This is a genomic window from Pseudoxanthomonas sp. CF125, from assembly GCF_900104085.1.
GTDB lineage: Bacteria > Pseudomonadota > Gammaproteobacteria > Xanthomonadales > Xanthomonadaceae > Pseudoxanthomonas_A.
The window spans coordinates 56,600-112,205 of record NZ_FNLD01000002.1; the positions used below are offsets into that span (position 1 = coordinate 56,600).

The 55,606-nt window shown below is 63.6% G+C and carries 51 protein-coding genes and 2 pseudogenes; 28 read left to right on the top strand and 25 right to left on the bottom strand.

Annotated features, from left to right (window positions below):
* Positions 1-29: 29 nt before the first annotated feature.
* The 6 genes from BLR66_RS09660 to BLR66_RS09685 all read left to right on the top strand — a co-directional run bounded on the left by BLR66_RS09660 (position 30) and on the right by BLR66_RS09685 (position 6,191).
* Complete coding sequence (locus BLR66_RS09660) at positions 30-818, top strand: DUF5694 domain-containing protein (protein ID WP_093284920.1); 789 nt, start codon at positions 30-32, stop codon at positions 816-818.
* A gap of 226 nt (positions 819-1,044) precedes the next feature.
* Positions 1,045-2,196, top strand: a complete 1,152-nt coding sequence (locus tag BLR66_RS09665) for an SPFH domain-containing protein (RefSeq protein ID WP_093284923.1) — start codon at positions 1,045-1,047, stop codon at positions 2,194-2,196.
* A 20-nt stretch (positions 2,197-2,216) separates the two neighbouring features.
* Positions 2,217-3,533 carry a hypothetical protein gene (locus BLR66_RS09670; protein WP_093284927.1) on the top strand — a complete coding sequence of 439 codons (1,317 nt, stop codon included), beginning with the start codon at positions 2,217-2,219 and terminating at the stop codon, positions 3,531-3,533.
* A complete protein-coding gene (locus tag BLR66_RS09675; RefSeq protein ID WP_093284932.1) occupies positions 3,530-3,790 on the top strand; it encodes a hypothetical protein in 261 nt (86 codons plus the stop codon). Before BLR66_RS09670 ends, BLR66_RS09675 begins: the two co-directional genes overlap by 4 nt.
* A gap of 161 nt (positions 3,791-3,951) precedes the next feature.
* Positions 3,952-5,370: a M20/M25/M40 family metallo-hydrolase gene (locus BLR66_RS09680; protein WP_093284937.1), complete on the top strand. Its 1,419-nt coding sequence runs from the start codon at positions 3,952-3,954 to the stop codon at positions 5,368-5,370.
* Positions 5,371-5,534: 164 nt separating this feature from the next.
* Positions 5,535-6,191, top strand: coding sequence for a CPBP family intramembrane glutamic endopeptidase (locus tag BLR66_RS09685; protein WP_176943825.1), 657 nt, complete (start codon positions 5,535-5,537; stop codon positions 6,189-6,191).
* A 316-nt stretch (positions 6,192-6,507) separates the two neighbouring features.
* On the opposite strand, the gene BLR66_RS09690 is transcribed toward BLR66_RS09685, so the two are convergent.
* Entirely contained in the window at positions 6,508-7,041 is a 534-nt protein-coding gene (locus tag BLR66_RS09690) for an REP-associated tyrosine transposase (protein ID WP_093284945.1), read from the bottom strand.
* 94 nt (positions 7,042-7,135) lie between these two features.
* Positions 7,136-8,284, bottom strand: a complete 1,149-nt coding sequence (locus BLR66_RS09695) for a Gfo/Idh/MocA family protein (RefSeq protein WP_218119620.1) — start codon at positions 8,282-8,284, stop codon at positions 7,136-7,138.
* 269 nt (positions 8,285-8,553) lie between these two features.
* Between BLR66_RS09695 and trmY the strand changes: the two genes are divergently transcribed.
* The 3 genes from trmY (at position 8,554) to BLR66_RS09710 (ending at position 10,255) form a co-directional block, all read left to right on the top strand.
* The gene (gene trmY / locus BLR66_RS09700) at positions 8,554-9,150 is read left to right on the top strand and encodes a tRNA (pseudouridine(54)-N(1))-methyltransferase TrmY (RefSeq protein ID WP_093284949.1); all 597 of its coding nucleotides are present in this window, start codon (positions 8,554-8,556) and stop codon (positions 9,148-9,150) included.
* 259 nt (positions 9,151-9,409) lie between these two features.
* A complete protein-coding gene (locus BLR66_RS09705) occupies positions 9,410-9,598 on the top strand; it encodes a hypothetical protein (RefSeq protein ID WP_093284952.1) in 189 nt (62 codons plus the stop codon).
* Positions 9,599-9,928: 330 nt separating this feature from the next.
* Complete coding sequence (locus BLR66_RS09710) at positions 9,929-10,255, top strand: YegP family protein (protein WP_093284956.1); 327 nt, start codon at positions 9,929-9,931, stop codon at positions 10,253-10,255.
* A gap of 156 nt (positions 10,256-10,411) precedes the next feature.
* Here BLR66_RS09710 and BLR66_RS09715 read toward each other — a convergent pair whose 3' ends face one another.
* Positions 10,412-11,659 (bottom strand): type II toxin-antitoxin system HipA family toxin, encoded by a 1,248-nt coding sequence (locus BLR66_RS09715; RefSeq protein WP_218119621.1) that lies wholly within the window; start codon positions 11,657-11,659, stop codon positions 10,412-10,414.
* Between the two features lie 19 nt (positions 11,660-11,678).
* On the bottom strand, positions 11,679-12,017 hold the full coding sequence (locus tag BLR66_RS09720) for a helix-turn-helix domain-containing protein (RefSeq protein WP_093284962.1): 339 nt from the start codon (positions 12,015-12,017) through the stop codon (positions 11,679-11,681).
* Between the two features lie 402 nt (positions 12,018-12,419).
* On the opposite strand from BLR66_RS09720, the gene BLR66_RS09725 reads away from it, so the two are divergent.
* The 4 genes and pseudogenes from BLR66_RS09725 to BLR66_RS09740 all read left to right on the top strand — a co-directional run bounded on the left by BLR66_RS09725 (position 12,420) and on the right by BLR66_RS09740 (position 16,349).
* Complete coding sequence (locus BLR66_RS09725; RefSeq protein WP_143014609.1) at positions 12,420-12,629, top strand: hypothetical protein; 210 nt, start codon at positions 12,420-12,422, stop codon at positions 12,627-12,629.
* A gap of 253 nt (positions 12,630-12,882) precedes the next feature.
* Positions 12,883-13,940, top strand: a pseudogene (locus BLR66_RS09730) (serine hydrolase domain-containing protein).
* A gap of 98 nt (positions 13,941-14,038) precedes the next feature.
* On the top strand, positions 14,039-15,376 hold the full coding sequence (locus BLR66_RS09735) for an amidohydrolase (protein WP_093284970.1): 1,338 nt from the start codon (positions 14,039-14,041) through the stop codon (positions 15,374-15,376).
* Positions 15,377-15,434: 58 nt separating this feature from the next.
* Positions 15,435-16,349 carry a dienelactone hydrolase family protein gene (locus tag BLR66_RS09740; RefSeq protein WP_093284975.1) on the top strand — a complete coding sequence of 305 codons (915 nt, stop codon included), beginning with the start codon at positions 15,435-15,437 and terminating at the stop codon, positions 16,347-16,349.
* A gap of 17 nt (positions 16,350-16,366) precedes the next feature.
* On the opposite strand, the gene BLR66_RS09745 is transcribed toward BLR66_RS09740, so the two are convergent.
* Positions 16,367-16,720 carry a YkgJ family cysteine cluster protein gene (locus BLR66_RS09745; RefSeq protein WP_093284979.1) on the bottom strand — a complete coding sequence of 118 codons (354 nt, stop codon included), beginning with the start codon at positions 16,718-16,720 and terminating at the stop codon, positions 16,367-16,369.
* A 181-nt stretch (positions 16,721-16,901) separates the two neighbouring features.
* Between BLR66_RS09745 and BLR66_RS09750 the strand changes: the two genes are divergently transcribed.
* Positions 16,902-19,001, top strand: coding sequence for an NHL repeat-containing protein (locus tag BLR66_RS09750; protein WP_093284983.1), 2,100 nt, complete (start codon positions 16,902-16,904; stop codon positions 18,999-19,001).
* An 81-nt stretch (positions 19,002-19,082) separates the two neighbouring features.
* Here BLR66_RS09750 and BLR66_RS09755 read toward each other — a convergent pair whose 3' ends face one another.
* Complete coding sequence (locus BLR66_RS09755) at positions 19,083-20,198, bottom strand: alpha/beta fold hydrolase (protein ID WP_093284988.1); 1,116 nt, start codon at positions 20,196-20,198, stop codon at positions 19,083-19,085.
* A gap of 139 nt (positions 20,199-20,337) precedes the next feature.
* On the opposite strand from BLR66_RS09755, the gene BLR66_RS09760 reads away from it, so the two are divergent.
* Complete coding sequence (locus BLR66_RS09760; protein WP_093284992.1) at positions 20,338-21,426, top strand: DNA glycosylase AlkZ-like family protein; 1,089 nt, start codon at positions 20,338-20,340, stop codon at positions 21,424-21,426.
* A gap of 36 nt (positions 21,427-21,462) precedes the next feature.
* Here the strand turns inward: BLR66_RS09760 and BLR66_RS09765 are convergent, their stop codons facing one another.
* Entirely contained in the window at positions 21,463-21,723 is a 261-nt protein-coding gene (locus BLR66_RS09765) for a phage integrase N-terminal SAM-like domain-containing protein (protein ID WP_255402405.1), read from the bottom strand.
* 234 nt (positions 21,724-21,957) lie between these two features.
* Here BLR66_RS09765 and BLR66_RS09770 point away from each other — a divergent pair, with 234 nt between their 5' ends.
* The 5 genes from BLR66_RS09770 (at position 21,958) to BLR66_RS09790 (ending at position 24,880) form a co-directional block, all read left to right on the top strand.
* Complete coding sequence (locus BLR66_RS09770; protein ID WP_176943826.1) at positions 21,958-22,446, top strand: DUF3916 domain-containing protein; 489 nt, start codon at positions 21,958-21,960, stop codon at positions 22,444-22,446.
* Between the two features lie 550 nt (positions 22,447-22,996).
* A complete protein-coding gene (locus BLR66_RS18905; RefSeq protein WP_143014610.1) occupies positions 22,997-23,368 on the top strand; it encodes a DUF6559 family protein in 372 nt (123 codons plus the stop codon).
* A gap of 87 nt (positions 23,369-23,455) precedes the next feature.
* Positions 23,456-23,833, top strand: coding sequence for a DoxX family protein (locus BLR66_RS09780; protein ID WP_093285004.1), 378 nt, complete (start codon positions 23,456-23,458; stop codon positions 23,831-23,833).
* Positions 23,834-23,963: 130 nt separating this feature from the next.
* The gene (locus BLR66_RS09785; RefSeq protein ID WP_093285007.1) at positions 23,964-24,368 is read left to right on the top strand and encodes a GFA family protein; all 405 of its coding nucleotides are present in this window, start codon (positions 23,964-23,966) and stop codon (positions 24,366-24,368) included.
* Between the two features lie 125 nt (positions 24,369-24,493).
* On the top strand, positions 24,494-24,880 hold the full coding sequence (locus BLR66_RS09790) for a VOC family protein (protein WP_093285012.1): 387 nt from the start codon (positions 24,494-24,496) through the stop codon (positions 24,878-24,880).
* Positions 24,881-25,002: 122 nt separating this feature from the next.
* Here the strand turns inward: BLR66_RS09790 and BLR66_RS09795 are convergent, their stop codons facing one another.
* Positions 25,003-25,563: a hypothetical protein gene (locus BLR66_RS09795; protein WP_093285016.1), complete on the bottom strand. Its 561-nt coding sequence runs from the start codon at positions 25,561-25,563 to the stop codon at positions 25,003-25,005.
* 344 nt (positions 25,564-25,907) lie between these two features.
* On the opposite strand from BLR66_RS09795, the gene BLR66_RS09800 reads away from it, so the two are divergent.
* Entirely contained in the window at positions 25,908-26,600 is a 693-nt protein-coding gene (locus BLR66_RS09800) for a DUF4386 domain-containing protein (RefSeq protein ID WP_093285021.1), read from the top strand.
* Positions 26,601-26,613: 13 nt separating this feature from the next.
* Here the strand turns inward: BLR66_RS09800 and BLR66_RS19205 are convergent, their stop codons facing one another.
* Together BLR66_RS19205 and BLR66_RS09805 are read right to left on the bottom strand one after the other, a co-directional pair.
* Positions 26,614-26,772 carry a hypothetical protein gene (locus BLR66_RS19205; RefSeq protein WP_176943827.1) on the bottom strand — a complete coding sequence of 53 codons (159 nt, stop codon included), beginning with the start codon at positions 26,770-26,772 and terminating at the stop codon, positions 26,614-26,616.
* Between the two features lie 98 nt (positions 26,773-26,870).
* On the bottom strand, positions 26,871-27,074 hold the full coding sequence (locus BLR66_RS09805) for a hypothetical protein (protein ID WP_143014611.1): 204 nt from the start codon (positions 27,072-27,074) through the stop codon (positions 26,871-26,873).
* A 184-nt stretch (positions 27,075-27,258) separates the two neighbouring features.
* Here BLR66_RS09805 and BLR66_RS09810 point away from each other — a divergent pair, with 184 nt between their 5' ends.
* On the top strand, positions 27,259-28,260 hold the full coding sequence (locus BLR66_RS09810; RefSeq protein ID WP_093285029.1) for a 5'-nucleotidase, lipoprotein e(P4) family: 1,002 nt from the start codon (positions 27,259-27,261) through the stop codon (positions 28,258-28,260).
* A 188-nt stretch (positions 28,261-28,448) separates the two neighbouring features.
* Here the strand turns inward: BLR66_RS09810 and BLR66_RS09815 are convergent, their stop codons facing one another.
* The 4 genes and pseudogenes from BLR66_RS09815 to BLR66_RS09830 all read right to left on the bottom strand — a co-directional run bounded on the left by BLR66_RS09815 (position 28,449) and on the right by BLR66_RS09830 (position 33,946).
* On the bottom strand, positions 28,449-31,682 hold the full coding sequence (locus tag BLR66_RS09815) for an autotransporter outer membrane beta-barrel domain-containing protein (RefSeq protein ID WP_093285033.1): 3,234 nt from the start codon (positions 31,680-31,682) through the stop codon (positions 28,449-28,451).
* Between the two features lie 219 nt (positions 31,683-31,901).
* Positions 31,902-32,909 (bottom strand): DUF2272 domain-containing protein, encoded by a 1,008-nt coding sequence (locus BLR66_RS09820; RefSeq protein ID WP_176943828.1) that lies wholly within the window; start codon positions 32,907-32,909, stop codon positions 31,902-31,904.
* A 119-nt stretch (positions 32,910-33,028) separates the two neighbouring features.
* Positions 33,029-33,289: pseudogene (locus tag BLR66_RS19315) on the bottom strand (HupB); the annotation flags it as partial.
* An 87-nt stretch (positions 33,290-33,376) separates the two neighbouring features.
* Positions 33,377-33,946, bottom strand: a complete 570-nt coding sequence (locus tag BLR66_RS09830) for a dihydrofolate reductase family protein (RefSeq protein WP_093285043.1) — start codon at positions 33,944-33,946, stop codon at positions 33,377-33,379.
* Between the two features lie 232 nt (positions 33,947-34,178).
* On the opposite strand from BLR66_RS09830, the gene BLR66_RS09835 reads away from it, so the two are divergent.
* Positions 34,179-34,745 (top strand): transposase, encoded by a 567-nt coding sequence (locus BLR66_RS09835; RefSeq protein ID WP_176943829.1) that lies wholly within the window; start codon positions 34,179-34,181, stop codon positions 34,743-34,745.
* Positions 34,746-34,786: 41 nt separating this feature from the next.
* On the opposite strand, the gene BLR66_RS09840 is transcribed toward BLR66_RS09835, so the two are convergent.
* From BLR66_RS09840 to BLR66_RS09850, 3 genes are all read right to left on the bottom strand, one after another.
* Positions 34,787-35,923 (bottom strand): GGDEF domain-containing protein, encoded by a 1,137-nt coding sequence (locus BLR66_RS09840; RefSeq protein WP_176943830.1) that lies wholly within the window; start codon positions 35,921-35,923, stop codon positions 34,787-34,789.
* Positions 35,924-36,365: 442 nt separating this feature from the next.
* The gene (locus BLR66_RS09845; RefSeq protein WP_093285056.1) at positions 36,366-36,974 is read right to left on the bottom strand and encodes a hypothetical protein; all 609 of its coding nucleotides are present in this window, start codon (positions 36,972-36,974) and stop codon (positions 36,366-36,368) included.
* A gap of 233 nt (positions 36,975-37,207) precedes the next feature.
* Entirely contained in the window at positions 37,208-37,840 is a 633-nt protein-coding gene (locus tag BLR66_RS09850) for a TetR/AcrR family transcriptional regulator (protein WP_093285060.1), read from the bottom strand.
* A 138-nt stretch (positions 37,841-37,978) separates the two neighbouring features.
* Here BLR66_RS09850 and BLR66_RS09855 point away from each other — a divergent pair, with 138 nt between their 5' ends.
* Together BLR66_RS09855 and BLR66_RS09860 are read left to right on the top strand one after the other, a co-directional pair.
* Positions 37,979-39,010, top strand: coding sequence for an MBL fold metallo-hydrolase (locus BLR66_RS09855; protein WP_093287706.1), 1,032 nt, complete (start codon positions 37,979-37,981; stop codon positions 39,008-39,010).
* Positions 39,011-39,044: 34 nt separating this feature from the next.
* Positions 39,045-39,971 (top strand): SDR family oxidoreductase, encoded by a 927-nt coding sequence (locus tag BLR66_RS09860; RefSeq protein WP_093285064.1) that lies wholly within the window; start codon positions 39,045-39,047, stop codon positions 39,969-39,971.
* A gap of 17 nt (positions 39,972-39,988) precedes the next feature.
* Here BLR66_RS09860 and BLR66_RS09865 read toward each other — a convergent pair whose 3' ends face one another.
* Both BLR66_RS09865 and BLR66_RS09870 read right to left on the bottom strand, forming a co-directional pair.
* Positions 39,989-40,183 (bottom strand): DUF3606 domain-containing protein, encoded by a 195-nt coding sequence (locus tag BLR66_RS09865; protein WP_093285068.1) that lies wholly within the window; start codon positions 40,181-40,183, stop codon positions 39,989-39,991.
* Positions 40,184-40,572: 389 nt separating this feature from the next.
* The gene (locus BLR66_RS09870) at positions 40,573-43,728 is read right to left on the bottom strand and encodes a discoidin domain-containing protein (RefSeq protein WP_093285072.1); all 3,156 of its coding nucleotides are present in this window, start codon (positions 43,726-43,728) and stop codon (positions 40,573-40,575) included.
* A 217-nt stretch (positions 43,729-43,945) separates the two neighbouring features.
* Between BLR66_RS09870 and BLR66_RS09875 the strand changes: the two genes are divergently transcribed.
* Positions 43,946-44,335, top strand: a complete 390-nt coding sequence (locus BLR66_RS09875; RefSeq protein ID WP_093285076.1) for a BlaI/MecI/CopY family transcriptional regulator — start codon at positions 43,946-43,948, stop codon at positions 44,333-44,335.
* A 3-nt stretch (positions 44,336-44,338) separates the two neighbouring features.
* Positions 44,339-46,204 carry a M56 family metallopeptidase gene (locus BLR66_RS09880; protein ID WP_093285080.1) on the top strand — a complete coding sequence of 622 codons (1,866 nt, stop codon included), beginning with the start codon at positions 44,339-44,341 and terminating at the stop codon, positions 46,202-46,204.
* 80 nt (positions 46,205-46,284) lie between these two features.
* Here the strand turns inward: BLR66_RS09880 and BLR66_RS09885 are convergent, their stop codons facing one another.
* From BLR66_RS09885 to BLR66_RS09905, 5 genes are all read right to left on the bottom strand, one after another.
* Positions 46,285-48,324 (bottom strand): hypothetical protein, encoded by a 2,040-nt coding sequence (locus tag BLR66_RS09885; RefSeq protein WP_093285083.1) that lies wholly within the window; start codon positions 48,322-48,324, stop codon positions 46,285-46,287.
* Positions 48,321-49,070: a PP2C family serine/threonine-protein phosphatase gene (locus BLR66_RS09890; RefSeq protein ID WP_093285086.1), complete on the bottom strand. Its 750-nt coding sequence runs from the start codon at positions 49,068-49,070 to the stop codon at positions 48,321-48,323. The genes BLR66_RS09885 and BLR66_RS09890 overlap by 4 nt, the downstream gene beginning before the upstream one ends.
* Before the next feature lie 3 nt (positions 49,071-49,073).
* A complete protein-coding gene (locus BLR66_RS09895; protein WP_093285089.1) occupies positions 49,074-49,757 on the bottom strand; it encodes a vWA domain-containing protein in 684 nt (227 codons plus the stop codon).
* A 110-nt stretch (positions 49,758-49,867) separates the two neighbouring features.
* Positions 49,868-51,028, bottom strand: coding sequence for a serine hydrolase domain-containing protein (locus BLR66_RS09900; RefSeq protein WP_093285093.1), 1,161 nt, complete (start codon positions 51,026-51,028; stop codon positions 49,868-49,870).
* Between the two features lie 27 nt (positions 51,029-51,055).
* Entirely contained in the window at positions 51,056-51,388 is a 333-nt protein-coding gene (locus BLR66_RS09905) for a hypothetical protein (RefSeq protein WP_143014612.1), read from the bottom strand.
* 143 nt (positions 51,389-51,531) lie between these two features.
* Here BLR66_RS09905 and BLR66_RS09910 point away from each other — a divergent pair, with 143 nt between their 5' ends.
* Positions 51,532-52,857 carry a metal-dependent hydrolase family protein gene (locus BLR66_RS09910; protein WP_093285102.1) on the top strand — a complete coding sequence of 442 codons (1,326 nt, stop codon included), beginning with the start codon at positions 51,532-51,534 and terminating at the stop codon, positions 52,855-52,857.
* A gap of 165 nt (positions 52,858-53,022) precedes the next feature.
* Here the strand turns inward: BLR66_RS09910 and BLR66_RS09915 are convergent, their stop codons facing one another.
* The gene (locus tag BLR66_RS09915) at positions 53,023-55,515 is read right to left on the bottom strand and encodes a PAS domain-containing protein (protein ID WP_176943831.1); all 2,493 of its coding nucleotides are present in this window, start codon (positions 55,513-55,515) and stop codon (positions 53,023-53,025) included.
* Positions 55,516-55,606: the final 91 nt, after the last annotated feature.

Here is a 55,606-nt window from a genome sequence, read left to right on the forward strand (position 1 = left end):
GATTCCATAAACCTTGTGAGGCTGCTGCCATGACCCGCTACCTGCTCGCACTGTGCCTGGTGTTGGCGTCCGCCGCCCTGCAGGCCGCCGAACCCGCACGCGTGCTGATCGTCGGCACTTACCATTTCAGCAACCCGGGCCAGGACCAGGCCAACGTGGAGTCCGTGGATGTCACCGTGCCGCAGCGACAAGCGGAGTTGCAGGCGGTTACCGATGCGCTGGCGAAGTTCGAGCCGACCCTGGTCGGCGTCGAATGGCCGGCCGACACCGCAAGCACCCAGTACGTGCAATACCTCAACGGCAGCCTGCCGCCCTCCACCAACGAAGTAGTGCAGCTCGGCTTCCGCCTGGCCAAGCAGCGTGGCCTCAAACAGGTCCACGGTCTGGATGTCCCCGGCGATTTCCCGTTCGAAGCCGTACAGGCGTGGGCCCAGGCCAACGGCAAGGCCGATGCGCTAGGCGCGCTGATGGAGCAGGCGCAAGCCATCACCGCCCGCATCACCGAGCTGCAGGCCACGCACACCATTGGCGGCGTTCTGCGCGAGATGAACACGCAGCAGGCCATCGATGAGGCTGTCTCCTTCTATGCAGAGTTCCTGCGCTATGGCAAAGGCGAGCAGCAACCCGGCGTCGCCCTCAACGCCGCTTGGGCGAAACGCAACTTCGCCATCTGCGCGCGACTGCTACAGGCGCTCAAACCCGGCGATCGCGCCGTGGTGTTCTACGGGCAGGGGCATGTCGCGCAATTGGCAAGCTGCGCGCGCGCGGCGCCGGGCGTTGAGTTGGTGGAGGCGCATGGATTCCTGCCGGCGAAGTGATTGCCAGCCGGCATGTACATGCAAGTCGCAAGAAGAGCTTCAAGCTTACGACTCCCATCGCGCGTCGTTGTTGTAACGGGCGTGCTCAGACTCGACGCACGTAAGTGTTACGACGCGATTAACTTCTTGCACGCTTGTTCCGAGTTGCCGAGTCGGCCGCCCGGAACGGTATAGTACGTTCGCTATGGCGGGTACGTTGCCCGGCCACGAATCACGGAGAGATGTCATGGGTCTTGTGCAAGCAGTGTCGGGTGCGGTCGGTGGCATGCTCGGCGACCAGTGGAAGGATTTCTATACGGTTCCCGAAGGCCTGCCGTCCACGGCGGCGCTGTTCGCCGCGGTGCCGCGCGGCACCAACGCCGGACGCGGATCCAACACGCAGGGTTCCTCCAACATCATCACCAACGGCTCCAAGATCGTGGTGCCCGAGGGCTACGGGCTGCTGCTGTTCCAGGACGGCAAGATCACCGGCTTCGCCGCCGAGCCGGGTGGCTACGAATGGCGCTCGGACGACGTCAACTCGCAATCGATCTTCGCGGGCGATGGGATCGTCGGCCCGCTCATCAAACAGAGCTGGGAGCGCTTCAAGTTCGGCGGCCAGCCCGGTTCGCAGCAGGCGGCCTTCTTCGTCTCGCTGAAGGAACTGCCGGACAACCGCTTCGGCACCCAATCGGAAATCTACTGGGACGACGGCTTCCTGAACACGCAGGTCGGCGCGGTGACGCGCGGCTCCTACACGCTGAAGATCGTCGACCCCATCCTGTTCGTGAAGAATTTCGTGCCGGCCAGCTACCTGCAGCCGGGCCAGGTCTTCGACTTCACCGATCTGGACAATGCCGCTGCCGGCCAACTGTTCAACGAAGTCGTCGGTTCGCTGGCGCCGGCCTTCAGCCTGTACTCCAACGACCCGGCCAAGGGCAATCGCATCACCAAGCTGCAGCAGGATTCGCTGGGTTTCGCCAAGAGCCTGTCCGATGCGGTGGAGAGCGGCTACCAGTGGAAATCCGAACGCGGCCTGGCCATCGTCAAGACCGCCATCGTGTCGATCGAATACGATGCCAACACGCGTGAACTGCTCAAGACCGTGCAGCGCGCTGACGCGCTGGCCGGTTCGCGCGGCAATTCCAACCTGCAGGCCAGCGTGGCCCAGGGCATCCAGTCGGCGGGCGAAAACGGCGGCGCCGCGGGTCTGGTCGGCGTGGGCATGGCGTCGGGCATGCTGGGCGGCATCGGCAACATTCAACAGCCGGCCACGCCAGCGGCACCGGCCGCCGAAGATCCGGTCGCCAAATTGAAGAAGGCCAAGGAGATGCTCGATCTCGGCCTGATTACGCAGGGCGACTACGACGCGCTCAAAGCCAAGGCGCTAGGCCTGTAAGCAACGGGCAAGCAGCGAACATGTCCAACTCAAACCTGCCGCCGCCGATTCCGGCGGCGCCCGTCACCGGTCCTGGCTCACCGCAGGACGTCCCACCGTTGCCCGGCAGCCTGCCGGTCGACCCGGCCACGCTGCCCGAACCGATCCGCGAGGAATTGCTGGCGCCTGACCCGGTCGCCATCGACACTTCCGCGGCCGAGCTGAAGGACGGCCTCAACCGCTGCCCGAAATGCGGCGCGACCGATATCCGCCACAAGCCCGGCAGCGACCTGCTGGTCTGCCTGTATTGCCGCAACGAATGGGATGGCGCGCGGGTCGAGGAGGAATTCGGATTCGGCGAGGGGATCGCACAGCTCAAGGGCACGGTGATCGCCTCCGGCGCGCGCGACATCGCAGCCGACGCCGCCAGCCTGATGAGCTTCAAGTGCACCGGCTGCGGCGCCGAGGTGACGGTCAATACCGACAACGCGATGACGGCGCGCTGCCACTGGTGCCGGCATGTCCTGGGCGTCAACGAGCAGGTGGCCAACGGTGCGGTGCCCGATGCGGTGCTGCCCTTCCATATCAGGAAGGAAGACGCGGTCGCACGCATCCGCCAGTTCGTGGACAAGCGGCGATTGTTCGCGCTGAAGGCCTTCAAGGAACAGTTCACGCCCGAGAACGTGGTCGGCGTCTATCTGCCCTACATGATCGTCGACGGCAACGTGAGCGTGGGCGTCGCCGGCCAGGGCGAGATCCAGACGCGCGAGTACACGCGCGGCAGCGGCGACAAGAAAAAGACCTACTACGACGCCGACGTGTACCAGGTCGAACGGCACGTGGACTTCACGGTGGATGACCTGCCATTGGAGTCCTCGACCGAACGCGGCAATCTGGATACGAAAACCAACACCAACAACATCATCAACACGATCCTGCCCTTCGACACCAAGAACGCAGTGAAGTGGAACGCTTCCTACCTGTCCGGCTTCACTTCGGAGAAGCGCAACACCGACGTCGAACGCTTGCGGCCGCGCCTTGAGGACCAGCTGCTGTCGGTCGGTCGCGCCCAGGTCGAAGCGTCAGTGCGCCGCTACGATCGCGGTGTGCGCTGGGAGCAGGAACGCCTCAGCGTCCACGGCACGCGCTGGGTATCGATGTACCTGCCGGTGTGGCTGTATTCGTACCACCAGCCGGGCCGTAACGGCGGCATGCTGCATTACATCGCGGTGAACGGCCGTACCGGGGAGACCATGGGCAGCGTGCCGGTGCAGCAGTGGAAACTGCTCACGGCCGCGCTGACCGTGGGCACGTTTCTTGAAGGCATCGCACTCTGGATCATGGTGGCCGCGTCATGAGCGACGACAATGGACTCTGGCTGCTCGCGATCGGCCCCGCCGGGGCCACCGCGCTGTATTGGGCCCTGTACCGCTATTACCGCAACACCGACAAATCGCACGCCTTCGAACGCGAAACGGCCGTCGAGGCGCAGCCGGTGACCGGCTCGGACGAGAAAATAGGCGAGAACAACGGAACACGGGAAACGAGCATCTCCGGCAACAACGTAAGTGCGTATCGCACGCGCGTGGAGCGTGTCCGTGACGATGCCGGATAGCAGGCCCCGTAGGATGGCTTGAGCGCTTCCATGCACGGGCACTCGAGATCATCGATACCTGCGGCGCTGTGGCGTTGCGGTAGTATCGGAAATCCCCGCTCACTGGCGTCGGCGATATCGACGCCGACCTGCATGTCCGGACACTACCGAAGGAGAAGTCGATGAAGGCGTTGATCGCGCTCGCTGCCGCTGCGCTCGTGGCGTGTCCGGTGGCAGCACAGGTGCCGACCGGCACGATGGGGGAGCTGCGTCCGGACCAGAAGCAATTCTTCGAGCTCTACAAGGAACTGGTCGAGACCGACACCACGGTCACCAACGGCAGCTGCACCCAGGCCGCCGAGCAGATCGCGGCGCGATTGAAGGCGGCCGGCTTCGCCGACGACCAGATCACCCTGTTCTCGGTGCCCGAACATCCGAAGGAGGGCGGCATCGTGGCGATCTATCCCGGCACGTCGGCCACGCTCAAGCCGATCCTGCTGCTGGCCCATATCGACGTGGTGGCGGCCAACCGCGCCGACTGGGAGCGCGACCCGTTCAAGCTGATCGAGGAGAACGGCTACTACTACGCCCGCGGCATCGCCGACGACAAGATGATGGCAGCGACCTGGGCCGACGCCCTGATCCGCTTCAGGCAGGACGGCTACAAGCCGGCGCGTACCGTCAAGATGGCCCTGACCTGCGGCGAGGAGACCGACACCGCGTTCAACGGCGCGCAGTACCTCGCCAACAACAAGCGCGACCTGATCGATGCGGCCTTCGCGCTCAACGAAGGCGGCGGCGGCGACACCGACGGCAAGGGCCATATCGTGGCGCAGTCGATCCAGGTCGGCGAGAAGATCTACCAGGACTACAAGCTTGTCGCCACCAATCGGGGAGGACACAGCTCCCAGCCGGTGCGCGACAACGCGATCTACGCCTTGTCCGACGCGCTGCTGAAGATCCGCGAGCACGAGTTTCCCGCCGAGTTCAATACCACCACCCGCGTGTTCTTCGAGCGTGCTGGCGCCGCGCGCAAAGACGCCATGGGAACGGCGATGATGGCCCTGGCGAAGAATCCGGGCGATGCCGACGCGGCGACGGTGGTCAACACCGACAAAGGGTTCCACTCGATGCTGCGCACGACCTGCGTGGCGACCATGATCGATGGCGGCCATGCGGTCAACGCGCTGCCGCAGCGGGTGGAAGCCAACGTCAACTGCCGTATCTTTCCCGGCCATACGCCGGCCGAGATCAAGGACCGGTTGGCCGGCATCATCGGCAATCCCGGCATCTCGATCGAGCTGGCGCGCAAGGACAAGCCACTGGCCAAGTCGCCGCCCCTCGATCCGGCCATCATCGGCCCGATGGAGGCGCTGAGCGCGAAGTATTTCCCCGGCGTGCCGGTGATCCCGTCGCTCTCGACCGGCGCGACCGACGGGCTCTACCTGTCGGCGGTGGGAATCCCGACCTACGGCGCGCCAGGCATGTGGGGCGACCCCGACGGCAACGGGGCCCATGGCCTCAACGAACGTCTTGAAGTGCGTTCTGTCTACGTCGGCCGCGATTACCTGTTCGACCTGGTCAAGGCGTTGGCAGAGTAAGGAGAACGCCGTCAGTCGCAGGCGTCCAGCAGCCCCCGCGTTCCACAATTGTCTCGGGTCGGACGCGGAGTTCACTGATTCCGGTGCGCGGTGTAGCCTGATGTCTGATCACTTTCTGCGCAAGAAATGGCGGGTGACCCACTGACCGCATGGAAGATGCCCCGTTGACCCCTTCCCGACCGGCGACCGCACAAACGTTGCTGGTTGTATTCGGCAGCCTGTGCGTATTGCTCGCGCCGCACCTCGGCGTGCCGATGTTCCTCTACCCATTGCTTGGGCTCGGCCTGTGTGCCGGGATGCTGCGGTATCAGTGGCTCGGGTTTGCCGACATCGGGTTTCGGTGGCGGGCATTGGGAATCGTGCCGCTGCTGGTGGGCGGCACGCTCGGTGTGGCCTATGCGATGGCCAACTACACGGCGATCGGTCCGATGCTGGCTCGTCTGTTGGGCGAGCTGCCCGATCTTTCCAGTTTCGATTTCGTGCGCGCGCACCTGTTCGGTTATCTGATTGCCCTCGCCCTGGCCTGGGTGATCGGCGGGTTCTATGAAGAGCTCGTATTCCGCGGGTTTTTGCAGGCCATGCTTTTGCGGCACCTGCCGGCGTGGCATGGGCGGCCGGTTGTTGCGACGACGCTCGTCGTGCTGCTGTTCGCCGCCTATCACGTGCAACTCGGTGCCTTCGGCGTGGCCAATGCGCTGGTATTCGCGGTGTTCGCGGCGGCAGTGCGGCAGCGCTGGCCGGACAACCTGTGGTACGTGATCAGTTTTCATGCCTGCGCCGACATGACTGCCTTCACGTTGATGCATCTGGGGTATTTGTAATCGCGGCCGTACCCGGGCTACATCGCGGCAGAAGCCGTGCTTCGCTTCCGCCTCGCATTCCGCTCATGCTGCCCGCACGAATCCGCGCCAGGATAAGGCTGCAATCTCCACAGGAGGCAAGCACGTGATTGGATCGAGCGGACCACGCGGGGGTCGAAATTCTGCGAGAGGAAGGGCCGTAGGCTGGGCTAGCTCCGTCAACCCAGCGCTTTTAGCTTGCAACCGCGAGATGCTGGGTTGATTAAACCAACCCAGCCTACCGGGCTACATCACTTCCCCTCAGCCCAGTAGGATGGGTTGAGCGCAGCGATACCCATCACGTGCGCTCTCCGAAGCCGACGTCGCGACCCAGTGCAATACCCCAATCCGCAGACAGGATGCCTTTCGCCACATAACGGTGAAAGGTGGAATGCGGCCAATCCACCGTCCTCAAGACATGGCCATGCTTCACGGGATTAAAGTGGATGTAGTCAATGTGGCTGTGCAGATCGGCTTCATTCCGGATCAGGTGTTCCCAATAACGGCGTTGCCATATCCCGCGTTCGCTTTTGTCGACTCGACTGGCTCTTCGGAGTTCCCCCTGAGGTACGTGGCGGGAGAGCCACGTCTTGAATAATCGCCAGCGAAGCGGGTAGTCGCTGTCGCCCGGAGGTAAGGTCCAGATCGCGTGCAGATGGTCTGGCAATACCACCATGGCGTCGATTTGAAAGGGGTGACGCGTCCGAACGTAACGCAGGGCTTGTCGCAATTCGTCAACACGATCCACCAATAACCGTGAGCGGCGCTCGGCTAGATTGATGGTGAAGAACCATGTGGCGCCGGGAACATATGTGCGTCGATAGTTGGTCATCCGTGACCTCTTGCGTGAGTGGTGGGATGGTAGCGATGGGTATCGCTTCGCTCAACCCATCCTACAAGAGCTTCTCTGCTTTGATTACTTCCCTTCAGCCTAGGCGCAGCTCCTGCCTGACGCCGGTTCCACAGGCGGCGTAGATGGCATCGATGATTTTCAGGTCTTTCAGGCCTTCTTCGCCGTCGATGGGGACCATGGGTGTGTTCCCGTCAAGCAGGATGCCGGCCATCTCGTCCATCTGGAGGGTCTGGTGCCGGGCGTGCGGCTGCGCGAGTTCGCCTTTGTGGGTACGGCCCTGGATGGGGCCATAGCCCGTGGCAGGCTGCAGCTCGGCGAATCCCTGTTCGCCGGTCATAAAGAAGCGGTCCAGATGGTTCATCTGATAGGTGGACAGACAGGAAGCCACGGCTCCGCTGGGGAAGCCCAGCTGGAACTGGATGGTTTCGTCCACTCCTTCCTTGAATTTGACCGGGTCGGTCTTGCTTTGCTGCGCGGTCACCCATACCGGGTCTTCGCCCACCATGTAGCGCGCGCCATTGATGGCGTAGATGCCGATATCCATCAATGACCCGCCGCCTGCCAGCGCCTTGTCCAGGCGCCACTGGCCGGGATCGCCGATGCGGAAGCCGCACAGGCCCTGGAAGAACAGGATGTTTCCGAAATCGCCTGCCTTGCGCATGCGGATCGCTTCCAGCGTCTTGGGCTCGAAGTGCATCCGATAGCCCACCAGCAGCTTCACGCCGGCGGCGGCGCAGGCGTCGATCATGTCCTGCCCTTCCTTGGCGCTGACCGCCATCGGCTTTTCGCAGATGACATGCTTTCCCGCTTTGGCGATGCGGATCGCCTGATCGCGATGGAACGCGTTGGGCGTGATGATGTAAACCGCATCGATGTCCGGATCGTCCTTGATGCGGTCGAAATTTCCATAGTCGTACCGGTTCTTTTCCGGCACGCCGTACTTCGTTCCCCATTCCTGGAGTTTGGAAGGCGTTCCGCTGATGAGTCCGGCGACTCTGGCGCGCTTGCAGGACTGCATGGCTTCCGCCACCTGCGCGGCGTAGCTGCCCAATCCCATGAGCGCCACACGCAACGTCGCCCCCTGGTTGCCGCCGGCACCGGCGCGATCCTTGCGATCCGATGGATTGGCCCACGCGGCCAGCGGACTCCATGCCGCACCTGCTGCCAGTCCCATTGCCTGCAACACCCGGCGCCGGTTGATCCCGCTTGATCGATTTTCCATCTTGGTCTCCTTCGCTTCGGCCACAGGGAAGAAACGCGGCACATCCGCATACAACGGTGCCACAACGGAGTTTCGCATACCGTCCTGCGCACGTAAAAAGTCGTATTCATTTTTTCTCCAGCACGAGCGCCTCGCGATCTTGGGAAATGAATCTGATCCCGTTGACCGGACCAGGTTGACCGCGAGGTGGCCGCCAACGCCATTCATGTGGACAATGAGCGGGCGGCATGCCCTGTGCCGTGCGGGGCAACCAATCGGCCATCACACACATGCGAACCTTTGTACTGAGAGCGCGGGCGGCGCCTACGGACAGCCAGAAGCTGCTTGCGTCCGTCGGCAAGGAAGCCCACACCGAAATCCTGGCGCACACGCTGATGAACGCGATCTTCGTGGCCCAGTCGCATCGTGCCGACGTGACGGTCTACCTGGTGCTGGAAAGCACCCAGGATTTCTCCCGCACGATCCGCTTCGACGCCAACGCCATGCACGAGATCGGCGGTTTCGACGAGCGCGCGCTACTGGGCAAGGTCGCCAAGGCGCTGGACGCTTCCAGGGGCATGGGCAAGGAAGAAACGCGACCGGTGGAATCGGGCGTCAGCGTGCAGACGCTGAGCTTCGAGCGATTGGTGCAGGCGCTTGCCGAAGATCATCAGCTGTTCGTGATGGACAGGAAGGGCACGCCGATGCGTGAGCAGGCGTTCGAAGGCAATCCCTGTTTCCTGCTGACCGACCACATCCCGATGCCGAAGAAAACCTTCCACAGCCTCGAACGCCTGGGCGCGAAGAAAATAGCGCTGGGATCCAAGATGCTGTTCGCCTCGCAGTGCGTGGTATTGATCCACCACGAACTGGATCAGGGTCATTAGCCCTGTAGGCTGGGTTAGCTCCACCAACCCGGCGCTTTAAGTTTGAGATTGCCGAGAAGCCGGGTTGATGAAGCCAACCCAGCCTGCCGCGATACCAATCTTGACTTGCGGGTCGTGGCCTTTGTCGAAGCCGCCGGTGGCTTTCACGCTTTGCCCAATCCGCGGGCAGCAGCCTTCCTTTGCCGTCGTAGCCCGTCCTCACGCCGGCTGAGCACCGGTACTGCCTACAATCGGCCGCCCACAAACAGGAGGCACGCACATGTCATCGTTAGCGATCTATCTCTTAGGCATCGTGGTATTGGTGGGTGGTTTGGCCTATGGGGCGCATCTGGCCGGTCTGGCCCCGCAGTGGATCGGAGTGGGTACGATCGTGCTGCTGGGCATCGGCATCGTCACCGCGGTGTCCCGGACCCGGAGCAAGGATCCGCCCGTCGAGCCGGGTCCTTGAGTCTCAAGCCGCTGGCGTCTGGTTGACGTAGTCAACTCCAGATTACGTAGATCCCGTAGGGCGGGTTTTAACCCGCCTTCCGTGCGGGAGTCGATACCTAGGCCATCAAGGCGGGTTAAAACCCGCCCTACGCATCTCACGATACTTCCCGGTTTTATAGCGCTTGCAAGGGCCGTCTGGCATCGAATGCATGTGAACTATTTACATTGAATGGCCTTGACCATGTGCCTAGAGTCGCATTGGCAGGACAGATCCTGCATCTGCCTCAGCGATAGACCTAAGCATCGGCGAATCTTGGGGCGCTTGGTCACCAACCGGGAGATGCGAGCAATGGGTACTTATGTGCTTAAAAATTCAGGTGCGCAATTCCACTTTACACTCGAGGCAGAAAACGGAAAGACCATTCTGTCCAGCGAGCGATACACCACCAAGGCCAATGCGCTTGGCGGAATCCAGTCGGTCAAAGAGAACTCTCCATTCGATGTCAGATATGAGAGAAAGGACGCAAGCAACGGGAGTCCGATGTTCAATCTGAAAAGCGGCAACGGACAGGTTATCGGTACAAGCGAGACATATTCGTCGGCAGCGGCTCGCGAGGGCGGCATAGCATCCGTGAAAACCAACGGATCAACATCGCCTACCAGGGACGATACCTGACCCAAAAGAGGGACAATCAAGGTCGGGTGAAGCGCTCTTCCACAAGGCAGACGACCTGGCAACTTACCCCCAAGATCTCGTGGGGTGGGTTAAAACCCGCCCTACGCATTTCACGATTTACAGCTGGACTGCCTGTAACGACCACATTGCGGCTGGCTAGAACGCCCTTGGCTGCAATGCGGCCGGCGAACCATCGAAGATGGAGGGGTTGAGGAACTGTCGTCGCTGCAGCAGGTTGCGGTCGACGGCGCTCAGAGCTGCTTCGTCGCAAACGCTTTCGAAGTGTTCATGGACGGTATCCAGCTGATGGTTGATCAGGGCGATGGCCTCTTTTTCGTTCAACAGGAAATGAGTGGAAGCCTTGAGGCAGAGCGAGAGATTGCTGTCGCGCCGCTGGCCTGCAATCAGCATCGCCTGACCGGCCTCGTTGCCGGTGCGTGCCTGTGGGCAGATGTCGTAAGCGGGGGTGAGGACAAGGGTTTCCCCATCCCAGAATGCGGCGTGGTTGCGTGCATGGTCGTCGGTGTTGCCGCATAGAACATTGAAGACGAGCCGGCCATAGAGTTCCCGCAATGTCGCCTTTGGCTGGTTGAAGCGGTGACGCACGATTTCGGCCAGATCTTCGTAGCTGGCGTAGCGGGCCATCATTTCGTCCAGCCCCAGCATCGTCAGGGCCGAGACGATGATTCTGCGGCGATAGCCGTCCGGCGTTCTTTCGCGATCGAACCGGCGTACCAGCAGGACATCCTTGCCTGCGCTGCGTTCCAGTCGCACCGGCGCCGCGTCCAGTCCCGCCAGGGCCGCCAACCGCATCGCGATGTATTCGCTCTTGACGATGCTGTAGGTGTCGGCGCTCGAGGAGAATTTGGCGATCCACTTGTGCTGGCCGGCCTCGATCATGGCCTTGGGCCGAGCGCCGCCGAGCGAGCTGCCGTGATGGAGGGCGTTGTCGAGCTCGGGAGTGAGGGGGATGCCTGCTTCCACTTTGGCGGCGGCATCCAACAGCTCCGCCAGCGTCGCCTGCTGGGCGATCCGTGGCGAGTAGTCGGTGGCCGACGCCTGGAAGTCGAGGCCGCCGATACGGTCCGATCCCGATTCGAGCAAATAGGACAGCTCGTCCAGACGCGCCGTATCCATGTCCCTTGCTTCCTTGCCATAGCGATGGTTGAGGATTACGCGCCGCCCCCAAGCATCCGGCGCGGCATCGCGAATGCATCCGGCGATAGTCAAGCCAGGCATCGGAGGGATAGCGCCCGCTTTGATGGGCAGTTCCGGTAAATAGAGCGGGATCGCGTTGTCGCGATCGAGATAGCTTCGACCGTAGTTGAAGATCAGCTGTCCGCCATCGGGCACCAGCCGTCCCGCCACTACCGGCGTAACGGCGCTGGGAAGCCAGACCCACACGAACGCTTCCTCTGGAGTCTTAGAAGTCATCTTTCAGCTTCTTCGAAAGAGGGCGCGAGGACTGCGGCAACAGGGTCAAGGTCTTTTCGGCAGCGCTGACATGCATCGTCAACAGGCCTTGGTCGGCGCCGAATAGCTGCACGCCTACGATGGTTGCCATCTCGAAAACCGCGCCGATGGCGCAGCCCATGTCCCCTCGTTCCACCCGCTGGACCAAACCGCGCGATACACCCGCACGCTCGGCCAACTCATCGAGCGTGAGTCGGCGTTCGATACGGCCTTGGCGAATAGTCAGACCCAGCAGCCTTACTGCTTCTTGACCATAGCGGGAGTAGGTTCGGTTGCTGGGCTTTGACATGAGGCTATTTGATCATAAACAGGCCATATTTGGCCTTTCAGGATTCTTTATAGACAAAAGTAACGAGTGGGTAGTTGAATGTCAAGTTGTAGGATCATAAACAATCCTTATTGGCCTGTAGAAGACTATTTATAGCCAATTTCAAAAGAATGAGCCCCTCGCATGGGCCTGCCCGATGGCCGCCTCCCACAGAGGCATACGTTCTTTGGTATGAAGGCGCCGGATGCGGCTGGCAGGCGGTCCAACAGGGGGGTTCGCCTCACGCATCCGGCGGAAAAGGGGGGGGGATAAGCGCCCCGGCCGCCTGCGGGTTCTTCAGTGCATCGTCGGCGTGGGTTGTCGGGGAACTCGGCCGCAGGCAAGTCCGCGGGCTTGCCTGCTTTCCCAGGAGGCATGCGCATCATGAACGACAACAACGGCATCGCAATCCATCAGGCGGCGTTGGGACCGCTGGCCTTCCTTTCGCTGCAGCATCCCGCGCGCCACGACACGCCCGCTGCACCCAGCAACGAAGAGCGCATCCGCGCCTATCGCAACATGCTGCCGGTCATGCTCGGCAACACCTACACATGGGCTTTCCGCCACGCCGTCCTACACAGCACGGGCGGGTGAGCGAGCGGCGCCCGCGGTGCTTGGGTGCGCACCGCGGGCAGGAAGGGCAACACATCGATCCCAGGCCGGTCTTGCTGAGCAGTACCCGGTTCCCCAGCCACCGGTTTAAACCATGCGGCCTTGCGACGCATCCCAGCGTCAGCCCTGCTCGTCGAGATAAGCAGCCGTTGCCCATCGCATCATTGGCGGATTCGCCCGAGGAAGATTCATGACGCTTGGAAAATACCGTGCCGCCGCGGCCATCGCCGCTTTACTGTCGCTCCCCTGCTTTGGAACCGCTGCGACCCCCTTGGACGAAGCGAACGAGCGGGCTATGCAATCGATACAGCAGACTATGAAAGAGCAACGCATACCGGGTCTGCAGATCGCAATCATCAAGGACGATCAGGTTGTGTTATCCCAGAGCTATGGCTTGGCCAACGTGGAAAACCACGTGCCTGCCACAAGAACAACCCTGTTCCCCATCAATTCCGCAACAAAGTCGTTTACGGGCGTCGCCATGATGCAGTTGGCCGAAGCCGGGCTCGTCGATCTGGATGCCCCTGTCTCCGATTATCTGGATGGGTTGCCTGAGGCCTGGCGGAATATCCATGTCCGCCAACTGCTGGCACATACCTCGGGGCTTCCGGATATCCTCGATCAGCAAGGCCTGATTGGAGGGGGCTCCGAACAGGATCCGTGGAAGGCGGTAAAACTGCTGCCCATGGATGCACACACTGGCGAGAGGTTCGCATACAACCAAACCAACTATGTGTTGCTGTCGCAGATCATAGTCAAACAAACCAAAATGCCTTACGAGAAATACGTTGCAGAACGCCAATTCGCAGCCGCCGGCATGCGCTCGTCAACGTTCGGCGACAGCTATGACCTGATTGCCAACGCGGCTACGATGTACAGCTACTTCCCACGCAAAACCGATGCGCAAGGCGACGACGAGCGTTTGTCCCATTGGTTCTACGACATGCCCGTGGTCTTTGGGCGGGCGGTGGAATCCTGACCACGGCCGAGGAAGTCGCGCATTGGATGATCGCGTTGTCGAGTGGTCGGCTGATCAATGCGGCCAATGTCCGGAATATGTGGACGCCAGAAAAACTGAACAGCGGCACTGACGGAAGTTGGGCCGCCGGATGGCCGGTATTGGAGACTTCGCCGCACCTGCAAGTGGCGGGTATGGGGGGCGCCCGTGCCGCATTCATGGTTTATCCCGATGATCGGCTGGCCATCATCGTGTTGACCAATCTTGTTGGCGCGAATCCACAGAACTTCATTCCGAAGATAGCCGAGTTCTATAAGCCATTGCAGGCCCGATAGAAACCAATCCGGGCGACGCATCTTCCCCAAACCGATTCGCGGTGTCCGCCCGTCTGATTCCGCCTACACTCCCAGTATCCATTCTCTGGGAACCCGCCATGCGCTCCAGCGTCCTGCTATGCCTCGCCGCACTCACCGCTTCCCCGGCCATGGCCGCACCTGAGTTCGCGCCGGCGGTGAAGGCCGATTACGACCAGCGGCTGGGTGCGTTGTTCGACTGGTTCCATCGTCATCCCGAGTTGTCCTACAAGGAAACCGCGACGGCAGCGCGGATGGCGAAGGAACTGCGCGCTGTTCCCGGGATAGAAGTCACCGAAAAGGTTGGCGGCACCGGTGTGGTCGGTGTGATGAGAAACGGGACTGGCCCCACCGTGCTGGTCCGCGCGGACATGGACGGGTTGCCGCTCAAGGAGGCCAGCGGTCTTGCCAATGCCTCGACTGTCGTGCAGACAGGCATCGACGGACGGGAGTCGCCGGTCATGCATGCCTGCGGCCATGACGTGCACATCACTTCGCTGATCGGAACCGCCGCCCGCCTGGCGGCGATGAAAGATGCGTGGCGCGGCACGGTGGTGTTTGTGGTGCAGCCGGCGGAAGAACGCATCGGTGGCGCACGATTGATGCTGGAAGACGGGCTGTACACGCGCTTCCCCAAACCCGACTACGCGTTGGCATTCCATGTCGATGCCGAGTCGCCGACGGGCACGATCGTCGCCGATCCGGGCATCGTCGCCTCGTCCTCGGACAGCATCGACATCACCATCCATGGCGTCGGCGCGCATGGCGCGTACCCGCACCAAGGCAAGGATCCGATCGTGATGGGTGCGGAAATCGTGCTGGCCTTGCAGACTCTGGTGAGTCGCGAGATCTCGCCGCTGTCGCCGGGCGTGGTGACAGTGGGCGCCTTCCATTCCGGCTCCAAGCACAACATCATCTCCGACCGCGCCGACCTGCAGCTGACGGTACGCACCGACGACGAAGCGGTGCGCAGAGTGCTGTTGGACGGCATCAAACGGATCGCGCAGAACGTAGGCCGCATGAACGGTTTGCCGGAAGATAAGCTGCCGGAAGTGAAGCTGTCGGTGGAATCGACGCCGGTTACCCTCAACGATGCCGCACTCGCCGCGCGCATGCGCACGGTCTTCGCCCAGGCTTTCGGCGCCGCGGTTTTGAAATCGCCGCCGCGTACCGGCATGGGCGCCGAAGACTTCGCGTACTTCGTGCAGCCGGAACTCGGCGTACCGGGTTTCTATTTCAACGTCGGCGGCACTCCGCAACCAGCCTTCGACGCCGCCAAGGCCGGCGGACCGCCGGTCTCAGGGCATCACTCGCCGTTGTTCAAGATCGATCCCGAACCGTCCGTGCGCCTGGGCACCGAGGCGATGACCGTGGCGGTGCTGGATCTGCTTAAGCCGGCGGCCGCGGCGAAGCCGTAAACCCGCGTCACGCCAGCTATTGCATACTCCACGGCCCGACCAGGAGTAGGAGTCCGTGATGGCAAAACCTCCTCGTTCCACCGTTGATGATTTCGATCCGGCGGTACTGCGCCTGTTCGACCAGTACGTGCATGGCCTCATCGACCGGCGCGGATTCCTGCGCGGTGCTACGCGGTTCGCCGTGGGCGCTGGCGGCGCGGCGGGATTGCTGGCAGCGCTCAGTCCGCAGTTCGCCGCCGCGCAGCAGGTGTCGCCCGACGATGCGCGCTTATCGACGGAGTACCGGCAATTCGATTCGCCGCAGGGCTACGGCAAGGGCCGCGGCTATCTGGTGAAGCCGGCCAGGGCCAAAGGTCCGCTGCCGGTGGTGCTGGTGGTGCATGAGAACCGCGGCTTGAATCCGCACATCGAGGACATTGCGCGCCGGCTTGCGCTGGAAGGCTTCATCGCTTTCGCACCGGACGCATTGTTCCCGCTCGGCGGCTACCCCGGCGACGAGGACGCGGCACGGGCGCTGTTCGCGAAACTCGACCAGGAAAAATCGCGCGCCGATTTCCTCGCCGCCGCCGGCATGCTGTCAACGTTGGAAGAGGGCAACGGCAAGCTCGGTGTGGTGGGCTTCTGCTATGGAGGTGCCATCGCCAACTTCCTGGCCACGCACCTGCCCAACCTGGCCGCGGCGGCGCCCTTCTACGGCGGCGCGCCGAAAACCGAAGAGGTGGCCGCCATCAAGGCCGAGCTGCTGGTGGTGCTGGCCGCCGAGGACGAACGCGTCAACGCGGCCTGGCCGGAATACGAAAAGGCGCTCAAGGCGGCCGGCGTGCGCTACACGCTGTTGCAGCCGCCAGGCACGCAGCATGGCTTCAACAACGACACCACGCCGCGCTATGACCAGACGGCCGCGAAGGAAGCCTGGGGCCAGACGCTGGCCTTGTTCAAGCGCGCATTGGGCGGTGCTGGTCGCAGCCCCTAGCGGCCGCGGCAAGCGAATCAGACCAGCACTTGCCGGGTGCGCGCCAGGAATTGGTGGATCTCTTGCTCGGTGCGTCTGTCGATCATGTACACCGGCCGCCTGCCGTTGGGACAGAGCAGGCTGGGGGTGGTGCCGAACAACCGGCAGATGAGGGGGCGTTCGCTGTAGACCTCGCAGCCGTGCTCGCCCAGATGCGGACAGCTCAGTTCGGCCAACGCGGCTTCGTGCTCGGCTTCGGTTTTGACCGGAAGCCTGGCCATCTCCTCGGAAGAGGCGGTCACCGGCCCGCAACAATCGTGACAACCCACGATGCAGGTGAAGCTGGGGATGCGCGCGCGCAACTCATCGAGCTTGCGGTCGTTGCTGTCCATGGGGCGCTCCCGGTCGTTGCGGCGATGAAACGAGCGTCAGATTACCTTTTTCGTTTCACGGGTGGTGCGGCCCGGCATCGACATCGGGTCAGGACCGCATCCCGTGCGCGCCCTGGGACTCTCTTCCCATGCTCCTTCCGATTGAATATCGTGCTTATCCGCTTCTTGCCTGCAGGACCGCATGAGCCGTAAACCCTGGCTGTGGGCCGTGGCGGTTTTGATTGCCGCCGCGTTGGCCGCCACGTTCTTTCTCGTACCGAAAAGCCCCGATCTCTCTGCAGAATCCGCGCCCACGCCCTTCGGCTGGACTGCGCAGCTACGGCTCGCGGCGGGCGATGGCGTGCGTGGAATGCGCAACGGACCGGTCGCGCAAGCGCGTTTCGACGATCCCTATGGCGTGGCGGTAGCGGCGGACGGCACGCTGTACGTGGCCGATGCCGGCGACAACAATCGCATCCGCAGGATCGGTACCGACGGTACGGTCACTACTTTGGCGGGCTTCAGCGAAGGATTCGCTGATGGCGACGGCACCGCGGCGCGGTTGAATACGCCTTCCGGTCTGGCGCTGGATGGCGCGGGCAACCTGTATGTCGCCGACACCGGCAACCACGCCATCCGCAGGATCACGCCGCTGGGCATGGTCAGCACCGTGGCCGGCACCGGCGTGGCGGGACTCCGCGACGGCGCCGGCAGCCAGGCGCAGTTCAACGGCCCTATCGGCGTGGCAGTGGATGGGCACGGCAATATCTATGTCGCCGACACTTACAACGACCGCATCCGCAAGATCGATGTGCAAGGACGGGTCAGCACGCTGGCCGGCGGCGAGCGGCCGGGCAATGCAGATGGCATGGGTGCCGCGGCCCGCTTCGATACGCCCACCGCGTTGGCGGTGGACGCGCAAGGCATCATCTGGGTCGCCGACACCCGCAACAACGCCATACGCCGGGTCGCGCCCGACGGCACGGTCACTACGCCTTACTACGCCGGACAGGATGGGGCAGTGCGCGCGCTGCACCGGCCGATGAGCCTGGCACTGACCCATGACGGCGTGCTCTACGTGGGCGAAATGTCGTGGGGACGGGTGATCCAGCTTTCCCGCGATGGCCGGCCGCATGTGCTGACCGGCGCTACCCAGGCGCAGCGGCTCTCGCGCCCGGCGGGGTTGGCCCTGGATGCCAGGGGCGCGCTGCTGGTCGCCGACGCCGGCAGCCGGCGCATTCACCGCATCGCGCCTGTCGACGCGGCAACAGGCGCGGTTTCACCGACGCTGGGAGCGGTAGGTCCGGCGCCGGAAGATCCGCTGCCCGCCACCGGCGGACGCTGGCCGTTGCATCCGCAGGACGGCTGGCACGAAGTGGTCGGCACGCTGGGCGAGGTGCGCGGAAACTACGACAACGAAAGCCGCGACCATCTGCATGGCGGGTTGGACATCCGCGGCGATGTGGGCGCGCAGGTGCTGGCGATCGCCGACGGCAAGGTCAGCAGTCCGTCCGGCGCCTGGGGATTGGACGAACTGGGCGAAGGCATGGCGATCGACGGCCTCAACTACATCCATATGCGGGTGGGGCGCGATGCGCGGGATGAGGTGTCCGACCCACGCTTCCAGCTGCTGCGCGATGAAGCCGGCGCGCCCGAACGCATGCGTGTGCTGCGCGGCACGCGTTTCAAGGCAGGCGAAGTACTGGGCACCATCAACCGCATGGCGCACGTGCATCTCAGCGTGGGCGCGAGCGGCTACGAGCGCAATGCGGTGGCGCTGGGTTTCACCGGCTACGCCGACCACTACGCCCCGCGTATCGATGGCATCGAACTGCTCGACGCCAGCGAACAACCGCTGGCCAAGCGAGCCGACGGCCGCGTGCTGGTGCCGCGCGGCATGGGCGTGCAAATCGTGGTGGACGCCTGGGACCAGGTGGACAACAACCTGCCCAGGCGCAGGTTGGGCCTGCATGCGCTGGGCTATCAGCTGCTGCGCGCCGATGGCACGCCTTGGCCGGGTTATGAAACGCCGCGCATGACCATCGAGTTCAACCGCATGCCCGCCGATCCGGACGCGGTGAAGGTGACCTACGCGCCTGGCAGCGGCATCACCGTGCACGGCAGCGCGCAGACGCATTTCAAGTACGTGGTGAGCAACACAGTGCGCGATGGCCGGCTCGCCACCGGCGCCTGGCGGCCGGATGAATTGCCTGCCGGCGACTACACGCTGCGCATCACGGCCATTGATTACATGGGCAACGCGGCCAGCGCTGGGCGCGATCTGAGGATGGCGCTGGAGTAAAGGGAGCAGGCGAACGCAACGCCAACGCGGCCTGCCCCGCGATGGAAGGCCGCGTAACCGTCGGGGGCGTCACCTTGCTTCTTAGCGCCCGGCGTCTCCTTCCACCGCCAGCGGCCGCACCTGCTCCAGCAGGCTGACCAGGGTCTTGCCAGGTTCCTCCCACGGCATCATGTGCGCCGAATGTTCGAACCAGACGCCCCGCTTGTATGGCGCTTTCACCTGCCGCAGCCAGCGTTCGGTGGGTGCCGAGGGGGTCGTGTAGTCGTGCCGGCCCATAAACATCACCACCGGAATCGGAAATTCCTTGACCCCGGTGAAGTCCACCTGCAGGAATTCGTCCAGAAGCCGGCCCAGGGAAAACACGTTGCCGGCATCGATCGCGCAGCGGTCGCGGTCGCTGTATTCCGGCGACAGGCGCGGCGCGCGGTAGTAGTAGGTCGAATCCTCGCGGAATGCGGTGAGCCCGCCGTAAAACTGCGGCCATTTGCGCGCGATGACGATGCGCTCACGGGTGATTGGGGTAGTGCCCGGGTAGGGTGCGATGGTTCCCATCTCGCGGATGGCCTCGGCGTTGCCGTGGGCCTGCGCCTGCTGCAGGCCGTATTCGAAGCTGATGCGTTCGTTCTCGCGCGTATTGACGACTTGGCCGATGCCCACGTAGGCATGGAACAGATCCGGCCGCTTCAGCGCCGCGTGCATGGCTACCACCGTGCCCCAGCTGTGGCCCATCAGGATCAGCTTGCGCTTGCTGTAGCGCTTGCGCAGATACTCGGCCATCTCGATGGCGTCGTCGACGTAGCGTTGGATATGGATGGTGTCGGCGATGCTGTCCGGCGCGACGCTGTTGTAAGTCTTGCCGGCGCCACGCTGGTCGTAGTTGACGATGGTGAAGTATTCCTCCAGCGGACGCTGGAACTGCCACTGGCTGGGCATGATGGGGGCCGCCGGCCCGCCGTGCACGAACAGCACCATCGGATTGTCGCGGTCCTGCCCGCGCACGCTCAGCCATTGGTCGATGCCGCCGATGCGTGCGGCGTAGGTTTCCTGCACGCCATTGGGCGCGACGATCTTTCCCAGGTCGCGGATGATTTCGCGCGCGGGCTCATAGGCGGAGCGGTCGGGGCATGTGTCCTGCGCCTGCGCGCGTGCAGGCAGCAGTGCGGCCAGCAGGACCAGAGCTGACAGTGGGAACCTCATGGGCAATCCTCGTGGGGTGGCGGATGTGGGATTCATTATCGCGGCCTTCCCGGCGATGGCATGTGCAGATCGTAGTGGTCCCGTATGGCGAAGCAAAAAACGGGAAGCGCCGAGGTCGGCAGGCTGGCATCATTGCCCCATGCCATTGACCTTGGACCACCTGCGCCGCTACGCCATCGCCCGTTCGCTGTTCAAGCCGACCACGCTGATGCGGGCCATCGAGAAGCTCGGCTTCGTACAGGCCGATCCCATCCGCGCGCCGGCACGGGCGCAGGACCTGACCTTGCGGCACCGTGTCGTCGGCTATCGCGCCGGCGATCTGGAGCGCCGTTATCCGCGGTTGGCGTTGGAGGAGGATTTCTTCGTCAACTACGGCTTCCTGCCGCGCGCCCACCACGCATTGATGCATCCGCGCACCGCGCGCATGGGCTGGACGCCGGCACGATGGAAGCAGGCGCAGGCGGTGCGCGAGTACATCGCCGAACGCGGAGCGGTGCATCCGCGCGAAGTCGATGCCCACTTCGCCCATGGCAAGACCACCAACTGGTTCGGCGGTTCCTCCAATGCGAGCACCCAGCTGCTGGACGGCATGCACTACCGCGGTCTGCTGCGGGTGGCCAGGCGCGACGGCGGCACCCGTGTCTATGCGGTGCGCGAAGATGTCGCGCCGGTGGACAAGGCCGGCATCGACGCGCGCCTGGATGCGTTGATCGATCTGATCGTACGCAAATATTCGCCGCTGCCCGATGCCAGCCTGGGCCAGCTGGTGAGCTACCTGGGCCGCGGGGTGCCGCAATGGGATGCCGCGCGCAAACCGGCGCTGATCCGTGCACGGCAGCGCCTGCAACGCATGCGAGTGGAGGGCGTGGACTGGGTGTGGCCCGCGGACGAGCGCGCAGAGAGCCGACGCTGGAAACCGGACGAACAAGTGCGCCTGCTTACCCCGTTCGATCCGGTGGTATGGGACCGCCGCCGCTTCCAATTGCTCTGGGGCTGGGCCTACCGCTTCGAGGCCTACACGCCCGCGCCCAAACGCAAGCTGGGCTACTACGCACTTCCGTTGCTGTGGCGCGACCGTGTGATCGGATGGGGCAACCTGTCGGTATCCGAAGGCGCGCTGCATCCGCAGTTGCACTACATCGGCGGCAATCCACCGCGGGAGGCGGCATTCGACGATGCGTTGGAAGCCGAGCTGGCGCGGATGCGCGTGTTTCTGGGGTTGGAATGAGAAAAGCCAGCACCTCCCGCACAAGAACATCGGCGGCTAGGGCGAGGGTACTGGGGCGACCCGGTGCCGCTGGGCCAGATCGCTCAGGAAGTGCTCGATCTCCTTACCGCCTAATTCGCGTGGATGCCGACGGCCATTGTTTTGGATATACCGGCGTATCCAATAAAGGTAGGCCTGTTCCGTCCGCAAACTGTAGTGCTTCACCCGCAATCTACGCCGAACTTCATCGAACAGCCTGGGCCGCGGCGGGGTGAACCCTGGTTTGCTTATGACCGCGATATCTTCCGTAGTGGGCATTAGATGGCCTCCGTGCCGTTAAACACCGACAATGTTGCGTTGCATGCCCTTTCGACCCGCAACATCGCTGTAACCCCTTGCCCAGTGTAGGCAAGTCTGATTGACGGACCTCCCGGGCCACACCCACAATCCTCGCTACACCCTACTTTGGGGTCTAATCATAGTTAGACCTGCATGAGACGACTAATCTATCCAGAGAAAAAACTTCGCGGCGTTCCGCGTCGACTGCGAGCGATGAAGCGCTGGTCGGAGGGGTTTGCTGATTATTTCCCGCCCGACGATGAGATGGATCCTGCCAGCCGATACTGGAACTGGAAAATACCCGTTGATCTAAATCTTGTTGAAGGGCGCGGCACCAATACGGATATTCAGCGAGCATGTGCTCAAAACCTTGTGACTGCTTGCGGGCATCTATTAGCTGCCAAGCCTGCAGCCGCTCGAAATGTCCGGGTCACATGCGTTGTATGTCTTCCTGACATGTTTACAAGCGAACTGTGCATCTATCTCCAGGAGGAGTACTTTCTTTCTCATACATTGCCGGCCAAGAATGAGCACGGCGAAACAACGATGGTGACTGGGCGCAGCTTGTCTCAAGAATGGAATTTGGATTTGCCTCCTGGAGTGTCAGAGTTGGGCGTAACGGTCGAGTATCACAGCGAAGAAGATGACTGGCATCTTTCCGGCGAGCGATGGTACTTCGGTGAAGTGCTTTCCAAGGCCTAACTATTCATTCAAGCCGAAGCCGCTTCGCGGCTCGGCTTAATTCAGGCGTCAGGCCGCATGGAAACAATCCTAGTAAACGAACAGACAAGCAGCACATCGTCAGGACGCTCGCTGCACAATCGCGTTTCTTGGCAGAGCATCAATGGCCAGCGAATCATTATTGCTATAGGCAGCCCAGAGGAGTGGCACTCTGCTGCGGCACTTCCGATGTCGGCCACCACTACTGACCTTGTCGTTGCGTCCACTGAAGACCCAGCACTCGCCAGTCTGCTATGGGGTGCGTTTCTTGCTTATCTGGTGAGGCCGCAAGTGCCCGCCTGGCACTTTGCGTTACCTCGTTTTCTCCGTCCACCCCTCCTGGTCTCGGTCAGGCTACCTGTCGGACATGTGTCTTCCGCAGTATCCTCCGCCATTGAGCGGTCGCAAGGACCTTTACGGTTCAAGGTACATGCTGCGGCCTAACAATTCATTCAAGCCGAAGCCGCTCCGCGGCTCGGCTTAATTCAGGCGTCAGGCGCCTAGTCCTGCGTAGCCATACTGAAGGAATTTCATGGCGATTTCCAAAGCAGCTCCATGCGCCATCAGCCCACGGGATAAACAAGCCCAGGCCAAACGTGTTGGCGATGATCTTCTCCGGCATCACGGAAAACGGAAATTCTATTCCGTCGAACAAGTCCGGGAAGCCAATCGGCGATGCGGCATTTCTATCGATGTGGCGTGTTGGTCGCATGCGCTTTTCAATTCGCATGACGACTTCGATCGGATACACGTTGCTGCCGGAGAAGCGTGCGACTATCTGGCAATGAAAAAAGAAATGCTCGAGGCGGTATCGACCGGTTTTACGCCTGCCTGGTTTGACCTGGATTTGTCGTGGTTGGAGTTTCCGGACCTTGACTGGTCAATCTTCGATTTCTTCGACTAGAATCCGCCGGGATGCGGGCAGCAGCCGGCATTTCATCCGGGCCGAGCCCTCACGGCTTGATCCGGTCTCAGAGCACCGGAGGCAATCATGCCAGCCGAGAGCCAAGCAATCTTGTGGTTCGTGGGTCGCCTGCTACTGGGTGGCCTGTTCGTCGTTGGCGGTATCCACCACTTCTTCACCCTGCCTGGCATCACGCAAGCGCTCGCGGCGCGTGGCGTCCCTGCGGCGAAACTTGTGCTGTTGTCCGGCTCGGTGTTCCAGATCTTGGCCGGCCTGGCGCTGATACTCGGTTTCTACCCCGCATGGGCCGCTCTGGGTCTGGTCGTCTTTACCGTCGCGGCCTCCGTGTTGCTGGTCAACTTCTGGGACATGGAGGGCCCTGCGCGCGCCAGTACCATCAACACGTGGCAGTCCAATCTTGCCATCATTGGCGGGCTGCTCGTCGCGACAGCCTACTCGTTGTAGTCGTATGGGCATGCTCTAACCATTCGTCCGAGTCGAACCCGCTTTTCGGCTCGACTTAATTCGGATGTTAGTCTTTGCAGGCACCTCGTCCGGCCAGGCCCTCGTTCAACCTCAATAGGTCAATTCAAGCATGATGAAGACATACACAGGCAGTTGCCATTGCGGCGCCGTTCGCTTCGAAGCCGACATCGACTTGAGCGCCGGCACCGGCAAGTGCAACTGCTCGATCTGCACCAAGAGCAGGAACTGGTCGGTCATCGTCAAGCCGGAGGCCTTCCGCCTTCTCGCGGGCGAAGAGGCCCTCAGCGACTACCAGTTCGCCACCAAGAGCGGGCACCATCTTTTCTGCCGCCATTGTGGCGTGCGTTCTTTCGGTCGCGGCTACGTCGAGCAGATCGGCGGCGACTATGTATCTGTCCAACTCGCTTCGCTCGACGACGCAACGCCAGAAGAACTCCTTGCCGCGCCGGTCAAGTACGCAAATGGCCGGGACAATAGCTGGTGGAACGAGCCTGAAGAGACTCGCCACCTCTGAGTGGCTCGCGCACAAGGGCGAGGCCTGATCCATTCAGACCGAGCCCGTTTTAAAAGCCGTTCTAATCCAACGTTGGGCCGCAAAAAGTACACTCTCCCTCACCACCACCCGTTCTCGGAGGTTCCATGAAGCGAGTCACCGGCATTGGCGGCATTTTCTTCAAAGCCAAAGACGCACCGGCACTGCAGGCTTGGTACAAGCGGCACCTCGGAATAGACGTACAGGATTGGGGTGGTACGGCTTTCACCTGGACCGACGATGAAGGAAAGCCGGTTGCCGGAACCACCATCTGGTCCATCGGTTCGGCGCAAGGCGATCAATTCGCGCCCAGCACCGCGGCTTTCATGGTCAATTACCGGGTGGAGGAGCTCCATGCCCTGGTCAAGGTCTTGCGCGAAGAAGGCTGCAACGTTCTCGAGAAGATCGACGATTCCGAGTACGGAAAGTTTGCCTGGGTCATCGACCCGGAAGGAAACAAGGTGGAGCTTTGGCAACCGCCTGCCGGCCAATGATCTGGGCAATCGGCCTCGGCGCTGATCTGCGGCCTAATCCTTTCCCGTCATGAAGAATGCGCATAAAAAAGGCGGCCATAAAGCCGCCTTTTCCGTCTGCGACGCCGCTAACTAGCGCCTGATCAGGCCGGCCACAACCACCAGAACGCCAGCGCGCTGACAACGCCGTAGATCAGGGCGTCCAACAGATCCTTGAGTACGCTGCTCCACGGTTTGCCCATCCAGATGCCGTACTGCACGCTGCCGCCGGCGTAGGTGAGGAAGGTGACCAGGCCGACCAGGTGCCCGGCGTAGTGGGCGTTGCCGGGCAAGCCGTAGACCTGCAAGGCGATGGCGCCGGCAATCAGGGCGACCACGAGATTGAACAAGAACCAGCGGATCAGCATGCCGCCCATCCTGGGTGCGCCGCTTTTCATGACGGTAAGGAAAGCCACCGGACCATCCACGTACTTCTTCATCATGGCTTCGTCGCGCATGGCCTTCATGTCCGTGCAGTGGGGGATGCCGTACTGGCCGACCGCCGGCGCGCCCTTGCGCAGGACGGCCTGCACTTCGTCTTCGTTGGCCAGTTTCTTGTAGTCGCTGTTGTGCCACTTGAAGACCATGTGGATCAGACTGCTGGCGATGTACACCAGGACCGCGGCGACCAGGATGGGCAGCCAGAGTTGCGGCAGGGCGTTCATGACGGGGCTCCTTCGGGGTTTGGGTGATGGCACGCAAGGGATAGGGCGGGCGGAAACCAAACGCGAGTACTGCGGATAACGATGGCTGTGGGAGCGCCGGGGGCATCTTACTCCCGGAACCCCCTGGCGAGACCAATCCGGTCTGCGGCGCTGCGGGCCGGCGATCGTCCGCGGCTGCTACGCCCGGGCGCCGACCATGCCCATAGTCACCATGACCAACGCGCCTTCAGCCGGGCCAGCCTCGGGAGCCAGAATGCATGGCGGCGCCGGCATGGCGGAATCGTCGGCCTTGCCGGGCGTCTTACTGGCGGAGACCTTATCCGCCCTGGAACGGGGAGCAGGACATGCAATCGAACAAGCGCACCGCAAGGATCGCCGGTTTGCTGTATCTGATCGTCGTGCTGGCCGGCATCTTCAGCCTGGCCTACGTCCCTTCGCAGATCGATACGACGGGAGACGCGGTGGCCACGGTCCGCAACATCGTCGCCCACGAATCGCTGTTCCGGCTGGGCATGGTGGCAGGACTGATCTGTTACACCGCGTTCCTGTTGCTGCCCTTGGCGCTGTACCGACTGCTTAGTCCTTACGGCAAACAACCGGCCGTGCTGATGGTGGCGTTCGCCGTGGTCAGCGTCCCCATTGCCATCGCCGCCACGCTCGACAAATTCGAAGTCCTGACGCTGCTGAGCGGGGCGGATTATCTGCAGGCCTTCAGCGTGGAGGAGTTGCAGGCGCGGGTCATGTGGTCGCTCGATGCCTATGGCGACGGTTTGCTGGTCACGCAGATTTTCTGGGGTTTGTGGCTGCTTCCGTTCGGGTACCTGGTGTTCAAGTCGGGAATTCTGCCCAAGACGCTGGGCATCCTGTTGATGCTGGGTTGTTTCGGTTATCTCATCAATTTCACCGGGCGCGTGCTCTTTCCCGGTTACGCGGAAAGCGGTATTGCCGGCTTCGTCAGGCTTCCGGCTGCGCTGGGTGAGATCGGCATCTGCCTGTGGCTGCTGGTGATGGGCGCGCGCGAGCCAAAAACAGAATAATCCACGCGTCCGTTCAGGGTTTTCCTTCGCGCGCACCTGGCTCCACTTCCGGATCGTTGCGTTCCTCGCCCGATCGTTTTCCCGGCTGCTCTCCCACTTCATGTGGCGGCTCAAGAGTCGCATCGGGTTCGGCAGGGTCCAACTCCGGGGGAAGGTGATTCTTGACGCTCACGGCCGCACTCCATGGAAAATAAAATCGCCATGTTCCCTTACCCGCATTCGTATCATCGCGGCGTGAAGATGAGGTGGAGGTCGGACAGGCCTCCAGCGTTATTCGTCGTAGTAATCGCCGCCGATGATGGTGCAGATCTGGGCCTCGGTGAACCCATGGAAGCGGCGGCCTCCAATGGTGTTGCGTTTGGCGAACAACTTGCCGCTGGCCGGGGTGCGTTCGCGTTTTTCCTGCAGCAGCCATTTGGCGTAGTCGTTGGTCAGGTTGCGCGATCGGATGGGGTCCAGTTTCAATCGGGGCATCGCCTGGGTCCTGAATAAGGGTGGCGACAAGGCTACCTGACCTGGAGGCCGGCGGGCGCCCGCACTGCCTGGATGCCCCCCCGTAACGTAGTCTTTCGGTGTCCGACAGACGGCGCAATCTGGCGTGACCGCTCATGTGGGATTCCCTCGTTGGCAAGTTTACGGGGGTCGATGGGAGATCCTTATGAAATCGCTATTACTAATCTGGGTGATTTTTTTGCTCCTCCTGGGATGTGAGCACACACCGACCAAAAGTCAGAGCGTTGAAAGCGTAGAGGGTCCCGGCGGAACAGACGAAGCCAATGCGCAACGTTCTCGCGAGATCCTCTACGCTACATTGTGGATGCAGCACAGCGCCGAATACCGGGCCGCTGCCCTGCAGGCGTTCGAAGGTGCCAGAGCGCAGCTGAAAACCGCGACCAAGTGCGGTACGGCCGAGGCCGGGCAACTGCAGCAGAGCAAGGGCACGTGCGGCGCGAAATCGCCCTGGGCGAAACGTCCTGCGGCCATCATCTTCGATCTTGACGAAACCCTGCTGGACAATTCCGCTTATCAGGCTTTTCAAATCAAGCAGCGCGAACTGTACGACGACGATCGATGGGAAATATGGGTCAAGTCCGAAGAAGCGCTGGCTATCGCCGGAGCGGTGGATTTCGTCAAGGATGCTTCCAAGGCAGCCAGGATCTATTACGTGACCAACCGCGAGTGCAGGAAGCCGATAGACAAGGTAAAAGACGAACTGAAACTGCGGGCGGATTGTCCGCAGCTGCTCGACACCATGTCGCGGATGGAAAAGCTGGGGTTTCCCAAGGCCAAGGATCGCTCCGCGTTCTATCTGAAGGGCATGTACGCCGACCTGCAATCCAAGGAGGCGATACGCCAGAAGATTGCGACCAAGCATCGTATCGCCATGCTGGTCGGCGACAACTTGAAGGACTTCGTCGAGAGTCAGGCCGTTTATGCGGACAACGAAGCCAAGCTGGCGCCGTTGTGGGGCAAGCGCTGGTTCATCATTCCCAATCCTGCGTATGGTTCATGGCCAGATGTGCTCAGTGCGGATGCCGATCAGGAGGTGTCCGAAGCGTGCAGCCACCTGGCAACAAAAAAGGAGAAGGATTACTGCGCCTATCGACCGGAGTACGAAGCAAGGATGAACAAGCTCAAGGTGTGGTTTCCGCTGGAGTAGGCACTTCGGGGGATTCTCTCTTCAGCTCGGAGAATCCGACGGAGTGCGGGCCAGGCTCGATGCGTTCGAAGACGATGGTTATGCGCGCGTCCTAACCCCGATACGACTCGGCGACGGTACCGTGGTGGACGCCTACCTTCATTGCCTTAGCGGAAATCGATTGCCGCACCGCCCGGAGGCGGTAGTGCCTACCAGCTGTGCCGAAATCCCGCCTGCACGGCCCAATGCCGCTTCGTTTCCATGCCCGAGGCCACGGATGCTTCGAAGAACAGCCCCGTATTCTTGCCGCTGAAGCCCACGTCGGCGCCCAGCACGAGTTCGCCCCCCGTGCCTTTGCGCTTGGCCGTCTCCGGCACGATGCTACCCCCATCCATCGAGGCGGTGATATCCAGGTTGTCGCCGAAGTAGTGCAATGCCGATGCCCGCGCGTACACATTGCCTTGCCGCCGCGTTCCCTGCAGCTTCCTGCCGAAGGCGACGCCGACTCGTGCGAACGAGCTATCGAACCTGTCCTGATCGATACGCACGCCATTAAGCGTGGTGTGCTGGCTGTCGCGGATGACGCCCACCGACAGGCCGAGCTGCGGTTCCAGGTAGTAAGACTTGGAAAGCTGGAACGGGTATCCCCCTTCGGCATAGAGCTGACCCGCTTCGGTCCGGTACTTGCCGGCGATTTCGCGGCCCTGGGAATCGCGCGCGGAATATCGGTTCTGCAGCGCCGAAGCGCCCGCCCCGAGCAGCACATAGGCGCCACTGTCGGCGCTCCAGCGGCCGTACAACCCCAGCGTGGTTCCGCTCAACTCGCCACGGCCTTGCGCGTAGCGCGCGGTCGACCGCAGGTGGCTTGCAGTGAAGCCGATTGCGGCGGACGAGTTGGCCAGCGCGAAGCCATGATCCGCGCCCAGGGTCAGGCCACTGTAGTCCTGGCGATAACGGCGGGAATATGCGGTCTTTGCGGTGAGTTCGCCGGTATCGGCCCTCACCCACACGCCCGATTGATCCGCGATATTGTCGCGCGTCTGGCCACGCACGCGTTGCAGCGAAGTCTGCCCGCTGATCTTCCACAAGTTGGCCAGGCTGTCGGCCGCATCGGCGGCGGTCTGTACCGTTTCCGAGGGCAGGATGCCGATGTCCCCGCCGCCGCCGCCGCCGTCACCGTCACCGTCACCGTCACCGTCACCGCCCGTGCCGTGGATGGTGATGCCGGTCAGCAAGATCCGCTTTCCATCAGCGCTCAGCGCTACTTGCGGGGTGTAAGCGAACTTCACCAGGTCGTTTTCGTAGGTTCCGCTCCATTCGCCATCCAGGCCTGCGACTGCCGAGAACGTGGCGCTTCCGCCCGCGGCCGCGCTCGCATCGACGATGGCGAGCGCCGCATCGGCCTGAATCGACCTGCCGTCGCGGACGGCCGCGGCGTTGACCCAGGAAGTGTCGTCCAGCACCGGGTCGTAGACGATTCCCACGCCCTGCGTGCCGGTGGCGGAGAAGGTTCTGATGCCGCTGCCGAACACGATCTGGTCGGCACTGGCCGTGCCCTTTATGCCGGTGATGTCGCTGAGCACCAGAAACCGCGCGCCGTCGGCCAACGCCACGGTGGCGCCGGTACTGGTGCTGCTGCTGTCGATCAGCAAGGTGCGATACGAATGCGTGGGGACAGACGCGGGCGAAAAGGTTCCCCAGTACGCGGCCATGTCGATCGCACCGCCGTTGCCAAAGCCAAGGGATCCGGAACCGAAATCATTGCTCAATGTGCCCGTGCCTTGCGGGATCCACGTTGCGCCGTTGGCGAACGTCAGATCGGCCTTGCCGACGCTGAAGCCGGTGGCGGTCTGCAGGCCGCCGACCGAGCCGCGCAACCAGGAATCGGAGGTATCCAGGTTGAGGTCGACCGAGCCGAGAAATCCGTTGCCTGTGTTGCTGGCGGTCACGATATCGCCGTCGAGCTGCACGGTGTGGCCACCGGCCTGGTTGACCGCGACGCTCGCGTTCTGCGTGTCGAGGGGCACGCTCCAGATCGAATACGCAGCGCCGGTGCCGCCCGCGGTGGTCGACACGGTCAGGCCGCCGGCGACGTTGACAGTGCCGAAGTTGCGGATACCGTACACGTCAACATCAGCACAATTCGGGTGGTCGGGCGGGTTGCAAACGTTGGCGACGGTGAACGACACCGGCGCGGTGGGCGAAGTGAAGTCGATGGTGCCCGTGCTGACCAGTCCGTAGGTTTCCGTCTCCGAGGCGACATCGACATTGACGGCGCCGTTGAACGTCATCACCGCACCGGGCGAGCGGTCGTTGCTGAGGCCGGAGGGCTTGCCGAACGGCGTGTAGCCGTTTTCCGGCCCTTCGCTGCGCACGCGCACGTCGATATTACCATTCCAGGTCATCCGCGCCCGCCAATGCGTGTTGGCGATCCCATGCGTGGAGCGGGGTCCCTGGACATTGACCGTGGTGTCGCCGTTGACTTCCATGTTCCCCTGGTTGCGCACGCCGAATGCGGTCGAGCCCATCGCGACCGTGGTCAGCGACAGGTCGCCGTTCACCGTCAGCCGGCTGCCGACGCCATCGTTGTAGATCGCATGGGCGTTGTCGCTGGGCCAGATCGACAGCGCCGAGATGGTGGTGTCGCCGTTGAAGGTTATGCGGCCATCGGAGCTGTAGACCGCATCGAGCGTGCCGCGGCTCTCGGCCAGGATCGTGGTCGGGCCGTTGAAGATGATGGTGCTGGTTCTATCGGCCCAGACCGCACGCGCATGGCCCTGCGTACGGGCGTGGATGTCGGTGGCGCCGTTGAAGGTCGTGGTGCTGCGGCCGCGGCCGATCACTCCTTGCGCACCGTTACCCCGGACCGTACCGAAATCCAGGTCGTCGGCGTTGGTGGAGATCCTGGTGTTGCCGTTGACGGTGACCGTATTGCCGTCGTTGAGGATGCCGACCGCGCTGCCCACGGTGCTGCTCTCGCCGCGGATCGCCGACAGCTCCAGCCAGCCGCCGCCGACCACGTCCAGCACGACCGGCGGGTTGCCGCCGGTGACGGACATGGCAATCACGTCGCGGTCGACGCCTTCCAGCGCCACGTTGTCGCCATTGGCGAAACGGTAGTGCAGGGCCGTGCCATCGGAGCTGAGGTCGTAACCAGGGACGTAGCCTCCGGTACCGCTTGGCTTGTCGTGGTCGGCCACGCCGGTGATGGGATCTTTATGCTCGGTCGCGTGCACGGTCGTGGGCCGCGCGACCACGCCTGCGACCAGGGTGGCGGCGATGGAAAAGGAAAGCTTCTTGCGGCGGCGCGCCTTGCCGATGCGTTCGGCCTCTTGGCGTGCGTTTTGGATTATCGATTCCTGCCAAAGCGGCGGTAGTTGCTTTTGCCGTTCAACGCCGCTCGTCGCAGGCTGCAAGGCCCGCTTCTGTTGTATGCAGGTCATCGATTTCCCCAGTATCCGAAAGCCGTGGCCACGATGGCCAAGCCCAACGGCAGCCCCTCCCAAAGCCGCGCGACTGAAAAAATAGCATGGCCATTTCCAATGGCTGAAACCCGATGGCTGGATTGTCGATGAGGACAATGCGATCGTGTGACCGTCATCGCATTGCGCCTGGCGATAGAAGTCGGAGAACTTTTCCCCAGCCTCACCTCTTTTTGATGCCTAAGGTTCCCCGGTCGGCGGACACCGCGGGACGCCCGACCCCACCACGCATTGCACACAGCAGGTTGGCGCCTGCGTAGGCAACGGCTCGGCAGGAACCGGGGCGAGGCTGGACGCGCCCGGCAACTTCGCCAGGACATCTGCGGGTTTGAGCTTCAGCAACACCGCCCAGTCCTGGCGGTTGACGTTGCAGGCCGCCTCGTTGTCCGGCGCGCACAGCGACTCGCCGCCATTGCGGTACGGCAAGCCCCAGAACTCGCCGTTGCGGTTCAAGGGCAGCAATCGCATGATCACGGCTTGTTGCACATTACCGCTGATCAGGTAGGCGGTATTGTCGTTGCCGGGGTTGGCAGCCACCACGATCTCGCAGTGCATCTCCAGACCCGCGCTGCCCGCGCTCACCACCGAAGACAAACCTTCGTAGCCGTACGTGCGGTTGCCGTTCCGCACGTAACAGAGCATGTCGCCGGCCCCGGGTTTGGCATGCGCAGGATCGACGAACTGATAGGCGCTGGTTTCCGGACGCTGGTAAGCGTCGCGCACATAAGTGATATGGCTGGCCGAAGCGCGGAAGCCCGGTACGCCGGCCTTCCGCATCACCCAGGAAATGAAAGCCGCCGACCAGGGGTTGTCGATGACGAAACCGCGGCAAGCGGGCGAAGGATAGTTGCCGGCGGCGGCGCCCTCGCACTCGCTGGCGCCTGGCAGTTGGCCTACCTGGCGCAACACCCCGCTTTGCTGCCAATAACCGGCTACCCGACGCCAAGCCTCGGTCTGGCCATCGCCCAACGGCTGTGCTTCGGCTTCGGTGATCGCGCTGTTGGCGATACGGCCGTTGCGATCGATGAAGGGCCGGTACCACAGGCTGTGCTCGTGGCAGGCGTAGGCGGCGATGCGGGTGGCGACCTCCGGTGCCGCCCGCTGTTGATCCAGGCCTGGGCATACATCGGCGGCATTGGCCGTGGCCGAGGCCAACATCAGAATGTGGAACACGATCCATACGCGCATCGGCACGCTCCTTGGAGGAAGACAGGTTTCCCCTGCGCGCATCATGCCGCAAACGGAGGTGGGTGCGCCTGCCGTGTTTTTCGAGTCGCGCTAGGAGCTGGCGGGCAGTGCCCGCCCTACTTCTTGCTGGTGGATTTTTTGCTCGCGGTCTTCTTGGCCGTCTTCTTGGTGGTCGATTTCCTGCTCGCGGTCTTCTTGGCGGTTTTCGTCGCCGTCTTGCGGCCGCTGCCCTTGGCGCCGCCGTCCTGCTTGTTGACGGTGGCCCAGGCGATCCGTTCGGCGGCCTCTTCCGAGCGTCCCTGCTCGCGCTCGCTTTCCTCGATGTGTCCGGCCTGTCGCTTCTGCTTGTCCGAATAGGACGATTTGTCTCCACGCGGCATTTCGCTCTCCGACTGTGAGAAACGTCACGAGGCTATGCGCAGAAGCGTGATCCGGCGATGAAGGCCGCAGGCGTTGGAGAGTGGAGTTCACCGCTCGATGGCGTACTCCAACACCGCGAGCCCACCGGCGAACGACTTGGCGCTGACCAGGGACAGACGGCGTTCGCCAAGATCGGCGGGCGTGAAGGAACGGCCGCGACCGATCAGCACCGGCACGATCCGCAGACGCAGCACGTCGACTTCGCCGGCGCGCAACAGCGCATCGCACAAGGTCAGGCTGCCCCAGAGGATCAGGTCGCCGCCGATGCGCGCGCGCACTGCGCGCACTGCCTGCACGCCGTCGCCGCGAAGTATTTCCACGGTGCCGCCATCGCCCCATGGCGCGGTCGGCAAGGTCGAAGACACGACGAACTTGGGCAGGCCGTTGATCGGGCCGGCGACGCGTTCGACATTCGCATCGGCCTTGGGCCAATAGTCGGCGAACATGCGGTAGGTCGTCGCACCGAACACGATCGCGCCGACCGTGGACATCATCCGCATCTGATCGGGCTCTGCGTCGCTGAAATCGCCCGCGGGATAAAAGAAGCCGATGCCGCCGTCTTCTTCCGCCGCGTAGCCGTCCGCGCTGACGATCTGTTCCACGATGATCTTGCCCATGTCCGTCTTTCCCGCTGCGTTATGGAAGGGAACCCTGCCTCTCCCAGGAACGACGAACGGGCGCGTGCGGAATCGACAGTAGCGTGCCACGCGCGCTCAAGACCTCGTAGAATGCCGTCGCCCCCAGTGCAAACCGCATTGCCGTACCCGTATCCTATGCCGCCGTTGGAATATGACCGCTTCGACGGCGGCAACGCGTTGTTACCCGCACAGCATCCGCTTGGGGAAGTCGATGGTTCAGCGTTCCAGAGACACTTCCAATACCGTCGTTGCGGCAGGAATCTCGCACTCCAGGCAGGACGATCCTCCTGAAGGCCAGTTGCCGGTCCGCAGGTGGTATTTCCTGGCCTCCCGTCTTCCCGGCCAGCTGGCCACCAAGTCCATCGGTGGACTGAGCACGCGCAGATTCATTGAAGCGGTTCTGTGGATCGCTGCAACCGATTCCACCTGGCCCCAGCTGCCGAAGTCCTACGGCAATTTCCACGCCGTCTACCAGCGCTTCGCCCGATGGGCGCGCCTTGATGTCTGGGATTACGTGAGCACATGCCTGGAAGGCGACCCGCGATTGCCTGCGCTGCAGCGATTGGTCCGCCAACATCTCGAGATACGCCGCAGGCGGACCAAGCCTGCCGAGCAGCTCGCTGTCGCAGAAACGGTTCCGTCCCCCGTAGTGGCTCCGACGGACAGGATCAACGAACTGGAGGCGCGGATAGCGAGAATGGAACGGATACTGCGTGCGGTGCTGAAAGCGTTTCCTCAGGTCGCAGAGGATTTCTCCGAACTAGGGAATGGCGACTGATCGCTCGGCGCCTGCAGAAATAAACGTCTTCCGCAGCGCAGTCAGAGCGCGTCCCTGATCGACGCCAGCGCCGATTCCTCGCAGCAGACCCGGTTGCGGCCGCCGGCCTTGGACCGATACACCGCGCTGTCGGCGGCCTGATACAGCGCGTCGTCGTCCTCATGCAGATTGCTGTCGAATTCTGCGACACCGATGCTGGCGGTCATGTTCAGCGCGATGCCATCCGGCGCGATGGGGTGCTCCAGCAGACTGACGCGGAAGCGTTCGGCGCGCTGCCTGGCTGCTGCCAGATCCTGGCCCTGCAGGATCACGCCGAATTCCTCGCCGCCGACTCGCGCGGCCAGATCGCCCGGTTCGTTGAAGCTGCTTTTCAGGCGCGCGGCGATGGCCATCAGGCAGGCGTCGCCGACGATGTGGCCATAGGTGTCGTTGATCTGCTTGAAGTGATCGATGTCCAGCAGCAACAGGCTCAGCGGCTGGTCGTTGTCCCTGGCGCGCACGGTCGCCGTTTCCAGCACATCGGCGAATTGGCGGCGGTTGGCCACTTCGGTCAACGCATCGATGCGGCTTTGCCGCGAAAACAGATCGCGCTGATTGCGTAGTTCCTGATCCAGATCCAGCCGCTGCTGGTATTCGGCATAGCTGCGCAACAGCGAGATCACCACGTAGACCAGATAGATCACCATCATCAGCCCGTTGGGCCGGTCTTCGGGATTGATCCAGAGCAGCAGCAGTCCCGGCACGCACAACAAGGCGATGCCGGCAAAGGCGAACCCGCGGCGCATGCTGAAGGCGTGCGCTATCGCCGTGGCCAGGCCCAGGGTGAACAGCAGCGCGGTGACGCGCGCCGGCCCGAATCCGGCATCGAGTGTGGCCCAGCAGAACAATCCTCCCCATAACGCGGTAGTGAGCAGCACGATGCCCCAGTGCAGGCGCAACCAGCGCGCAATGGCGGGAACTTCGCTGCCCTCGGGCAGTGGACGATGCAGAAAGCGCCAGACCGTCAGTCCGATGAAGGCAAGCAGCAGGCCCCAGCTGAGCGCGGGCGCACGCGCGAAGGCGTTTCCGTAGATGCCGACCAGCAGCCACGACGCCGCATAGAAAGGCCCGCCCGTCAACGCGCGTTGATAGGTGTCTGCCATCTCCTGGGTAAGCCGGCGGGTCTGTACAGGGTTCATCGGAAGATCCATCAATGGGACTGCGCACGCCTTATTCGTGGCGTTTCCTTACAGCACACGCAACTTGAGTGCCATTCCTAAGTCATTGAATATCGCCGTTTAATCCCGCCGAATGCCGGCTTTCTGTGGCTATACGTCACTTTGTGACGCAAGCACGGGCCGCATCACCCGGCATGAACATGCGGCATGGAAGGGTGGCGGTTCGACCGCAACGCAGGAGCCATCGCCATGGCCGCCTCCAAGCAGAAGCATCGACCCGCACCGGAAAGCGGCTACCGCGAACAGCACGACTCGCGGGGACAGCCCGGCCAACACCAGAACAAAGACGGAAGACAGCTGCCGGAGAACGCCGACCCCGGCAAGCCGAAGCCTCAGGAGCCTGAGCAAAGGCCAGCCAAAAGAAAACACGCGCCCAAACCAGCCCCTTAATTCCCCTGCACGATCAACCGTCGTCGGATTCCACCGCCACGCGTGTATCGGTTGCGATCCAGTTGACCTCCCAGGTCTTGCCGCCATCGGCCGAATAGGCTTGTTCGAAATGGCAGGAAGTCGGAGTGATATCGGAAATGACGAAACGCACCAGGATGTCGCGGCCGTCGAGCGTCTCCTTCGAATAGAACTCGCCACGGCCGTTGCTGAATCCCCCGATCGACGGCGGACTCAACGTGCCGCTCTTGATGTTGGAGAAGTTGAGGCTCCATTGGCGCGCTTGCGGATCGTACAGGCGCAACGACAGCCCTTCGATGCGACCCGCAGGACCTTGCACATCCAGTTCCACCAGATTCGCGCGGCCCCCGAGTATTTTCCTGACCACGGTGGTGCCTTCGTACTCGACCCAGGTTTTCGAACCCGACAGCGGATCGACCAACCGCTTGAGTTGCGTGCGCCAGCTGCCGATCTCGAAATCGAAATCATGCTGTCCGTCGCGTTGCGTTTCCGACGCTGGTGCATGGGTTGCGGTTGCTGTCTGGGCGGCCGCGGGATGGGGGGCGACGACGGCCAGCAAGCCGAGCCACAGCAAGGATCCGAAACCAGCGCGAGGGGTTTCCATCTGGGCGACTCCTGACGTCCGGGTAGGCGGACGATTCCGGTCATTCTAGGAAAACGGCTGTGAAGTGCGGTATGCAATTCTTGCTATCAGGCGCGCTGTGCTTCTGTCGCCAAATTGGTTGTTCGCCTGCGCTACTCCGCCGCACCCTCACCCCAACCCCTCTCCCGCGGGGAGAGGGGCTTTTTGAAGACTCCACCGCGTACCTGGACGCAATGACGTGCCGGCAGCGCAGGTCAGTCTTTCGCGTAGTGGCCCAGGAACATATCCACCGCCGAGGCCGCCACCTGTTCCTGCATCTCAGCGCTCAGCGGCGGTGCGCCCATGGTGATCTGCGGCCAGAAGGCGAAGCTTTTCACCAGCCCCTGGATCTGGTGCGCGGCGAAGGCCGGATCGAGCGGCTTCAGCCGTCCATCGGCCAGCGCGGCGCGGATCCACACCGTCACGCCTTCTTCTTTGTTGCCCATCCGCGCCACCATGCTTTGCGCGCGTTCGGGCGAATGGATGGTTTCGGCGATGGCCACGCGCGCCAGATCGATGAAGTTGGCGTCGTCCAGCATGCGCAGTTTCTGCCGCAGCAATTCCAGCAACTGTTCGCGCAGCGGGCGATCGGGGCGGTAGGCCAGGTCGATCAGGGCGGTGCTCTTTTCCCACAGCTGCACCAGGATCTCGGCGAACAGTGCGTCCTTGCTGGGGAAGTGGTTGTAGACCGTGCGCTTGGAGACGCCGGCGGTGGCGGCGATGCGGTCCATGCTGGTCGCCTCGAAGCCATTGCCCCGGAATTCGTCGATGGCCGCCTGCAGGATGGCCAGGCGCTTGCGGTCGGTCAGGCGCTGCGGGGTGGGGGAGAGTTTGGAAGTCGGGCACATGCGGCCATTTTACACCGGGGGGTTTACTTTTGAAAATAGGGAACTACACTGTGCAGTGTAGGCAACGCCCCCTCACTGCCCGTGCCATCAATCATGAAATTCCCCTTCCGCTCCCTGATCCTGTTTGGAATCCTGACCATGACCGCCTGCGTCCTCCATGCCACCTCCCGCACGCCCGCTTACCCGGACTCTCCGCAACTGCACGAGGGCAAGTTCCGCAACGATGTGCCCACGCCGCCCACCGGTTTCCTGAAGGCCGTGCGCCTGGCCTGGAACGTACTGACCAACAAGCCGCGCGACACCGTGCCGGCCGGCGCCCTCCCGCTGCAGGCCCTGACCCGCGCCGAACTGCTGGCCGCGCCCGACCGCAGCCTGTTCCGGCTGGGGCATTCCACCGTGCTGCTGAAACTGCGTGGAGAATTCTGGCTGACCGATCCGGTGTTCTCCGACCGCGCCTCGCCGGTGCAATGGGCCGGGCCCAAGCGCTTCCATCAGCCGCCGATCTCCCTGGCCGAGCTGCCGCCGATCAAGGGCGTGCTGCTGTCGCATAACCATTACGACCATCTGGATCGCGCCGCGGTCCTCGCGCTCGCCAGCAAGACCGAACATTTCCTCGCTCCGCTGGGCGTGGGCGACACCCTGATCGAGTGGGGCGTGCCGGCGGACAAAGTGCAGCAGTTCGACTGGTGGCAATCGGCCACCGTGGACGGCGTGCGTTTCGTGGCCACGCCGGCCCAGCATTTCTCCGGACGCGGTCTGTTCGACGCCAACGAATCGCTGTGGGCGTCGTGGGTAATCGTGGACGACGATCTGCGCGTGTTCTTCAGCGGCGACACCGGCTATTTCGACGGCTTCAAGGCCATCGGCGAGCGCTTCGGTCCATTCGACGTGACGCTGATGGAAACCGGCGCCTACGACAAGCAATGGCCGCACGTGCACATGCAGCCGGAGCAGACCTTGCAGGCGCACCTGGATCTGAAAGGAAAGTGGCTGATGCCGGTGCACAACGGCACTTTCGACCTGGCCATGCACGCCTGGCACGAACCGTTCGACCGCATCTCCGCATTGGCTGCGGAAAAGGGCGTGAGCCTGGCCACTCCGTCCATGGGTCAGCGCTTGGATCTGCAGCGACCGCAGGCGGGCGAAGCCTGGTGGCTGGCGACGCAGTGATTTCTTCCCGCACGGAATCGAGAGAAAAGAAGTCATGAGCGCTTGGACCACCCACGACATTCCGCCGCAAAGCGGAAAGATCGCCCTTGTCACCGGTGCCACGGGCGGTTTGGGTTACGAAACCGCGCTCGCGCTGGCCGATGCGGGCGCCGACGTGATTCTGGCTGGCCGCAACGACGGCAAGGGGCGCGCTGCGCTGCAGGCGATCCGCGCCACCATTCCTTCGGCGCGGCTCCACTGGGAGACGTTGGATCTGGCCAGTCTTGCGTCGACAGCCGACTTTTCGAAGCGCATCGCGGAACGGTTCCCGCGCGTGGATACGCTGGTGAACAACGCGGGCGTGATGGCGTTGCCGAAGCGGAAGACGACAAGCGACGGTTTCGAAATGCAGTTCGGCACCAACTATCTGGGCCACTTCGCGCTGACCGCGCGATTGCTGCCGTTGCTGCGGGCCAGCGATGGCGCGCGGGTGGTGAGCTTGGCCAGCCTGGCGCACCGCCAGGGCAGGATCGACTTCGGCGATCTGCAGGGCGAGCGGCTCTATAAACCCGGAAAGGCCTATTGCCAGTCGAAGCTGGCGATGCTGATGTTCGCGTTCGAACTGCAGCGCCGCAGCGATGCGAACGGCTGGGGTCTGAGGAGCAATGCTGCGCATCCGGGATGGGCGCTCACCGATCTGATCGCCAACGGACCTAATTCGGAAGGGGGGCAGTTCGTTCTCAACGCGTTGAGCGCGGTGTTAAAACCCTGGCTGAGCCAGTCCGCCGCTGCCGGCGCACTGCCCACGCTGTTCGCGGCCACCTCGCCCTTGGCCGCCGCTGCCGGTTACTACGGACCGAGCGGCTTTTACGAACTCAAGGGCACGCCGGCACCGGCGAAGATATCGGCACAAGCGAGCGACACCGGAGTCGCCGCGCGCCTATGGGAAGCGTCGGAGCGGCTGACCTCGACGCGTTTCTGATCCATGCGCCGCGCGCCTCAGCCAGCGAGCTGGGCTTTGTATTTCAGCCAGGCTTCCACCTGAGGCGCGGAGTCGCCCACCGCGTCGATGGCCTGCAACAGCTGGTTGCGGGAAACGCCCAGTCGGGTCGTCCAGTACTGCACCTGCTGTTGTTGCTGCAGCGAAATATGGTGGGTGATGTCGTGGCCAGCATCGTCCGGTTGGTCTGTCATAACGGCTCCAAAGGCTGGATTCGGAAGGGCCGGAATTACGCATGCGCCGACCGCATGCGCATGCCGATATTCGGCATGCCGCCGTGAGGACGGCGTGCACAAACGGGGTGTCCGCTTTATGCGGTTCAGGTCGTTAACAAGGCATGCGTTCCCGTGGCCGACGGCGTCACGGCCGGCTCACGGGAGAGGTGGAAGATGGGCCGGGAAGGTAGGCGGGAAGGGTACTTTTATGAAGACATTGAGAGCCGCATGCTTCCTGTGCCTGGGGATGATGCTGGGAAGCCTGCTTTCCGCGATCTGACGTCCGCTGCGGGCTGAGCCGTTTCTGCGGAGCGAGCCCAGCAATCGTCGCGTTGAGTCCGACGAATCCCAACCACCGTCAGACGCCTTCACCACTCCGCAACCAATTCCTTGAACGGCTTGGCCAGGCGAATGCCGTTGGCGTCGAAGTCGGTTACCTGTTTCCCGTCGATGGTCACGCGCACGGGTTTCTGGCGGTTGGGCCAGCTGACCGACAATGCGGTGTCCTTGCCCAACCCCGATCCGAGCTTCACCCGCAACTGCTTGCCCGACTGGCGCGCGCTCATGCTCAGCGAACCGTACATGGTGGGCAGATCCTCGACTTTCAGACCTTCGCCGGCCACCCACGAAGGCGGCGTGCCGAGCAACAGCGCCAGGCGGTCGTCGTCCTCGTGCGCCAGCATGCCGAAAATGGTGCGCGCGTATTCCGCGCCGATCCATGTGTGCGGCATGTCGCCCAGGTAGCCCGGATAGCGCAGACGAGAATGCACTACCTCGGCCAGCACCTGCCACGGCAGCGGACGGCGGTGGCGCAGCAGATTCATCAGCAGTTCGTCGGCTTCCTGCGGCTGGTTCAGGTGCATGTAGGTCAGCACGTTGCGCATTTCGTACGGCGTGTACGCGTACAGCGCCCCAGGCTGGTCGCGCGAACGCACATCAGCGAGATAGCGCTCGAAAGTCAGCTTCAGCGCCTCCGCCGGCATCAGGTCCTGCTGGCCGGCAGGATCCAGCCCGATCGAAACACTGGTCGGGTCGCCGCCGCCGGTGTCGGCATCGGCGGGAATGAAGTCGGAACCCTTCCACTTCATCGTCGCGCGGATCGAAGCGGCCACCGATTCACGCAGCGCCGCGTATTGTTCGCGCGCCCACTTGGCGGTTTCCGCATCGCCCCACTGCTCGGCCAGCCACGCGCCGTCGTGCCAGCCCTTGAGCGCCCAGTAATCGTCCCAGTAGCTATGGGTGGGACTGGAATAGCCTTCGTGGCTGATCGATGGCGCGATGATGCCGTGGAAACGTTCCGGCGCCGGCCGGTCGGCCAGATAGCCGGGCACCATGGTGCGCTCGCGCAGTTCCTGCGTGAACTTCATCGCGCGCTTCACCACCTCCTGGTAGTCGCGCACGCTGGCCGCGCCGCCGTCGTAGCGCGCGGTGTCGGCGACCAGCGCGATGAATTCGCCCTGGCTGTCGTATTCGATATCGCTGCCGAAGCCGGTGTTGACCGTGCCGTCCTGGTTGAGGATCGGCGACACCAGTCCGTTCGCGTGCACGGCGTGGTCGGAATACCACTTCAGGTAGTCGCGCGCCACTTTGGCCTGGCCTACGCGCAGCAGTATCGACGCGGTGGCGGCGCCGTCGCGGATGAAGGAACGGTTGTAGTTGCGCGGTCCCGGCTGCATCGCCGGTCCGGTCTGGTTGAGCAGCATGTACGCGCCCTGCGCGCGCAGCATGTCCACCAGCGAATGGTCGGGCAGCGATAGACCCAGTTTGCCGAAGCGCGAATGCCACTCTTGCGCCACCTGCGCAGCGACCTTGTCGAAACCCGCGCCCGCATCGCCTTTCGCGCCGACCAGCGCCGCGCGGTCGACCGCTGGCGCCTCCGGCAAAGCTTCGGTCTTGGCATCCGCACGCGAAGTGCCGAGCGGGAACGCCAGCACCACGTCGCGGTGTTCGCCCGCTGCGAGCTTCACTTTGTAGTCGAGCAACGCCGCGGCCAGGCCGTCGGCATCGCTGGCCTGCAACGACGCGGGAACGGTGCCCGCGGCGATGTGGGAAGTGATTTCGCCTTCGCCATGCGCACCGAACGCGGACGCGCCGCGCGCATCGGCGGGCGTCAGCGCGGTCAGCAGCACGCGGCCGTTGACGCGCACATCGGTGCGATCGGCGGCGCCTTCGATGGCGATTTCGCGGATCGGCGATACGCCGCCGTGCTGCCACGGCGGATTCACCTGCAGCGGACGCAAGGCCAGCGCGAGTGTTCCTTCGACCGGTCGCTGGCCGGTGTTGCTGACGCGGTAACGCGTGAGCGTCACCGGTTGGCCATTCTGTTCGACCGCCATCGCCTCGACGCGCACCTGCACGCCCGCTTGCGCTTCCCATTGCACGGTGGGCATCGGCATCCAGCCGTCGCGCAGCGAATGCGTGCGCTCGACATTGTCGGCGATGACCGCGCGACCGTCGGCGCCGCGCCAGGTGGCCTGCACCAACGGCGCGCCTTTGTAGGCTTCCAGGTTGCCGTATTCGTCGAAGATGGATTTCTGCATGCCGGCCGGAATGCCGACCACGGTCCAGTACACCTGCTGCTGGTGCAGCGAAGAGGGGAAAAGTTGCGAATTCGCGCGCGCCGCCACCACTTCATAGCGGCGGGTCGGCGTCATGATCCGTTCCGGGCCCAGCAAACGCAGGCGCTTGATCATGGGCGCCGCGCCGTCGATCTCGCCTGCGCTCAGGCGCAATGCCGAAAGCGTACGCACTTCGCGCGCGGCGAGGTTGGAAACATCGCCCTGCGATCCGGGATCCTCCGCCAGCACGATCCATTTGCCGGAAGCATCGCGGCCTTCCAGCTTGGCGCCGTTGCGCGGACCTTCCCACCAGACTTCCAGACCCGGGGTCGGCAGCGGGCGGCCCAGGGCGATATCCAGTTCGCGCGTGCCCGCCGCCTGACCCTTGGCCTGCAGTGCGCGCGCCGGTGCGTTGCTCCACAGCGCCTGCGCATTGTCCTTACCGGTCAGATTGACGATGCGCGCCGCTTCGCTGGGCGAAAGCGGTTCGAACTCGAAGACCGATACGCCCCAGTCGGCGGTCTTGGGCAGGCTGGCCAGGCGCACGTAGCGCGCTTTGGCTGTGGGGAAGAACAAATAGTCGGTGAATCCGCGCGAGTCGTTGCTGATGTAAGCGTCGTGCCACTGCTTGCCGTCCACCGAGGTCTGGATGGCGTAGGACACCGCGAAACCGCTGTCCCAATGCAGCAACACGCCGCCGACCTCGGCAACCTTGCCCAAGTCCACCTGCAGCCAATGGTCGGCGCTGAAAGCTCCGCCCCAGCGGGTCTTGGGGTCGCCGTCGATCGCGTGGGAAGCGGCCAGTGCCGGCACCTGCAGCGAGGAGCCGGTGGCTTTCCACTGCGAACGCGGGGGCAGGGCGTCGCCCTTGGCCAGGGCGACCGAGGAAGACAGGAACAGCGCCGACAGCAAGGCGAATCGCGACAGCCTGGCGGCCGGGGATGGGCTCGGGAATTGGGTGGTCACGTGGGTTTCCGCATCGATTGCAGGGGATGAAGCCGTGAACGCCGGGCTTCGCGTGGCACCGGATACTAGTGTTGAAAACGATTACATGCGAGCCGCAGTGCACCACGCCCGGCCGACCGTTCGTCGTCTAGGCCCGGACCCATGACTTTCAACCTGTTGACTACACATGTAGTCATATGCATGATGACTACATGTGTAGTCACAAGGCGGACGAAGTATGAGTCGCAAGAGCATTGGTGATCAGGAGCTGGCCCTGCTGCAGCACATCGCGGAACACGGCGACGCGTCGGTAGGCGAGGTGGCCACGACTTTCGGCGAGCCGCGCGGGCTGGCGCGTTCGACCGTGCTGACCATGATGGAGCGCCTGCGCGCCAAGGCTTATCTCAAGCGCAAGCAGGTCGATGGCGGCGTGTATCGCTATTCCACCACCGCCCAGCAGGACGATGTGGTGCGCAACGCGGTCGGCAGCTTCGTGGAAAAGACGCTACAGGGTTCGGTATCGCCGTTCGTGGCGTGGATGTCGCAGCGCACCGAAGTCAGCGACAACGAGCTGGCCGAACTCGAGGCGCTGGTCGCCACCCTTCAATCCAAACGCAAGGAGAGTTGAGCCATGGCTCTGGAATTCGTTTCGGAAATCCTGCTGCCGCGCCTGCTCGCCGCCAGCGTGCAGTCCACGCTGTTCGTCGTTGTGGTCTGGGCGCTATGCAGATCGCTGCCGCGTCTGTCGGCGTCCGCTCGCGCCGGTCTGTGGTGGCTGGTGGCGCTGCAACTGGTGGTCGGCGTGCTGTGGTCCAGTCCGCTGGCGCTGCCGCTGCTTCCTGCCGAAGTGGTGGAACAGGCCGCCGCCGTACCCGCACGAGTGACCGTGCTTTCCACTGCGCAGGCAATAACAGCCGTACCGCCGATGGAAAGCGCATCGTCGGCGCCATTCGCACCGTCGTCCTGGTCGTGGCCGGTCGCATTGGCATGGCTGTGGTTGCTGGGGCTGAGTTTCATGATCGCGCGCACTCTGAGTGGTTATCTGGCCACGCGACACCTGCTGCGCGATTCGCACGCCTGCAAGGACAGGACGCTGCTGCATGCCCTGCAACTGGCGGCCGAAGCGCACGGCCTGCGCCGCATGCCGCATCTGCGTTTATCGGCGTCCATCGATTCGCCGCAGCTGATCGGTCCGTGGCGGCCGGTACTGCTGCTGCCTGCCGACCACCCGCAATCGATGCACGCCGACGAACTGGACATGGCGCTTACCCATGAACTGGTCCACCTGCAGCGCAACGATCTGTGGTGGGGCCTGTTGCCGGCGGTCGCGCAGCACCTGTTCTTCTTCCACCCGCTCGCGCATCTGGCCGCGCGCGAATACGCACTGGCCCGCGAAGCGGCTTGCGACGCCGCCGTGCTCGCCGGCAACCGTCATTGCGCCCACGCCTACGGACGCCTGCTGGTTCGCCTGGGCGTCGCTCCGCGGCCCAGTGCAGGTCTGGCCAGCGCTTCGCCGACCTTCCACATCCTCAAGAGGAGACTCGTCATGCTGCAGAACACCGCTTCCACGCCGCGCGTCGTCGCGCTGGCCATCCTCGGGGTGGTCGCCGTGCTCGGCGTGATGCCTTATCGCATCATCGCGGCGCCCGCGACCGCACCACAGGCGCCGATTGCGACTACGCCTAAGCCGTCGCCCGCGCCGGTTGTTGCGCCGGCTCCACGCGTCGCGGCCACCCAAGTACCGGCCCCGACTCCCGTCGCCGCCGAGACTCCGGAGGTCAGTCCGGCCGCCGAAATAGCACCCCCGCGACGGATTCCCGCGCCTCCGGCCCCACCTGCTCCCGCCTCGGCGCCGGCTCCTGCGATGCCGGCCCCGCCCGCGCCTCCCGCTCCGCCTGCCGCAGCGCGGATCACCCGCGGCACCTTCCATTTGTCCGCAAGCAACAACGAGGGTTACGTACTACTGCGTGAGAACAACAGCGTGATGAACGGTTCGACGGAAGATCTGCGCGAAGCGCAGCGTCTGCAGCGCAACGGCGAGGAGCTGCTGTGGTTCCGCAGGGGCAATACGAAATACGTGGTCCGCGACCCCGCAACCCTGGAACGGTTTCGCGCCAACTACGCGGAGGTTGCGCGACTGGGCGAGTCGCAATCGGCGATCGGCAATCGCCAGAGCGGCATCGGCAACAAGCAGGCCGCCATCGGCAACAAGCAGGCCGAGCTCGGCATGAAACAGGCCGAACTCGCCTCCCGGCTCGCCACCCGGCAGATGCGGGAAAGCGAAGCCGACGCGCGCATGGCGGAACTGGACCGCCAGCAGGCCGTGCTGGACAGGCAGCAGGCCGAGTTGGATGCGCCAATGGCGGAGCTGGATCGCCAGCAGGCCGAGCTGGACAAGAAGATGCAGGCTGCCGATGCGCGCGCCGAGCAGCGGGCGAGGCAGCTGATCGACGAAGCCGTCTCCAAGGGCGTCGCGCAGCCGTTGAAGAAGGGCTGATCCCCGGGCGCCTGCTCTCGGCAAGGCATCTGCGTCTGCGACTCCCAGTCTTGTCCTAACGGACCAGATTGGGGGCGGCGCTAGGGAGGCGTCGCCGATCCGTTGCGTTCTCTGGCGGCTATCTGCCTGGCTTGTTCGTTCAACTCATGAAAGCGGCGTACATCGATGCCCAGATAGGCGATGGACGGAAACTGGAACCGACGGCGAACGGTTTCGGCCTGTGCATCGTTTTCGGCAAGGGTCTCGGCAATCGCGAAAGCCCCCAGCATCTGCTCATCGTCGCTGGCGGTGACGCCCAGGCCGTACCAGGCTCTGGGGTTTACCGAATTGGCCCACAGCGCCCGTACGAAATAGTCGCGTGCCTGGTCGCGGCGGCTGTCCAGGAGCGCCATCCAGCCGAGCTCGAAAGCGATGTCGTGCGCGTAGGGGTCATGCTCCAGGACGCGTTGCAATGCGGAGACAAGCGCCTCGCGCGCCCGCTGATTTTCCCACTCTTTGGTCGATGCGGACAGGTAGACGCTGGTGGCGCGGGATTGCTCGCCACGGGACCAGGAGGAAGAGCGATCTGTCGATTGCCCATCGTTGCGAAGCGATGCCACTGCATTGGCCAAGTATTTTCCGTCGCTTTGTCCCGCATGACGCGCCAGGCTGGCATAGACGTTGGCCTGGGTCTGCAATTGCACGGCGTCCGGCGCCGCGCCTGCCAGTCCCATCAGCGACGATGGGTATTCCGGCTGGGATGGCGGAGGCTCTTCGCGAGCGATTGCGATCTCAGCAGGCACTGGCGAGCCTGCATAGGGGCGTGACCTTGCCGCTTTTTCGCTCAGGTTATCGAAGAAAACAACGCAGAACACGACGATCATAAAAACGGCCTGGATACGGTTTTTCCGGCTCATCCTCCCGATCATCCGAACCAGAAAATTCGAGGAGGCAGGCGCTGCTGGTACCGGATGCGGCGGCGTAGGCAGGTATCGGAACGGCGGGCGGGGTTTCCGGCCTGGCCTGGCGGTGCGCAAGGGGGCGGGCGTCGTCGGCGCAGTACGGGCCGCGCGCGCCTGCTGCTTGCGGGTGTTGGTCAGCAGCGATTCGCGCGCGCAAGCGGCGCAAGCCTGTCCCGCAAAATGCTGGTGCGCAGCTTGTCTGCCGCATACCGCCAGCCGCTGCGTCGAACGTTTCGCGTATGCCCTCAGCAGATTGCCCCACTCCGCTGCCGAAGGGCGTAGCGAATGGCCCAGCGCGAACGCGCGGTCGAACATCTGCCGCAGGTCGGCAGGCATTGCGGTATGGCCGCTTCCCGGATTGGCGGCGATGCCCGCATTGGCGCGCAGCCCATAGGCATACCAGTTGCCCGCTATCCGGCCTGGAATATCGGTAGGCACACGATCCGATCCGGGCCGTCCGGAATAGGGATGAATGCCGAAATTCAGCAGCTGGAAGACGATCACCCCCAGCGCAAAGCGATCCTGTTGCTCCTCGCCCGTCGGGACGATGCCGTGCGCATGGAACTCGGGCGCCAGATAGTCGATGGTGTACTGCGGCGCCGGAAACCGCTCGCCATGGCCCTGCACGCTGAAGCCGTCGCAGTCCAGCATCGCCATGTACAGCGAACGCGGATAGAAGCGCAGGTTGACGGGTTTCATGTCCACCACGTAGTGGCGCTGGCGGTGCAGTTCGGCGATCACCGAAGCCAGGTTCGCGGCCAGGGTGATCTTGGCTCCCAGCCCGGTCGGCAGTCCCGCAGCGCGTGCCTGCCGCTCCTGCATCACCAGTTCAAGCTCGCTGGTCGCGGCCACGTCCACTGCCGGCATCAGGAAGCCCAGAAAGCGGCCCCGATCGTCGCGCAACGGCGACTGCGGCCAGGCGATCTGCACATAGCGCCGTCCGCTTTCGTCCAGCTCCGGCAACTGCGGCGACAGCTCGAGCATCGCCGCCACCTTGCGTTCGTACAGCGCAACGTCGATATCGGCGTGATAGATCTTGGCCACGCTGCGGGCGTCTTCCCGCAGCAGATACACGCTGCCGGCACCACCGCTCTTGAGCATCTTGGCCAAGGTCAAGCGGCGGCCGTCGCCGGTCCGCACCTGGCTGCCTTCGCGGATGCCGGCGCGCTCCGCGCTCATTGCCTCAGCGCGATCAGCAGCGTCTTGTCGTCCGAAGTGATCCGGTAGGTGCGGGGGTCGGCCAGGGTGCCGAGCAATGCGGCGCTGCCATCGCTTTCCGAAGCAGTGGAAAGGAAGCGCTCCACCGGGTCCATGAACGGTGCGTACAGCGCACCGTTGCCTTTGGCCATTACGAAAGGCATGGCACCGTCCGACATCAGCACCGCGCAGGCGATGGCATGCGGAATCGAGGTCACACGTAGGTGTTCCTGCCAGGCATCGCCAGTGACGAAGTAAGTTTCGTTGGCGTACTCGCCGTTTTCCGGCAGCGATAGGGCGCAGTCGGCCGCATCGGCGCCGCGCACCGCGCCCAGGCCATCGCCGATATGGAAAAAGAATCCGCCGTCCGCATGGGTCAGCAGGCCCACCAGCGTGCAGGAGTAATCCGCCAAAGCGGTGTTCTCGGCCAACGCACGGGCCTCCAGCGCGTCGCGCGCCGAGGCGACCACTTCGATCACGATCGCGCGGAACGCTTCGATATCCGCCGCGCCGTCATCGGCGCCCACGCGTTGCGACAGGTCGCTGACCACGCGTGCCGACACCATGGCCGCTCCCTCGTGGCTGAGCGCGTGCGAGCCGGCGCCGTCGCAGACCACCGCCACCAGCCTGTCGTCCACGACCGCATGCGCAAACGCATCCTGACAAGGGATATTCGCATCGATATGGGATTTTCCGATCGCCGCAGCGGCGAAGACGCGCCAGGACATCGATCAGGTCGGCGCGCTGGACCAGCTGTCGGCCGCCGGCAACTGCGCCTGGCCTCCCGGCCTGGCTTGCGATACGACCTTCATGCTTGCGCTGAGCCACAGGAACAGTTCCTGGAACTTCAAGCCATCCAGCTTCTTGACCGCCGCCGCGCCCTTGCTGCTGAACTGCCCCAGGCCATCGGCATTGGCGCCGCTACCGACCGCCAGCGGAAACACCGCCACCTTATTAGCCTGTTCGGCGGCTCGGCAACGATCGGCCGCGCCTTGCCAATCATCGGTCGGCTGGCCATCGGACATCAGGAACATCCATGGCCGGGTATAGGCGATACCGGCGGACTTGAAGTTCTGCTTCTCTTCCTCGATCTTCGCCAGCGCCATATCCACCGCCTGACCGGTAGGTGTCGTACCCGAGGCTTCAAGCGCGGGTGCGGTGAAGTCCATCGCGTCCTGCCAGTCGCCAACGACCTGCGCGTTGTCCATGCCGCCGTATTCGACCAGCAGGATGCGCACGCGCTTGGAAGCGATCGCGTCGTTCTTCAACTCTTGTTCCAGAACGCGCAGCCCTTCGTTGAGTTGCGCCATCGGCGCACCGGCCATGCTGCCGGAGCAGTCCAGGACCAGCACCAACGGCGTGCGTTGCTCGGTGTTGTCCACCAGGGCGACGTCAGGAATGGCGGTCTGGTTCATCTGGTTCCCCTGTATGGATGGCAATTGCGCGCTGGAGCCAGCGCCGGGTCAATTATGCATGAGGACACCGGGCGCCGTTGCGGCGACGGAAAGACGGCGGACTGTCGCACTCAGTCCGGCTTCCAGAACTTCTTCTCGCCGTACTCCCACGTCCACGGCACCCCGGTTTCGCCCAGCAAAAAACCGACCAGTTGCGGGAAAGCGGCTTCGGCGCGCACGTCGTTGGCCAGTATCACCACGCAACGGCGGCCGCGTTGCACGCAGACCCAGGTGTTGCCGGTGCTGTCGTTGTGGCCGCCCTTGAAAAAGCCGGCTCCCTGCGGACCATCGAACACGACCACGCCCAGTCCTGCGGCCAGGTCCTTGCGCCGCTTTTCGACCGGAAGTTCCGGCTGCAGCGAGGGGAACTGACTGGCGGTGGTGATCGGCAGTTGCGCCTTCACCAGTTCCGCCGCTCCCTGCGCGGACAGGCCTTCGCCATTGATGTACCCGGCGGCCAGACGCGCCATGTCGGCGATGGTGGTATCCATGGAACCGGCGGCGCGCACCTTGCTGCGTTCGTCGTGCGGCTCGATGCTGCCGTCCTCGCGGCAGCCATCGGCGAGATTCCTGGCGAAGTCCGCCCGCCACATCATGCCGGTATCGGCCATGCCCAGCCGGTCGAACACGCGCCGCTGCATCTCCGCGCCCAGGTCCAGGCCCAGCCCGCGTTCGATCACGAACTGCAACAGGATCATGCCGTCGCCCGAATAGGCGTAACGGCTGCCCGGCGCGAAATGGAAATGCAGTTTCTCGTCCGCTTCGACGAAATAGAAGTTGGCGAAACCGGCGCTATGGGTCAGCAGGACGCGCGGGGTGATCGCGCGCCAGCGCTCGTCGCCGGCCAGGCTGGACCAGGGCGCGTAGGCGTCCTCGTCCGCGTATTCCGGCAAAGGCTTGGCCAGGTAATCGCCGATGGATCTGTCCAGGTCCAGTTTCTTCTCTTCCACCAGTTGCATCAGGGTGTAGGCGAACACGGCCTTGGTCAGCGAGGCGCCGTACATGATGGTGTCCGTCTGCAACGGGTCGCCGGCGGCATTGCGCACGCCGTAGCTGCGTACGCGCACTACCTTGCCCTCGTCGATCACCGCGATCGCCAGTCCTTTGGCTTGCGTAGCCCGCATGGCGCGAGCGGCTTCGGCGTCCAGCGCCGCTTCGGTGGGAACAGCCGCATGCGCGGCCTGTAAACAAAGCAACGCGATCAAGTCGGGGAAAAGCCGCCAAAATCCCATCGAATCCTCTCCGCTTGCAATGCGAACCTACGTGTTTTGTGTTTGCTTGCCGCCGCAAACCAGGCATTTGCGGAAATCGCCCTGCGCCCCGTGATGCAGCCGGCTCAGCGGCCCACCGCAGCCGGCGCAGCGGGGCGCCTTGCCGCTCTTCCAATTCCAGAGCCGCAGCGTGGAAGCCAAACCGGTGACCAGCGCGGCCAGCAGGAATACCGGCGGCAACCATTTCACGTACGGCACCAGTGCATGCAGGTTGGACACGCCGCCGAACAGCGAGGTCCACAACATGCACACCACCGCAGCGGCCAGCGCCGCCAGCGCGGGCAGGTAGGCGCGCACCACCATCCAGCCGTATCGATTCATCGCCAAGCGCTCATAGGTTCGTGGTTGCCCCCAAGTGCCGGCAGCTTACCGGGTTGTCGGTCGCAAACGCAGCAGCGCGGCGCATACCGGTGCGCCGATTCGTCATACACTCCGGGCTCCTACCGGTCTGGGGAAAGTCGCACATGAAGAAACTCCGTCTCGGCGGCCTGACAGCCGGATTGCTGCTGGCCTGCGCCGGCCATGCGCAGACACCCGTGACGGCGCCCGCGACGGCGCCCGCGCCCGCGATCACCGTGCTCAAGGCGGCCCACCTGTTCGACGGGCGCAGCGGCAGCCTGACTTCGCCGGGGCTGGTGGTGGTGCAGGGCAGCAAGATCATCGCCGTCGGCGCCAACGCCGAGGTTCCGGCCGGGGCCAAGGTCATAGAACTGGGCGAGGCCACCCTGGTCCCGGGCTACATCGATGCCCACACCCATATTTCCTACGACCACGAAGACGACTGGGCGCAGGGTTTCTACGAAGGCATGCTGCGTTTTCCGGTGGAGCAGTCCTTCCATGCCGGCAGCAACGCCAAGGCCACGCTGAGGGCCGGGGTCACCACCGCGCGCGAAGTAGGCGCCGGCGATTTCGTCGACGTGGCGCTGCGCAACGCTATCGAAGCCGGCCTGACCGAAGGCCCGCGCATGCTGGTTGCGGGGTATGCGATCGGCTCCACCGGCGGCCACTGCGACAGTTCGCCGTTTCCGCCGCAACGGGTGAATCCGTCCGGCCCGCTGCAAGGCGTGTGCAACGGTCCCGAGCAATGCCGCGAGGCCACGCGCCTGCAGATGAAGTACGGCGCCGACCTGATCAAGATCTGCGCCTCGGGCGGCGTGCTGTCCGAATCCGACCCGGTCGACGTGCCGCAACTCACCTCCGAGGAACTGCGCGCGATCATCGGCGAAGCGCACAACTGGAACCGCAAGGTCGCCGCGCACAGCCACGGCGATGCGGCTGCCAAACTGGCGGTGGAAGCGGGCGTGGATTCCATCGAACACGGCAGTTTCCTCACCACGCCCACGCTGCAGCTGATGAAGCAGAAGGGCGTGTACCTGGTGCCCACGCGCATGACCCAGGTGTGGGTGCTGGACAAGGCCGATACCTATCCGCCCAAGATCGGCGCCAAGGCGCGCGCGGCCGGCGCTTCGCATTCGGCCATGTTCAAGAACGCGCTGAAGATCGGCACGCCCATCGCCTTCGGCACCGATGCGGCGGTGTATCCGCACGGCATCAATGCGCAGGAGTTCGGCGACATGGTCGAACTGGGCATGTCGCCGTCGGCGGCGCTGCTGACCAGCAGCCAGGGCTCGGCGAAGCTACTGGGCATCGACAAGGAAACCGGCACACTGGAAGCCGGGAAGTTCGCCGATATCGTCGCGGTCCCGGGCGATGTGCTGCAAAACATCCGCGCTACGGAAAAACCCGTGCTGGTGATGAAGCAGGGCGTGTTGGTCAAACAAGCGGAATAGCTACCCTAATCCCATAGGGGCGACGTAGGAGCGACGTCAGTCGCGAAAGCACCACCCGCAAATCCTTCACCGCATCCCGCCATGGATCATTGGATGACAGCAAGCGGGGGGAGTCGGAATCTTCCGCAGTTTCGCGACTGACGTCGCTCCTACGTCCTACGCGCGTCAGGCCGGCGAGGTGTCCTGCGCTTGCTTGCGCGCATCGCCCAGGGCCGTTTCCAGTTCCTGCAGCCGGTAGGGTTTGGGCAGCACCGAAACCCCCAGCGCTTCGGCTTTCTGCTTGGCCGCTTCCACATGGCCGGTAGTGAGCACCACCGGCAGTCCGGGACGGCGCAACCGGATCTCCTGCGACAGGTCGATGCCGTCCAGCTGGCCGGGCATCATCACATCGGAGAACACGATGCCGAAGGATTTCCCGCCGGCCAGCGCTCCCAGCGCGGCGTCGGCGTTCTCCACACGCGTCACTTCGTAGCCCAGCGTGGCCAACATCTCGCCGGTCAGCGCAGCCACCTCATCGTCGTCTTCCACCAGCAATAACGATCCCTGCGCCCGGATCTCGATGCGGCCGGGCGCTTCCGTTTCCTTCTCTTCCTCATCGCCGAGGGGCGATTTGTCGGTGCGCGGCAGGTACAGGAAGACGGTGGTGCCTTTGCGCGGTTCGCTGTCGATGCGCACGGCGCCGCGCGACGATTTCGCGAACCCGTGCGCCTGCGCCAGTCCCAGTCCGGAACCCTTGCCGATTTCCTTGGTGGTGAAGAACGGCTCGAACACGCGCGCCAGCACTTCGGGCATCATCCCGGTGCCGGTATCGGCGATGGACAATTCCACGTAGTCGCCGAACAGCTCCTCGTCGTTCAACGCCGGCGCGTTGCGGGCGCCGATGCGGATGGTGCCGCCGCCCGGCATCGCGTCGCGCGCGTTGACCGCCAGGTTGAGCACCACCAGTTCCAGTTGGCCCGGGTCCACCTCCACCGGCCACAGCCCGCCGTCGAAAGCCACTTCCACATGCACATCGCCGCGCAGGCTGCGGTCCAGCATCTCGCGCATACCGCCGATCTTGCGCGCCAGATTCACCGCTTCCGGGCGCAACGGCTGGCGGCGCGAAAACGCCAGCAGCTGGCGGCTCAGGCCGGCGCCTTTTTCCACCGCCTGGCGCATGCCGGCGATCACTTTTTCCCTGCGCGCCGGCGCCAGCTCGTCCATGACTTCCAATCCGCCGGAGATCACCATCAACAGATTGTTGAAGTCGTGCGCCACGCCGCCGGTCAATTGGCCGATCGCCTCGATCTTCTGCGCCTGCCGCACCCGCGCCTCGGCCTCGGCCAGGCGCGCCTGCTCGCTCGCGCGGTCGGTCACGTCGTACACCACCACGAACGCACCGACCCGTTTGCCGCTGCGGTCCTTCAATGCGTTGAAGCGCATGTCGTAGTGCCGCATGTCGTTGGCGGTAGAGCCGAACGTCTCCGAGACGTGGAAATCCTCGCCGTTGATCGCGCGGTCCCAGAATCCGCGCATGCGTTCGCCGCGTGCGGGATCGCCTTTGAGCATCTCCAGCAGGTTGTCGCCGACCTGCGGACGATGGCCGTAGAGACTTTCGAATTCGTCGGAATAGGATTTGTTGACCGCCAGCACGTAGTAGCACAGGTCGATGGCCATGGTATGGGTTTCGGAGAATTCCACCACGTCGGCCAGGATGTTGCGTTCGGTCACCGCATCGGCCACGCGCTGTTCCAGCGTGTCGTAGAGCTCGCGCACGGCTTCGGCATCGGAATGGGCGCTGGTCACGTCGAAGCCTTCCATGAAGATTCCGGTTACCGCGCCCCCGGTGTCGGTGATGGGCTGGTAGACGAAGTCGACGTAACGCTCGACGCGCCGCGTGTTGGCGCCGGTGAACTCGAAGCGCGCGCCGGTGGTGGTGAAGGCCTTGCCGCTGCGGTAGACCTCGTCCAGCAAGTCGACATAGCCCTGTTTGACCGTGTCGGGCAGGGCATCGGCCACCGTCTTGCCCAGCAGGTCCTGGTTGCCGACCAGCCGCATATAGGCGGGATTGACCATTTCGAATACGTGCTGCGGCCCGCGCAGCAGGGCCATGAAGCCCGGCGCCTGCTGGAACAGTTCTTTCAGCTGGTCGTGTTCGGCCAGAGGGTCGTGCCGGGCGACGGTCTGTGCGCTGGTTTCCGTACACACCGCCAGCACGCCGCCCACGCCGTGCGGTGCGTCGGGTTGGTCGATGGGACCGTAGCTGCAGGTCCAGTGCGTCTCCCCGGGGATGTCGCTACGCGTGATCGGCGCCGGCTCGTTCTCGCTCCAGACGTCGCCGCGCCCCTGCATCACTTGCTCTATCCGCGGCCCGATGAAGGGCCAGATTCCTTCCCAGCATTCGTGACCGCATTGGCCCAGGGCGCTGGGGTGGCGCTGGGGTCCGATCGAACGGGCGTAGGCGTCGTTGTAGAACTGGATCAGCTGCGGGCCCCACCAGAGCAGCATCGGCTGCCGGGTCGACAGCAGCAACCGCACCATGGTCTTCAGTTGCACAGGCCAGGTTTCGGGCGCGCCCAGCGGCGTGGACGCCCAATCGAAGGCCCGCGTGCGCTCGCCCATTTCGCCGCCGCCTTCCAGAAAGGCGAGCGGCCGTTTCGCGGCAGCGGGCGAGATCATCGGCTTCCCCGGAAGGATCGGACGGTTCCATCTTATGCCCGACCTTCCGTGAAAAACCCGTGTGCTGTCCACTTTCCCCTTCGCAGAAGCA

Excerpts from the sequence above, each read along its gene's own strand:
- BLR66_RS09745 (WP_093284979.1), bottom strand. The coding sequence starts at position 16,720 with ATGGACAGCAACGACCGCAAGCTCGATGAGTTGCGCGCGCGCATCCCC.
- BLR66_RS09805 (WP_143014611.1), bottom strand. The coding sequence starts at position 27,074 with ATGCCCCGATTGAAACTGGACCCCATCCGATCGCGCAACCTGACCAAC.
- BLR66_RS09860 (WP_093285064.1), top strand. The coding sequence starts at position 39,045 with ATGAGCGCTTGGACCACCCACGACATTCCGCCGCAAAGCGGAAAGATC.
- BLR66_RS09885 (WP_093285083.1), bottom strand. The coding sequence starts at position 48,324 with ATGAGCGCGGAGCGCGCCGGCATCCGCGAAGGCAGCCAGGTGCGGACC.
- BLR66_RS09790 (WP_093285012.1), top strand. The coding sequence starts at position 24,494 with ATGAAGCGAGTCACCGGCATTGGCGGCATTTTCTTCAAAGCCAAAGAC.
- BLR66_RS09865 (WP_093285068.1), bottom strand. The coding sequence starts at position 40,183 with ATGACAGACCAACCGGACGATGCTGGCCACGACATCACCCACCATATT.
- BLR66_RS09905 (WP_143014612.1), bottom strand. The coding sequence starts at position 51,388 with ATGAATCGATACGGCTGGATGGTGGTGCGCGCCTACCTGCCCGCGCTG.
- BLR66_RS09740 (WP_093284975.1), top strand. The coding sequence starts at position 15,435 with ATGGCAAAACCTCCTCGTTCCACCGTTGATGATTTCGATCCGGCGGTA.
- BLR66_RS09895 (WP_093285089.1), bottom strand. The coding sequence starts at position 49,757 with ATGAACCAGACCGCCATTCCTGACGTCGCCCTGGTGGACAACACCGAG.
- BLR66_RS09815 (WP_093285033.1), bottom strand. The coding sequence starts at position 31,682 with ATGACCTGCATACAACAGAAGCGGGCCTTGCAGCCTGCGACGAGCGGC.
- BLR66_RS09780 (WP_093285004.1), top strand. The coding sequence starts at position 23,456 with ATGCCAGCCGAGAGCCAAGCAATCTTGTGGTTCGTGGGTCGCCTGCTA.
- BLR66_RS09690 (WP_093284945.1), bottom strand. The coding sequence starts at position 7,041 with ATGACCAACTATCGACGCACATATGTTCCCGGCGCCACATGGTTCTTC.
- BLR66_RS09675 (WP_093284932.1), top strand. The coding sequence starts at position 3,530 with ATGAGCGACGACAATGGACTCTGGCTGCTCGCGATCGGCCCCGCCGGG.
- BLR66_RS09830 (WP_093285043.1), bottom strand. The coding sequence starts at position 33,946 with ATGGGCAAGATCATCGTGGAACAGATCGTCAGCGCGGACGGCTACGCG.
- BLR66_RS09755 (WP_093284988.1), bottom strand. The coding sequence starts at position 20,198 with ATGAGGTTCCCACTGTCAGCTCTGGTCCTGCTGGCCGCACTGCTGCCT.
- BLR66_RS09695 (WP_218119620.1), bottom strand. The coding sequence starts at position 8,284 with ATGGAAAATCGATCAAGCGGGATCAACCGGCGCCGGGTGTTGCAGGCA.
- BLR66_RS09770 (WP_176943826.1), top strand. The coding sequence starts at position 21,958 with ATGAAGCGCTGGTCGGAGGGGTTTGCTGATTATTTCCCGCCCGACGAT.
- BLR66_RS09735 (WP_093284970.1), top strand. The coding sequence starts at position 14,039 with ATGCGCTCCAGCGTCCTGCTATGCCTCGCCGCACTCACCGCTTCCCCG.
- BLR66_RS09665 (WP_093284923.1), top strand. The coding sequence starts at position 1,045 with ATGGGTCTTGTGCAAGCAGTGTCGGGTGCGGTCGGTGGCATGCTCGGC.
- BLR66_RS09795 (WP_093285016.1), bottom strand. The coding sequence starts at position 25,563 with ATGAACGCCCTGCCGCAACTCTGGCTGCCCATCCTGGTCGCCGCGGTC.
- BLR66_RS09820 (WP_176943828.1), bottom strand. The coding sequence starts at position 32,909 with ATGCGCGTATGGATCGTGTTCCACATTCTGATGTTGGCCTCGGCCACG.
- BLR66_RS09680 (WP_093284937.1), top strand. The coding sequence starts at position 3,952 with ATGAAGGCGTTGATCGCGCTCGCTGCCGCTGCGCTCGTGGCGTGTCCG.
- BLR66_RS09840 (WP_176943830.1), bottom strand. The coding sequence starts at position 35,923 with ATGAACCCTGTACAGACCCGCCGGCTTACCCAGGAGATGGCAGACACC.
- BLR66_RS09670 (WP_093284927.1), top strand. The coding sequence starts at position 2,217 with ATGTCCAACTCAAACCTGCCGCCGCCGATTCCGGCGGCGCCCGTCACC.
- BLR66_RS09855 (WP_093287706.1), top strand. The coding sequence starts at position 37,979 with ATGACCGCCTGCGTCCTCCATGCCACCTCCCGCACGCCCGCTTACCCG.
- BLR66_RS09910 (WP_093285102.1), top strand. The coding sequence starts at position 51,532 with ATGAAGAAACTCCGTCTCGGCGGCCTGACAGCCGGATTGCTGCTGGCC.
- BLR66_RS09880 (WP_093285080.1), top strand. The coding sequence starts at position 44,339 with ATGGCTCTGGAATTCGTTTCGGAAATCCTGCTGCCGCGCCTGCTCGCC.
- BLR66_RS09800 (WP_093285021.1), top strand. The coding sequence starts at position 25,908 with ATGCAATCGAACAAGCGCACCGCAAGGATCGCCGGTTTGCTGTATCTG.
- BLR66_RS09900 (WP_093285093.1), bottom strand. The coding sequence starts at position 51,028 with ATGGGATTTTGGCGGCTTTTCCCCGACTTGATCGCGTTGCTTTGTTTA.
- BLR66_RS09720 (WP_093284962.1), bottom strand. The coding sequence starts at position 12,017 with ATGTCAAAGCCCAGCAACCGAACCTACTCCCGCTATGGTCAAGAAGCA.
- BLR66_RS09915 (WP_176943831.1), bottom strand. The coding sequence starts at position 55,515 with ATGATCTCGCCCGCTGCCGCGAAACGGCCGCTCGCCTTTCTGGAAGGC.
- BLR66_RS09845 (WP_093285056.1), bottom strand. The coding sequence starts at position 36,974 with ATGGAAACCCCTCGCGCTGGTTTCGGATCCTTGCTGTGGCTCGGCTTG.
- BLR66_RS09705 (WP_093284952.1), top strand. The coding sequence starts at position 9,410 with ATGTCATCGTTAGCGATCTATCTCTTAGGCATCGTGGTATTGGTGGGT.
- BLR66_RS09760 (WP_093284992.1), top strand. The coding sequence starts at position 20,338 with ATGCCATTGACCTTGGACCACCTGCGCCGCTACGCCATCGCCCGTTCG.
- BLR66_RS09810 (WP_093285029.1), top strand. The coding sequence starts at position 27,259 with ATGAAATCGCTATTACTAATCTGGGTGATTTTTTTGCTCCTCCTGGGA.
- BLR66_RS09850 (WP_093285060.1), bottom strand. The coding sequence starts at position 37,840 with ATGTGCCCGACTTCCAAACTCTCCCCCACCCCGCAGCGCCTGACCGAC.
- BLR66_RS09660 (WP_093284920.1), top strand. The coding sequence starts at position 30 with ATGACCCGCTACCTGCTCGCACTGTGCCTGGTGTTGGCGTCCGCCGCC.
- BLR66_RS09765 (WP_255402405.1), bottom strand. The coding sequence starts at position 21,723 with ATGCCCACTACGGAAGATATCGCGGTCATAAGCAAACCAGGGTTCACC.
- BLR66_RS09835 (WP_176943829.1), top strand. The coding sequence starts at position 34,179 with ATGGTTCAGCGTTCCAGAGACACTTCCAATACCGTCGTTGCGGCAGGA.
- BLR66_RS09750 (WP_093284983.1), top strand. The coding sequence starts at position 16,902 with ATGAGCCGTAAACCCTGGCTGTGGGCCGTGGCGGTTTTGATTGCCGCC.
- BLR66_RS18905 (WP_143014610.1), top strand. The coding sequence starts at position 22,997 with ATGGCGATTTCCAAAGCAGCTCCATGCGCCATCAGCCCACGGGATAAA.
- BLR66_RS09725 (WP_143014609.1), top strand. The coding sequence starts at position 12,420 with ATGAACGACAACAACGGCATCGCAATCCATCAGGCGGCGTTGGGACCG.
- trmY (WP_093284949.1), top strand. The coding sequence starts at position 8,554 with ATGCGAACCTTTGTACTGAGAGCGCGGGCGGCGCCTACGGACAGCCAG.
- BLR66_RS09890 (WP_093285086.1), bottom strand. The coding sequence starts at position 49,070 with ATGTCCTGGCGCGTCTTCGCCGCTGCGGCGATCGGAAAATCCCATATC.
- BLR66_RS09785 (WP_093285007.1), top strand. The coding sequence starts at position 23,964 with ATGATGAAGACATACACAGGCAGTTGCCATTGCGGCGCCGTTCGCTTC.
- BLR66_RS09875 (WP_093285076.1), top strand. The coding sequence starts at position 43,946 with ATGAGTCGCAAGAGCATTGGTGATCAGGAGCTGGCCCTGCTGCAGCAC.
- BLR66_RS09710 (WP_093284956.1), top strand. The coding sequence starts at position 9,929 with ATGGGTACTTATGTGCTTAAAAATTCAGGTGCGCAATTCCACTTTACA.